General features: G+C 59.8%; 52 protein-coding genes (1 of these 52 cut by a window edge). 25 read left to right on the top strand and 27 right to left on the bottom strand.

From position 1 onward, the window contains the following. The 4 genes from ACK6BI_RS15500 to rpsU form a co-directional block, all read right to left on the bottom strand. On the bottom strand, positions 1–719 hold the beginning of the coding sequence (locus ACK6BI_RS15500; RefSeq protein ID WP_409317748.1) for a bifunctional diguanylate cyclase/phosphodiesterase. It extends 3,028 nt beyond the left edge of the window; 719 of the gene's 3,747 nt are visible here — the first part of the coding sequence; the start codon lies at positions 717–719; the stop codon falls past the left edge of the window. A 126-nt stretch (positions 720–845) separates the two neighbouring features. Then, the gene (gene rpoD, locus ACK6BI_RS15495; RefSeq protein WP_409317747.1) at positions 846–2,693 is read right to left on the bottom strand and encodes an RNA polymerase sigma factor RpoD; all 1,848 of its coding nucleotides are present in this window, start codon (positions 2,691–2,693) and stop codon (positions 846–848) included. A gap of 67 nt (positions 2,694–2,760) precedes the next feature. Further along, positions 2,761–4,728 (bottom strand): DNA primase, encoded by a 1,968-nt coding sequence (dnaG, locus tag ACK6BI_RS15490; RefSeq protein WP_409317746.1) that lies wholly within the window; start codon positions 4,726–4,728, stop codon positions 2,761–2,763. Between the two features lie 483 nt (positions 4,729–5,211). Then, positions 5,212–5,427 carry a 30S ribosomal protein S21 gene (gene rpsU, locus ACK6BI_RS15485; protein WP_002551877.1) on the bottom strand — a complete coding sequence of 72 codons (216 nt, stop codon included), beginning with the start codon at positions 5,425–5,427 and terminating at the stop codon, positions 5,212–5,214. A 199-nt stretch (positions 5,428–5,626) separates the two neighbouring features. On the opposite strand from rpsU, the gene tsaD reads away from it, so the two are divergent. Next, positions 5,627–6,652, top strand: a complete 1,026-nt coding sequence (tsaD, locus tag ACK6BI_RS15480) for a tRNA (adenosine(37)-N6)-threonylcarbamoyltransferase complex transferase subunit TsaD (protein WP_260521247.1) — start codon at positions 5,627–5,629, stop codon at positions 6,650–6,652. 22 nt (positions 6,653–6,674) lie between these two features. Here tsaD and plsY read toward each other — a convergent pair whose 3' ends face one another. Then, entirely contained in the window at positions 6,675–7,244 is a 570-nt protein-coding gene (gene plsY / locus ACK6BI_RS15475) for a glycerol-3-phosphate 1-O-acyltransferase PlsY (RefSeq protein WP_409317745.1), read from the bottom strand. 74 nt (positions 7,245–7,318) lie between these two features. Here plsY and folB point away from each other — a divergent pair, with 74 nt between their 5' ends. Both folB and folK read left to right on the top strand, forming a co-directional pair. Next, positions 7,319–7,675, top strand: coding sequence for a dihydroneopterin aldolase (gene folB, locus ACK6BI_RS15470; protein ID WP_248740038.1), 357 nt, complete (start codon positions 7,319–7,321; stop codon positions 7,673–7,675). Beyond that, the gene (folK, locus tag ACK6BI_RS15465) at positions 7,666–8,187 is read left to right on the top strand and encodes a 2-amino-4-hydroxy-6-hydroxymethyldihydropteridine diphosphokinase (protein ID WP_409317744.1); all 522 of its coding nucleotides are present in this window, start codon (positions 7,666–7,668) and stop codon (positions 8,185–8,187) included. The genes folB and folK overlap by 10 nt, the downstream gene beginning before the upstream one ends. 41 nt (positions 8,188–8,228) lie before the next feature. On the opposite strand, the gene ACK6BI_RS15460 is transcribed toward folK, so the two are convergent. The 11 genes from ACK6BI_RS15460 to ACK6BI_RS15410 form a co-directional block, all read right to left on the bottom strand. Beyond that, a complete protein-coding gene (locus tag ACK6BI_RS15460) occupies positions 8,229–9,458 on the bottom strand; it encodes a multifunctional CCA addition/repair protein (RefSeq protein WP_409317743.1) in 1,230 nt (409 codons plus the stop codon). A gap of 63 nt (positions 9,459–9,521) precedes the next feature. Continuing rightward, entirely contained in the window at positions 9,522–11,084 is a 1,563-nt protein-coding gene (locus ACK6BI_RS15455) for a SpoVR family protein (RefSeq protein ID WP_409317742.1), read from the bottom strand. Continuing rightward, positions 11,081–12,352 carry a YeaH/YhbH family protein gene (locus ACK6BI_RS15450; RefSeq protein ID WP_409317741.1) on the bottom strand — a complete coding sequence of 424 codons (1,272 nt, stop codon included), beginning with the start codon at positions 12,350–12,352 and terminating at the stop codon, positions 11,081–11,083. Before ACK6BI_RS15450 ends, ACK6BI_RS15455 begins: the two co-directional genes overlap by 4 nt. A gap of 120 nt (positions 12,353–12,472) precedes the next feature. Beyond that, the gene (locus ACK6BI_RS15445; RefSeq protein ID WP_065259133.1) at positions 12,473–14,395 is read right to left on the bottom strand and encodes a PrkA family serine protein kinase; all 1,923 of its coding nucleotides are present in this window, start codon (positions 14,393–14,395) and stop codon (positions 12,473–12,475) included. A 297-nt stretch (positions 14,396–14,692) separates the two neighbouring features. Then, complete coding sequence (gene glpE / locus ACK6BI_RS15440; RefSeq protein WP_409317740.1) at positions 14,693–15,022, bottom strand: thiosulfate sulfurtransferase GlpE; 330 nt, start codon at positions 15,020–15,022, stop codon at positions 14,693–14,695. A gap of 33 nt (positions 15,023–15,055) precedes the next feature. Beyond that, positions 15,056–15,937, bottom strand: a complete 882-nt coding sequence (locus tag ACK6BI_RS15435) for a symmetrical bis(5'-nucleosyl)-tetraphosphatase (protein WP_409317739.1) — start codon at positions 15,935–15,937, stop codon at positions 15,056–15,058. Next, on the bottom strand, positions 15,937–16,317 hold the full coding sequence (gene apaG / locus ACK6BI_RS15430) for a Co2+/Mg2+ efflux protein ApaG (RefSeq protein WP_409317738.1): 381 nt from the start codon (positions 16,315–16,317) through the stop codon (positions 15,937–15,939). The genes ACK6BI_RS15435 and apaG overlap by 1 nt, the downstream gene beginning before the upstream one ends. 113 nt (positions 16,318–16,430) lie before the next feature. Then, entirely contained in the window at positions 16,431–17,249 is an 819-nt protein-coding gene (gene rsmA / locus ACK6BI_RS15425; RefSeq protein WP_409317737.1) for a 16S rRNA (adenine(1518)-N(6)/adenine(1519)-N(6))-dimethyltransferase RsmA, read from the bottom strand. Next, complete coding sequence (gene pdxA / locus ACK6BI_RS15420) at positions 17,246–18,235, bottom strand: 4-hydroxythreonine-4-phosphate dehydrogenase PdxA (RefSeq protein ID WP_409317736.1); 990 nt, start codon at positions 18,233–18,235, stop codon at positions 17,246–17,248. The genes rsmA and pdxA overlap by 4 nt, the downstream gene beginning before the upstream one ends. Then, positions 18,232–19,548 carry a peptidylprolyl isomerase SurA gene (gene surA, locus ACK6BI_RS15415; protein WP_141676575.1) on the bottom strand — a complete coding sequence of 439 codons (1,317 nt, stop codon included), beginning with the start codon at positions 19,546–19,548 and terminating at the stop codon, positions 18,232–18,234. The genes pdxA and surA overlap by 4 nt, the downstream gene beginning before the upstream one ends. Beyond that, on the bottom strand, positions 19,529–22,327 hold the full coding sequence (locus ACK6BI_RS15410; RefSeq protein WP_409317735.1) for an LPS-assembly protein LptD: 2,799 nt from the start codon (positions 22,325–22,327) through the stop codon (positions 19,529–19,531). Before ACK6BI_RS15410 ends, surA begins: the two co-directional genes overlap by 20 nt. Before the next feature lie 130 nt (positions 22,328–22,457). Here ACK6BI_RS15410 and ACK6BI_RS15405 point away from each other — a divergent pair, with 130 nt between their 5' ends. Genes ACK6BI_RS15405 through ACK6BI_RS15395 form a run of 3 tightly spaced genes read left to right on the top strand, consistent with a single transcriptional unit; the run spans position 22,458 to position 24,914 of the window. Beyond that, positions 22,458–23,477 (top strand): aminoglycoside phosphotransferase family protein, encoded by a 1,020-nt coding sequence (locus ACK6BI_RS15405; RefSeq protein ID WP_409317734.1) that lies wholly within the window; start codon positions 22,458–22,460, stop codon positions 23,475–23,477. Next, positions 23,474–24,145 carry an N-acetylmuramate alpha-1-phosphate uridylyltransferase MurU gene (murU, locus tag ACK6BI_RS15400; RefSeq protein WP_409317733.1) on the top strand — a complete coding sequence of 224 codons (672 nt, stop codon included), beginning with the start codon at positions 23,474–23,476 and terminating at the stop codon, positions 24,143–24,145. Before ACK6BI_RS15405 ends, murU begins: the two co-directional genes overlap by 4 nt. 1 nt (position 24,146) lies before the next feature. Continuing rightward, complete coding sequence (locus tag ACK6BI_RS15395; RefSeq protein ID WP_065259142.1) at positions 24,147–24,914, top strand: TerB family tellurite resistance protein; 768 nt, start codon at positions 24,147–24,149, stop codon at positions 24,912–24,914. A 47-nt stretch (positions 24,915–24,961) separates the two neighbouring features. Here the strand turns inward: ACK6BI_RS15395 and ACK6BI_RS15390 are convergent, their stop codons facing one another. After that, complete coding sequence (locus ACK6BI_RS15390) at positions 24,962–25,951, bottom strand: alpha/beta hydrolase family protein (RefSeq protein ID WP_409317732.1); 990 nt, start codon at positions 25,949–25,951, stop codon at positions 24,962–24,964. 73 nt (positions 25,952–26,024) lie between these two features. Here ACK6BI_RS15390 and ACK6BI_RS15385 point away from each other — a divergent pair, with 73 nt between their 5' ends. From ACK6BI_RS15385 to trpE, 10 genes are all read left to right on the top strand, one after another. Next, entirely contained in the window at positions 26,025–28,424 is a 2,400-nt protein-coding gene (locus ACK6BI_RS15385) for a PAS domain S-box protein (protein ID WP_409317731.1), read from the top strand. Further along, positions 28,425–29,054 (top strand): response regulator, encoded by a 630-nt coding sequence (locus ACK6BI_RS15380; RefSeq protein WP_409317730.1) that lies wholly within the window; start codon positions 28,425–28,427, stop codon positions 29,052–29,054. It abuts the gene before it with no gap. 350 nt (positions 29,055–29,404) lie between these two features. Then, entirely contained in the window at positions 29,405–30,529 is a 1,125-nt protein-coding gene (locus tag ACK6BI_RS15375; protein WP_409317729.1) for an ABC transporter ATP-binding protein, read from the top strand. Positions 30,530–30,577: 48 nt separating this feature from the next. Beyond that, positions 30,578–31,621, top strand: coding sequence for an ABC transporter substrate-binding protein (locus ACK6BI_RS15370; RefSeq protein WP_085709228.1), 1,044 nt, complete (start codon positions 30,578–30,580; stop codon positions 31,619–31,621). Between the two features lie 180 nt (positions 31,622–31,801). Beyond that, positions 31,802–33,049, top strand: coding sequence for an ABC transporter permease (locus tag ACK6BI_RS15365; RefSeq protein ID WP_409317728.1), 1,248 nt, complete (start codon positions 31,802–31,804; stop codon positions 33,047–33,049). Positions 33,050–33,061: 12 nt separating this feature from the next. Further along, a complete protein-coding gene (locus ACK6BI_RS15360) occupies positions 33,062–33,886 on the top strand; it encodes an ABC transporter permease (protein ID WP_409317727.1) in 825 nt (274 codons plus the stop codon). Between the two features lie 198 nt (positions 33,887–34,084). Then, complete coding sequence (locus ACK6BI_RS15355; RefSeq protein ID WP_409317726.1) at positions 34,085–35,233, top strand: iron-containing alcohol dehydrogenase; 1,149 nt, start codon at positions 34,085–34,087, stop codon at positions 35,231–35,233. A 114-nt stretch (positions 35,234–35,347) separates the two neighbouring features. After that, positions 35,348–36,022 carry a ribulose-phosphate 3-epimerase gene (gene rpe / locus ACK6BI_RS15350; protein ID WP_260521225.1) on the top strand — a complete coding sequence of 225 codons (675 nt, stop codon included), beginning with the start codon at positions 35,348–35,350 and terminating at the stop codon, positions 36,020–36,022. Beyond that, positions 36,019–36,837, top strand: coding sequence for a phosphoglycolate phosphatase (locus tag ACK6BI_RS15345; protein ID WP_409317725.1), 819 nt, complete (start codon positions 36,019–36,021; stop codon positions 36,835–36,837). Before rpe ends, ACK6BI_RS15345 begins: the two co-directional genes overlap by 4 nt. A gap of 71 nt (positions 36,838–36,908) precedes the next feature. Continuing rightward, positions 36,909–38,387, top strand: a complete 1,479-nt coding sequence (gene trpE / locus ACK6BI_RS15340) for an anthranilate synthase component I (protein ID WP_409317724.1) — start codon at positions 36,909–36,911, stop codon at positions 38,385–38,387. Positions 38,388–38,455: 68 nt separating this feature from the next. Here trpE and estP read toward each other — a convergent pair whose 3' ends face one another. Next, the gene (gene estP / locus ACK6BI_RS15335; protein WP_409317723.1) at positions 38,456–40,366 is read right to left on the bottom strand and encodes an esterase EstP; all 1,911 of its coding nucleotides are present in this window, start codon (positions 40,364–40,366) and stop codon (positions 38,456–38,458) included. 403 nt (positions 40,367–40,769) lie between these two features. Here estP and ACK6BI_RS15330 point away from each other — a divergent pair, with 403 nt between their 5' ends. From ACK6BI_RS15330 to ACK6BI_RS15315, 4 genes are all read left to right on the top strand, one after another. Further along, complete coding sequence (locus tag ACK6BI_RS15330; RefSeq protein WP_217829606.1) at positions 40,770–41,363, top strand: aminodeoxychorismate/anthranilate synthase component II; 594 nt, start codon at positions 40,770–40,772, stop codon at positions 41,361–41,363. 9 nt (positions 41,364–41,372) lie between these two features. Further along, a complete protein-coding gene (gene trpD, locus ACK6BI_RS15325) occupies positions 41,373–42,422 on the top strand; it encodes an anthranilate phosphoribosyltransferase (RefSeq protein ID WP_409317722.1) in 1,050 nt (349 codons plus the stop codon). Then, positions 42,419–43,255 carry an indole-3-glycerol phosphate synthase TrpC gene (gene trpC, locus ACK6BI_RS15320; RefSeq protein WP_409317721.1) on the top strand — a complete coding sequence of 279 codons (837 nt, stop codon included), beginning with the start codon at positions 42,419–42,421 and terminating at the stop codon, positions 43,253–43,255. The genes trpD and trpC overlap by 4 nt, the downstream gene beginning before the upstream one ends. A 96-nt stretch (positions 43,256–43,351) precedes the next feature. Further along, positions 43,352–44,050, top strand: a complete 699-nt coding sequence (locus ACK6BI_RS15315; protein WP_409317720.1) for a biotin/lipoate A/B protein ligase family protein — start codon at positions 43,352–43,354, stop codon at positions 44,048–44,050. A gap of 11 nt (positions 44,051–44,061) precedes the next feature. On the opposite strand, the gene crp is transcribed toward ACK6BI_RS15315, so the two are convergent. Further along, positions 44,062–44,706: a cAMP-activated global transcriptional regulator CRP gene (gene crp, locus ACK6BI_RS15310; RefSeq protein ID WP_085709238.1), complete on the bottom strand. Its 645-nt coding sequence runs from the start codon at positions 44,704–44,706 to the stop codon at positions 44,062–44,064. Between the two features lie 236 nt (positions 44,707–44,942). Between crp and ACK6BI_RS15305 the strand changes: the two genes are divergently transcribed. Both ACK6BI_RS15305 and speD read left to right on the top strand, forming a co-directional pair. After that, the gene (locus ACK6BI_RS15305) at positions 44,943–45,365 is read left to right on the top strand and encodes an OsmC family protein (protein WP_065258477.1); all 423 of its coding nucleotides are present in this window, start codon (positions 44,943–44,945) and stop codon (positions 45,363–45,365) included. A gap of 237 nt (positions 45,366–45,602) precedes the next feature. Next, on the top strand, positions 45,603–46,397 hold the full coding sequence (gene speD, locus ACK6BI_RS15300) for an adenosylmethionine decarboxylase (RefSeq protein WP_007956315.1): 795 nt from the start codon (positions 45,603–45,605) through the stop codon (positions 46,395–46,397). Between the two features lie 61 nt (positions 46,398–46,458). On the opposite strand, the gene coq7 is transcribed toward speD, so the two are convergent. The 6 genes from coq7 to hemJ form a co-directional block, all read right to left on the bottom strand. Continuing rightward, the gene (coq7, locus tag ACK6BI_RS15295) at positions 46,459–47,106 is read right to left on the bottom strand and encodes a 2-polyprenyl-3-methyl-6-methoxy-1,4-benzoquinone monooxygenase (protein WP_260521216.1); all 648 of its coding nucleotides are present in this window, start codon (positions 47,104–47,106) and stop codon (positions 46,459–46,461) included. A gap of 106 nt (positions 47,107–47,212) precedes the next feature. Continuing rightward, complete coding sequence (locus ACK6BI_RS15290; RefSeq protein WP_003228789.1) at positions 47,213–47,551, bottom strand: histidine triad nucleotide-binding protein; 339 nt, start codon at positions 47,549–47,551, stop codon at positions 47,213–47,215. Between the two features lie 80 nt (positions 47,552–47,631). After that, complete coding sequence (locus tag ACK6BI_RS15285; protein ID WP_065258479.1) at positions 47,632–48,420, bottom strand: SDR family oxidoreductase; 789 nt, start codon at positions 48,418–48,420, stop codon at positions 47,632–47,634. A 61-nt stretch (positions 48,421–48,481) separates the two neighbouring features. Next, complete coding sequence (locus ACK6BI_RS15280) at positions 48,482–49,429, bottom strand: DUF805 domain-containing protein (RefSeq protein ID WP_409317719.1); 948 nt, start codon at positions 49,427–49,429, stop codon at positions 48,482–48,484. A 93-nt stretch (positions 49,430–49,522) separates the two neighbouring features. Continuing rightward, positions 49,523–50,491: an NAD(P)H-dependent flavin oxidoreductase gene (locus tag ACK6BI_RS15275; protein ID WP_409317718.1), complete on the bottom strand. Its 969-nt coding sequence runs from the start codon at positions 50,489–50,491 to the stop codon at positions 49,523–49,525. A 33-nt stretch (positions 50,492–50,524) separates the two neighbouring features. Next, on the bottom strand, positions 50,525–50,953 hold the full coding sequence (gene hemJ, locus ACK6BI_RS15270) for a protoporphyrinogen oxidase HemJ (protein ID WP_409317717.1): 429 nt from the start codon (positions 50,951–50,953) through the stop codon (positions 50,525–50,527). A 135-nt stretch (positions 50,954–51,088) separates the two neighbouring features. Between hemJ and argC the strand changes: the two genes are divergently transcribed. Next, positions 51,089–52,123: an N-acetyl-gamma-glutamyl-phosphate reductase gene (gene argC, locus ACK6BI_RS15265; protein ID WP_409317716.1), complete on the top strand. Its 1,035-nt coding sequence runs from the start codon at positions 51,089–51,091 to the stop codon at positions 52,121–52,123. 166 nt (positions 52,124–52,289) lie between these two features. Beyond that, positions 52,290–52,640 (top strand): iron-sulfur cluster insertion protein ErpA, encoded by a 351-nt coding sequence (gene erpA / locus ACK6BI_RS15260; RefSeq protein ID WP_003228776.1) that lies wholly within the window; start codon positions 52,290–52,292, stop codon positions 52,638–52,640. 73 nt (positions 52,641–52,713) lie between these two features. Here erpA and ACK6BI_RS15255 read toward each other — a convergent pair whose 3' ends face one another. Both ACK6BI_RS15255 and ACK6BI_RS15250 read right to left on the bottom strand, forming a co-directional pair. Then, positions 52,714–53,805: an anhydro-N-acetylmuramic acid kinase gene (locus tag ACK6BI_RS15255; protein ID WP_409317715.1), complete on the bottom strand. Its 1,092-nt coding sequence runs from the start codon at positions 53,803–53,805 to the stop codon at positions 52,714–52,716. Positions 53,806–53,808: 3 nt separating this feature from the next. Next, positions 53,809–55,233 carry a peptidoglycan DD-metalloendopeptidase family protein gene (locus ACK6BI_RS15250; RefSeq protein ID WP_409317812.1) on the bottom strand — a complete coding sequence of 475 codons (1,425 nt, stop codon included), beginning with the start codon at positions 55,231–55,233 and terminating at the stop codon, positions 53,809–53,811. 210 nt (positions 55,234–55,443) lie between these two features. Between ACK6BI_RS15250 and tyrS the strand changes: the two genes are divergently transcribed. Further along, the gene (tyrS, locus tag ACK6BI_RS15245; RefSeq protein WP_409317714.1) at positions 55,444–56,643 is read left to right on the top strand and encodes a tyrosine--tRNA ligase; all 1,200 of its coding nucleotides are present in this window, start codon (positions 55,444–55,446) and stop codon (positions 56,641–56,643) included. The last annotated feature ends 85 nt before the right edge of the window (positions 56,644–56,728 follow it).

Below are 56,728 nucleotides of genomic sequence, written 5' to 3'. Positions count from 1 at the left end.
GCCAGGACTTTATCCAGAATGCCCACCAGCATTTTGCTTTCCCGAGGCACCCCCATCGCCAGTTGATAGCGATAAGGGGTTTCGCCGCTGACATACAGACCATCGAGCTTGAGCTGGCGCAGGCTCCAGACACTGGAGGCCAGATCGCCGACCACCGCGTCCACTTCGTCGGTGGCCAAGGCCTGCAGCGCCGAACTCACATTGGGCATGGCGACCAGATTCAGATCGGGATGATGGGTGCGCAGCAATTCATGGGGTGCATAGTTTTCGACAACGGCGATCTTCAGCCCGTAGAGGTCATCGATCTTGCGGGGTTGCGGGCCGCCGACGTGGGCGAGGATGACGATCGGAAAATCCAGGTAAGGACGGGTGAAGGCCAGATAACTCTGGCGCTCCGGGGTCGACATGATGCCGGGCAACAGATCGATCGTGCCGTTTTTGGCCTGCTCGAGCACGGCTGTCCAGCTCGAGGGTTCGATTGGCGTAAGTTTGATGGCCAGGCGCTGGCGGATCACATCGATATAGTCTGCGGCCAGGCCCTGATAGCGGTTCTGGTCATCGCGAAACTCGAAAGGTGGCCACGATGCATCTACACCGAGGCGCAAGTCCGGGTGAGCCGCCAGCCAGCTACGTTCTTCGTCGGTCAGAGTCAGCGCGTCAGCCGTTGCGGTCCAGATCATCAGTGACAGCAAAAAAAGCACGGACGCCAGTCTGGGCATAACGGTCTCGTTATGGCACGGGGGAATGCTTCGAGTGTAGACGGGCTGTGCGCAAGGGAAGGCAGTGCGAGGTATTTAATCTGCCCTTGAAAACAAAACCCCCGGCCTGGGCCGGGGGTTCTGGGATCACTCGTCGAGGAACGAACGCAGGTGTTCGCTTCGCGTCGGGTGGCGCAGCTTGCGCAGCGCCTTGGCTTCGATCTGACGGATCCGCTCACGGGTCACGTCAAACTGTTTGCCGACTTCTTCGAGCGTATGGTCGGTGTTCATGTCGATACCGAAACGCATGCGCAGTACCTTGGCTTCACGGGCTGTGAGGCCGGACAGTACTTCGCGGGTCGCTTCCTTCAGGCTCTCGACAGTGGCGACATCGATTGGCGACTGCATGGTCGAGTCTTCGATGAAGTCACCCAGATGAGAGTCTTCGTCATCACCGATCGGGGTTTCCATGGAGATCGGCTCTTTGGCGATCTTCAATACCTTGCGGATCTTGTCCTCAGGCATTTCCATGCGCTCACCCAGCTCTTCCGGGGTCGGTTCACGACCCATTTCCTGCAACATCTGCCGGGAAATGCGGTTGAGCTTGTTGATTGTCTCGATCATGTGCACCGGAATACGGATGGTGCGAGCCTGGTCGGCGATCGAGCGAGTGATCGCCTGACGGATCCACCAGGTGGCGTAAGTCGAGAACTTGTAACCACGACGGTATTCGAACTTGTCCACTGCCTTCATCAGACCGATGTTGCCTTCCTGGATCAGGTCGAGGAATTGCAGGCCACGGTTGGTGTACTTCTTGGCGATGGAGATCACCAGGCGCAGGTTCGCTTCAACCATCTCTTTCTTCGCGCGGCGGGCTTTTGCCTCACCGATCGACATGCGACGGTTGATGTCCTTGATCTCGGCGATGGTCAGACCGGTTTCGGTTTCCAGCGCGATCAGCTTCTGCTGGCAACGGATGATGTCCGGCTGTACGCGGCCAATGGCCTCGGCGTACTTGCTCTTGCCTTTGGCCAGGGCGTCGGACCAGCTTTCGTCGACTTCATTGCCCGGGAACTGGCGCAGGAAATCGGCCCGCGGCATGCGTGCATCACGTACGCACAGCTGCATGATCGCACGCTCTTGCTGACGCAGACGATCCAGGGCGCTGCGAACGCGCTCGACCAGGGCTTCGAATTGCTTGGGCACCAGCTTGATCGGCATGAACAGATCAGCCAGAACCAACAGCTCGGCAATCGCCGCCTTGTTGTGACGACCGTGCTTTTTCAGGGCCTTGCGAGTGATTTCCATCTGCTCGGCCACGGCGCCGAAACGCTGCGCGGCAATAACAGGATCCGGACCGCTTTCGGCTTCTTCTTCGTCATCCGACGATTCGGCGTCATCGTCCTCGGAATCGTCGTCCGCTTTTTCGGTTTTCGCATCGATAGGCGGAGGGACTTCGGCAGCGGGTGGCGTAGTACCGTCGTCCGGGTCAATGTAACCGCTCAGAACGTCGGACAGGCGACCGCCTTCGCTGGTGACCCGATCGTATTCGGAGAGAATATGGTCAACCGTGCCGGGAAAGTGCGCGATTGCACTCATCACTTCGCGGATGCCCTCTTCGATACGCTTGGCGATTTCGATTTCGCCTTCACGAGTCAGAAGCTCGACCGTACCCATTTCACGCATGTACATGCGCACCGGGTCTGTGGTGCGACCGATATCGGTCTCCACCGCGGCCAACGCAGCGGCGGCTTCTTCCGCAGCGGCCTCGTCGGTATCGGCGTCGGCCAACATAAGGGCGTCCGCATCCGGAGCACTCTCGTGTACGGGGATCCCCATGTCGTTAATCATGCGGATGATGTCTTCCACCTGCTCCGGATCTGAAATATCCTCGGGCAGGTGGTCGTTGACCTCGGCGTAAGTCAGATACTTCTGCTCACGACCCAGTTTGATCAACTCAATAATACGAGACTGCTGTTGCGCTTTTCCGGACATAACACCCTATCCACTGAAGGTCTTGGCGGGCAAAAAACAAGCCGAGGATTATACCTGAGCTATGACCTCACGCGCCAGTTGAGGTCGGGTTTGATGCAGGAGCATCACGTTTGAGCAGGTCGAGCAGCAAATATTTTTCTTCGGTGCTCAGATCGCTTTGACGTGATTTCCTGAGAAGTTGTTCCAGCTTTCGCTCACGCTGGCGGGCTGACAAGCTGGTTATGGTGTCGAAAAACTGTTGTTCAAGGTTTTCTCCGTTGATCAACCACTCCTTTTCTGCCAGGCGGGTCAGCAATCGGCCTTGTTCGGTACCATGCCATCGCGAGATCAACTGAAAAGAGTTTAGCTGAGGATTCTTTTGTACGGCTTCCAGTGAGGCTACCAGCAGCTGGGTATTGGTATTGTCTTCGTCCGCGAAATGACTGGCGGTCTCGACTTTCAGGGCCAGTTGCGGGTGATGGATCACCGTCCGCAGGGCGGCCATGATCGGTGGCTCGACGGGAGCCGGCACTCTTGGGGCATGCGATTGATCGCGATCTGTGCCGCGCTTGCCGTTCTTGTCCCAGGGTTTCTTGTCCCATTTCTTGCCGCCGGCCCCCGGCTTCTTCGGCGTCCATTCCTGCTGCGGCACGTACATCTCCTGTGCCTGCGGCTGATGGTAGTCGCTGTAGTCCGGCATGGCGTCGTAATCGATGCCCGGGTCGTAGGCAGGTGGCGCTTCCTGTGGTGCGCTCTGGGCCAGTTGACTGACGGTCTCGCTGCTCAGACCGGTAATTTCGGTCAGACGCTGGCGCATCAGGATCCGCAGATTGGCTCCTGGCACCTTGTCGATCAGCGGTGCGGCGAGGGTGGCCATGTGTGCCTTGCCTTCGAGCGAGCGCGGATCGGCTTCTTCGGTCAGTTGCTGGAAGAAGTAGTCTGCCAGTGGTTGCGCGTGCTGATTGATCCGGGCGAGAAAGGCGTCGGTGCCTTCGGCGCGGATCAGGGTGTCCGGGTCTTCGCCTTCGGGCAGGAACAGAAAGCGTGCCCGACGGCCGTCCTGCAGACTGCTCAGCGTCGCCTCGAGCGCGCGCCATGCGGCGTTACGACCGGCCTGGTCGCCGTCGAAGCAGAACAGCACGTTCGGTACGACGCGAAAAAGACGCTTGAGGTGTTCCTCGCTGGTGGCTGTACCCAGTGTCGCAACGGCGTTGCGCAAGCCTTGCTGGGCCAGGGCAATGACGTCCATGTAGCCCTCGACGACGATGATTTCGTCGAGGTTGCGGTTGTTCTTGCGGGCCTCATAAAGACCGTAGAGCTCCTGGCCTTTATGAAATACCGGGGTTTCCGGCGAGTTCAGGTATTTCGGCTTGTCATCGCCGAGAACTCGGCCGCCGAACGCAATGATGCGTCCCCGGGTGTCGCGGATAGGGAACATCACGCGATCGCGGAAGCGGTCATAGCGCTTGCCGGTTTCTGCGTTCTCGATCAGCAGACCGGCATCGATCATGGCTTTCTGCTGCAGGGTGTCGCTGCTCAGGTGCTTGAACAGATTGTCCCAGCCCGGTGGGGCGAAGCCGAGGCCAAAGTCCCGGGCAATCTCACCGGTCAGACCGCGGCTCTTGAGGTAATCCACAGCTGCCTTGCGTGCCGGATGGCTTTTGAGTGCCTGACGGTAAAAATCGGCGGCAGCGGACAGCAGAGGATAGAGTGGCGAATCGGTCGGCTGTCGTGGTTTGTGCGAGCGGCTGCCTTCTTCGCGGGGGACTTCCATGCCGGCGGCTTTGGCCAGGTCCTCGACGGCCTGGGGGAAGTCCAGGTTGTCGTGGTCCATGAGAAAGCCGAGCGCGTTGCCACCGGCGCCGCATCCGAAGCAGTAATAGAACTGCTTGTCGGGGCTCACGCTGAATGACGGGGTTTTCTCTTTGTGGAACGGGCAGCAGGCGGTGTAGTTCTTGCCGGCCTTCTTCAGTTGCACGCGCGAGCTGACCACGTCGACGATGTCGGTGCGGTTCAGCAGGTCGTCAATGAAGCTCTGGGGAATCAGCCCGGCCATAGCGTTCTCGTCGTCTGCGCGGTAAAGGGTTCGATGCGAAGGGCGACCTGACGCGGGTCATGCCTGAAAGCGCACAATGGGTGCGGCTCGACCGGTGTCGTCTGCGCATTTGCTATCGGGAAGTGTATCTGCCGAAAAGCCACTGACGTTAGTACCTATCAGTCTTCGACCATTTGAAAGTGTTGCGCTGAATCCGCATGCGGCTGGTTGAGGGCCTCGGATAGCTCATGAAACGGGCACGCAAGCAGGTGCCTTGGGCTGATCGTCGTAAGAGGAATCAGTGGGTGTGCTCGTCAGTAGCCTTGAAAGGCTCGTCAGAAAAGACGTGCACCGCTGGCAAAAGAGCCAGGTCTGACGCGGTGAAGCGGATTTGTCTCGGTCGCGTCTGCGGCTTCGACGGTGAAGCATCAAGCGTTTTCCGCAAATGCCATAAGCCCGGCTGAGGGCCGGGCTTGGCAGAAGCTTGCTACGAACGTCTGTGTATTAGTACAGACGAACGGCGCGGCGCTGTTCGCGCTGAACTTTCTTGGCGTGACGCTTGACAGCGGCTGCTGCCTTGCGCTTACGCTCGGAAGTTGGCTTCTCGTAAAATTCGCGGCTACGAACTTCAGCCAGTACACCGGCTTTTTCGCAGGAGCGCTTGAAACGACGCAGAGCTACGTCGAAGGGTTCGTTCTCTTTAACTTTGACGGCTGGCATCCAGAGCTACCTTCATTCATTACCGGGGTCAACATCCTCGCGGCAAAAGAGCACTTGAAGACGTCGGTTTTTAAGGGTTGCGGATGTTAACCCCTCAACGCTCGGAATGCAAAGCCTCTGATCGAAAACCGCTGGTCGGGGCATCCAGTGACGACTATTATGCGCGCCTTCGAATTCAGCCTAAACAAGGCGCAAACCCATGCTAGTACTGGGATTAGAAACTTCCTGCGACGAAACCGGCGTCGCATTGTACGACAGTGAGCGCGGTCTGCTGGCCGACGCCCTGTTCAGTCAGATCGACCTGCACCGCGTCTATGGCGGCGTGGTGCCGGAGCTGGCTTCGCGCGATCACGTCAAGCGCATGCTGCCCTTGATTCGTCAGGTGCTGACCGAGGCCGACTGCGTGCCGACCGAGATCGACGCCATCGCCTATACCGCGGGTCCCGGTCTCGTCGGGGCATTGCTGGTAGGCGCTTCCTGTGCTCAGGCGCTGGCTTTCGCCTGGGGCATTCCGGCGCTAGGCGTGCACCATATGGAAGGCCACTTGCTGGCGCCGATGCTGGAGTCAAAACCACCGGAGTTTCCGTTCGTCGCCTTGTTGGTGTCCGGTGGTCATACTCAGCTTGTTCAGGTCGATGGCATCGGTCGGTACAGCTTGCTCGGCGAGACCCTTGATGATGCTGCGGGCGAAGCCTTCGACAAGACCGCAAAGATGATGGGCCTCAATTATCCGGGTGGTCCGGAAATCGCCAGATCGGCGGAGAAGGGCGTTGCAGGACGTTTCACCTTCCCGCGTCCGATGTGTGATCGCCCGGGGCTGGATTTCAGTTTCAGTGGCCTGAAGACCTTTGCCCTCAATACCTGGCAGCAGTGCGTCAGCGCCGGGGACGACAGCGAGCAAGCCCGTTGCGACATCGCGCTGGCGTTCCAGCAGGCCGTGGTGGAGACTTTGACCATCAAGTGCAAGCGCGCGCTGAAGCAGGCCGGCATGAAGCGTCTGGTCATCGCCGGTGGTGTCAGCGCCAACAAGGCGTTGCGAATTTCTCTGGAAAAAATGCTCGGTGACATGAAGGGCGACGTGTTCTATGCCCGCCCGCAATTCTGCACCGACAATGGCGCGATGATTGCCTTTGCCGGATGTCAGCGTTTGCAGGCCGGCCAGCAGGAAAGCCTGGCAATCAGCGTACAGGCCCGCTGGCCGATGGAGCAGTTGTCGGCGCTGTGATAGTGGCGCTCACGTGCGGTATTTAAAAATGCCGTTCGCGCCCGGCAAACAGGTCGCGTAGATTGCCCCGGTGACGCCAGACGATCAGCAGCGTGAGCGTGCTCATCGGCAACAGCGCCGCCGGTTCCTGCCAGGCCAGTAATGGCAGGGTCAGTGGCGTGGCGATCAGTGCTGCCAGCGAGCTGGTGCGGGTCAGGTAGAACGTCAACAGCCAGGCACATACGGCCAGCAATGCGGCGGGCGGATACAGGCCCAGCAGCATGCCGGCCGCCGTGGCAACGCCTTTGCCGCCGCGAAAACGGAAGTACAGCGGGAACAGGTGACCGATCACGGCACAGACGCCGATCCATGCCTGATCCTGCAGCACAAGGCCCGCCGCGGAAGCGATCAGCACCGGCAGCAGGCCCTTGCAGAGATCACCCAGCAGGGTCAGGATCGCGAGTTTGCGACCGGCCAGGCGCAGCATGTTGGTGGCGCCGGCATTACCCGAGCCACTCATTCGCGGATCCGGATTTCCGGTCAGGCGGCTGAGCAAAATGGCGAAGGACAGCGAGCCGAGCAGGTAGGCGAGGATCGCCAGTGACCAAAACATGCTAACTATTCCGGGCGAGGACGCCCTGATTCTAACGGCGCAATGCGCCCTTGTCGTGCAGCGGAGAGAAGTGCTTGGACAGAGTGTTTATCGAGGGCCTGGAAGTCGACACCGTGATCGGTGCCTACGACTGGGAGCGCGGCATCCGACAGTGCCTGCGTCTTGATCTGAGCTTCGCCTGGGACAATCGCCCGGCTGCTGCCGGTGACGACCTGACCCTGGCACTCGATTACGCCAGTGTTTCCGCGCGGATCCAGGCCTTTGCCGAGCAGGCACAGTTCCAGCTGGTCGAGACCTTCGCCGAGCGTCTGGTCGAAGTACTGATGGCCGAATTCAAGATCACCTGGGTGCGCCTGAAGCTGACCAAGCCTGGCGCGGTTCCGGCCGCCAAGGGTGGTGTCGGTGTGGAGATCGAGCGCGGATGTCGCTGACTCAGGTCTACCTCGGGCTCGGTAGCAATATCGAGCGCGAAACTCATTTGCGAACCGGTCTGGATGCCTTGGCAGGTTTCCTGGTGGATATCCGCTGCTCGGCGGTGTTCGAAAGCCAGCCGGTGGGGATCAAGAGCGGCCCGTTCTTCAATTTCGTGGTGTCGGCCTACACCGATCTGCCGCTGATGGAGCTGGATCGACGGCTGAAATTCATCGAGGCGGATAACGGCCGTTATGCCCCGGATCGCAAGGGATTGCCGCTGGATATCGACGTCTTGCTGTATGGCGACCTGGCAGGCAATTTCGACGGACTGATCCTGCCCCGCGCTGAAATTCTGAAAAATGCTTTTGTGTTGTGGCCGCTGTCACTGATCGCACCGGATCGGGTGCATCCAGGCGTGGGAAAAAGCTTTGCCACTCTGTGGGCCGAGGCGCAGATCGATCAGGTGCTGGCGCCGGTCGGATTTGAATGGCGTGGCATTCAGCTCACGCCTTCGGACTTGCTGAACTGATTGACGCCGTCGCGATCGGCTCGCGATGGCGTCAGGTGTTCTCAAGAAGGCGCTGATTCCTTGTAAGCCTTCAACGCCTTGAGCCGTTCACGCTTGAGTGCCTCGCCCAGTTCCGGGCCCTTGAACCCTTTTTCCAGCAAGGGCTGAACCGCAACGCCGCGCGCCACACTGGCCGCGCCTCGCAGATAATCCGCCTGTGGATAACTTCGCTGTTCAAGCCCTTTGCGTCCGCGAGCATCCATCTCGCAGGCCATAATGAACTCCTCGAAACGCTGCGGTCGGCGATAAACGTCAAAGCTCTGCAGCAACTCCAGCAAGGTCGAAGCCTTCAGTTCCAGCGCACGATGGCCATGGGTGTGGTACTGCCCGACCAGCAAGGCCAGTTCCTGACAGTCCTTCGGTGCCTTGAAGCGCTCGTTGACGGCTTTTATCAGTTTCAGGCCTTTGTGCTCATGGGCGATGTGTCGTGGCCATTCTTCCTGCGGGGTCAGGCCTTTGCCGAGGTCGTGCAGCAGGCAGGCCCAGCGCACTGTCAGCGGTTGTTTGTGCAGGGCGGCTTGCTCAAGCACGCTCAAGGTATGAACGCCGCTGTCGATTTCCGGGTGGTGGATTTCCGGCTGGGGCACGCCGAACAGGGCGTCAACCTCCGGCATCAGCACTTTGAGTGCGCCACAGTCGCGCAACACCTGAATGAATACCTGAGGTTGATTTTCCATGAGTGCACGAGAAATCTCTTTCCAGCTGCGCTCAGGCGTCAGGGCTTCCAGCTCGCCGGAATCGCTGAGCTGGCGCATCAAGTCCAGGGTCTCGGGGGCAACCTTGAAACCAAGCTCTGCGTAGCGAGCCGCAAAGCGGGCAACGCGCAGGACTCGCAACGGATCTTCGGCGAACGCGGGTGAAACGTGGCGCAGTATGCGGTCTTCGAGATCACGCTGGCCGTGATAGGGATCCGTCAGGTTTTGCTGATTGTCCTCGGCCATCGCGTTGATCGTGAGGTCGCGGCGAATCAGGTCTTCTTCAAGCGTGACCTCGGGGCTGGCGTGGAAGGTGAACCCACCGTAACCGCGACCGCTTTTGCGTTCGGTGCGGGCGAGGGCGTATTCCTCGCCGCTTTTCGGGTGAAGAAAGACAGGAAAGTCCGCGCCTACCGGGCGAAAGCCGTTGGCGAGCATTTCTTCGGTAGTGGCACCGACTACCACCCAATCGATATCGGTGACCGGTTTGCCCAGCAGGCGATCACGTACTGCGCCGCCGACCTTGTAAATCTGCATAAAAAACCTCCGTTGGCCCGACAGGATAACCCCTGCGCCGGACTTTCGGAGGTCGGAACGGGATCAAAGATGAATGACCGCCAGATCGAGTCGACCGTAATCCCCCTCGCCATGTTCGCTGCGGGGGGGGACATGATGGGTTTTCATGATCTGGTCGCCCTGCAGGGTTTCCAGGTGGATATCGAAACCCCAAAGCCGATGCAGATGCTTGAGGACCTCTTCGGTAGAGTCGCCCAACGGTTTGCGATCGTGCTGCTGATGACGCAGGGTCAGTGAACGATCGCCGCGCCGGTCGATGCTGTAGATCTGCACGTTCGGCTCGCGGTTGCCCAGGTTGTATTGTGCCGCGAGCGTTTCGCGGATGATCCGATAGCCGCTCTCGTCATGGATGGCGGGTACCAGCAGATCGTCTCTCTGGTCGTCATCGAGAATGCTGAACAGCTTGAGGTCGCGAATCACCTTCGGCGACAGGTACTGCAGGATGAAACTCTCATCCTTGAAGCTGCTCATGGCGAACTTGATGGTCGACAGCCAGTCGCTGCCGGCGATTTCCGGGAACCAGCGGCGGTCTTCTTCCGTCGGTTCTTCGCACATGCGCCGGATGTCGCGATACATGGCAAAGCCAAGCGCATAGGGGTTGATGCCGTTGTAGTAAGGACTGTCGAAACCTGGCTGGAACACCACGCTGGTGTGGGACGCCAGGAATTCCATCATGAAACCGTCGGTGACCAGCCCTTCGTCGTACAGGTCGTTCATCAGCGTGTAGTGCCAGAAAGTCGCCCAGCCTTCGTTCATCACCTGGGTCTGACGCTGTGGATAAAAATACTGGGCGATCTTGCGCACGATGCGCACGATTTCCCGTTGCCATGGCTCCAGCAGCGGCGCGTGTTTTTCGATGAAGTACAGGATGTTCTCCTGCGGCTCGGCCGGAAAACGGGCATTGTCCTTGTCGCTGAATTTGTCCGCACCTTTGGGAATGGTGCGCCACAGGTCGTTGATCTGTTTCTGCAGGTGCTCTTCGCGGTCCTTTTGCCGGCGCCGTTCCTCCTCGGCGGAAATCGGGTACGGACGCTTGTAGCGGTCGACACCGTAGTTCATCAGGGCATGGCAGGAATCCAGCAGGTCCTCCACCGCGTCGATGCCGTGACGCTCTTCACACTGCATGATGTACTGCTTGGCGAACACCAGGTAGTCGATGATCGAGCTGGCATCGGTCCAGGTGCGGAACAGGTAATTGCCCTTGAAGAAACTGTTGTGGCCGTAACAGGCGTGGGCCACCACCAGTGCCTGCATGCAGATGGTGTTCTCTTCCATCAGGTAGGCGATGCACGGATCCGAGTTGATCACGATCTCGTAGGCCAGTCCCATCTGCCCGCGACTGTAGGATTTCTCGGTGCTGAGGAAGTGCTTGCCGTAGGACCAGTGGTGATAGCCCAGTGGCATGCCGACCGAAGCGTAGGCGTCCATCATCTGCTCGGCGGTGATCACTTCGATCTGGTTGGGATAGGTATCCAAAGCGTAGCGGGCCGCGATCCGGGCGATTTCGCGGTCGTAGGCCTGGATCAGCTCGAACGTCCATTCAGAGCCGGTGGAAATGGGTTGGCGCTTCTGCTCTTTGGCGGTCATGTCACTAACCTGCGCTGGAAGAGTTCACGGAAGACCGGGTAGATATCTCCGGCCGAGACCAGCTGCTGCTGGGCAAAAGTGTCGGAAAAGGCTTCGGCGATGCGTTCGTATTCGTACCACAGGGCCTGATGTTCGCGCGGTGTGATCTCCACATAAGTGTAGTACTGCACGAACGGCATGATCTGGTTGATCAGTATGTCGCGGCAGATCGGCGAGTCATCGTTCCAGTTGTCGCCGTCGGAAGCCTGGGCCGCGTAGATGTTCCATTCATTGCTCGGGTAGCGCTCGGACATGATCTCCTGCATCAGCTTCAGGGCGCTGGAGACGATGGTGCCACCGGTTTCCCTGGAATAGAAAAACTCTTCCTCGTCCACTTCCCGGGCGCTGGTGTGATGGCGGATGAACACCACATCGATCTTGTCGTAGTTCCGCTTCAGGAACAGATACAACAGGATGAAAAAGCGTTTGGCGATGTCCTTGGTCGCCTGGGTCATGGATCCGGAGACGTCCATCAGACAGAACATGACTGCTTTGGAACTGGGGTTCGGTTGCTTGATCAGCAGGTTGTACTTGAGGTCGAAGGTGTCGAGAAACGGAACACGATGGATACGTGCGCTGAGTTTCTCTATTTCCGCCTCAAGGTCCTGAATGTCGCCGAAGTTGTCCGGTTCTTCGCGTTTCAGGCGCTCCAGTTCTTCCTTGACCTCACGCAGCTTGGCGCGGCTGCTGCCGGACAGTGCGATTCGGCGGGCGTGGGCCGAGCGCAGAGTACGGATGATGTTGATCCGGGATGGGTTGCCCTCGTTGCTGATCCCGGCGCGAACCGTTTTGAAGGTATCGGTGCCGGTCAGGTTGCGTTTGACGAGGTTGGGCAGTTCGAGATCCTCGAACATGAACTCGAGAAACTCTTCCTGGGTGATCTGGAAGACGAACTCGTCCATGCCCTCCCCGGAGTTGCCGGCCTTGCCCGGTCCGCGGCCTCCGCCACCTCCCGGCGGGCGGGCGATGTGCTCACCTGCGGTGAATTCCTTGTTGCCGGGATGGACCACGGTCTGTTTGCCGCCGCGACCATGGTGAAGCACCGGTTCGTCGATGTCGCGACCGGGAATGCTGATTTGTTCGCCGTGCTCCATGTCGGTAATGGAGCGCCGGCTGACCGCCTCTTCGACAGCCTTCTTGATGTGGTCACGGTAACGCCGCAAGAAGCGCTGGCGGTTTACCGTGCTCTTGTTCTTGCCATTGAGGCGTCGGTCGATCACATAGCTCATGAGAGGCCCTCCGGGCAGCTTCAAGTAGTGAGCTGCGAGCCGCAAGTACAAGCATATGCCCTGGTATCAGGGCTCATGCGTTTTTAACTTGCAGCTCGAAGCCTGTAGCTTGCAGCTGCTTTACTGCGATTTCCGGACCCGCAGATACCACTCGGACAGCAGTCGTACCTGTTTGTCGGTGTAGCCGCGCTCGACCATTCGTGTAACGAAGTCGTTGTGTTTCTGTTGATCCTCTTTGCTGGCCTTGGCATTGAAGCTGATGACCGGCAGCAGGTCCTCGGTGTTCGAGAACATTTTCTTCTCGATGACCACCCGCAATTTTTCGTAACTGAGCCAGGTCGGGTTCTTGCCGTTGTTGTTGGCTCGGGCGCGCAATACGAAGTTGACGATTTCGTTGCGGAAATCCTTCGGATTGCTGATACCGGCCGGTTTCTCGATCTTTTCCAGTTCCTCGTTGAGGGCTACGCGGTTGAGGATCTCGCCGGTTTCCGGATCGCGGTATTCCTGATCCTGAATCCAGAAGTCCGCATACAGTACGTAGCGGTCGAAGATGTTCTGGCCGTATTCGCTGTAAGACTCGAGATAGGCCGTCTGGATCTCCTTGCCGATGAACTCGATATAACGCGGTGCCAGATACTCCTTCAGATAGCGTAGATAGCGCTCACGGACTTCCGCCGGGAACTGTTCCTGTTCGATCTGCTGTTCCAGCACATAGAGCAGGTGTACCGGGTTGGCGGCGGTTTCATGCGGGTCGAAGTTGAAGACCTTGGACAGGATCTTGAATGCGAACCGGGTCGACAGACCGTTCATGCCCTCGTCGACACCTGCTGCGTCGCGGTATTCCTGGATCGATTTGGCCTTTGGATCGGTATCCTTGAGGTTTTCGCCGTCGTAAACCCGCATCTTGGAATAGATGTTGGAGTTTTCCGGCTCTTTCAGGCGCGACAGTACAGTGAACTGCGCCAGCATCTTCAACGTGTCCGGCGCGCAATGGGCCTTGGCCAGGGAGCTGTTGAACAACAGTTTGTCGTAGATCTTCACTTCGTCGCTGACCCGCAGGCAGTACGGCACTTTGACGATATAGATCCGGTCGATGAACGCTTCGTTGTTCTTGTTGTTGCGGAAGGTATGCCACTCCGATTCATTCGAGTGGGCCAGCAGGATCCCGGTAAACGGAATCGCGCCGAGACCTTCGGTACTGTTGTAGTTGCCTTCCTGGGTTGCAGTCAGCAGAGGGTGGAGCACCTTGATCGGTGCCTTGAACATTTCGACGAATTCCATCAGGCCCTGGTTGGCCCGGCACAGCGCACCGGAGTAGCTGTAGGCGTCAGCGTCGTTCTGCGGGAACTCTTCCAGCTTGCGGATATCGACCTTGCCCACCAGCGCGGAGATGTCCTGGTTGTTCTCGTCACCCGGTTCGGTCTTGGCCACGGCGATCTGGTTGAGGATCGACGGGTACAGCTTGACCACGCGGAACTGGCTGATGTCACCGCCGAATTCGGCCAGGCGTTTGGTGGCCCAAGGCGACATGATGGTGTTCAGGTAGCGCCGGGGAATACCGAAGTCTTCTTCGAGGATCGCGCCATCTTCGGTGGCGTTGAACAGACCCAGGGGCGATTCGAATACCGGCGAGCCCTTGATGGCATAGAAGGGTACCTTTTCCATGAGCTGTTTCAGCTTCTCGGCCAGGGACGATTTACCGCCACCGACGGGACCGAGCAGGTAGAGGATCTGTTTCTTCTCCTCGAGGCCTTGGGCAGCGTGACGGAAATACGACACGATCTGGTCGATGCATTCTTCCATCCCGTGGAAGTCTTCAAAGGCCGGATAGCGGCGAATCACCTTGTTGGAGAAGATTCGCGACAGCCTCGAATTGGTCGAGGTGTCGAGCAGCTCCGGTTCGCCGATAGCCATTAACAGACGCTCGGCGGCGGAAACGTAGGCGCTGCGATCCTTTTTGCACAGTTCCAGGTACTCCTGCAGCGAGAATTCTTCCTGGCGTGTGGACTCGAAGCGTTGTTGGAAGTGGCTAAAGATACTCATGACGTCACCTCGCTCGATACGTGGAGCCGACGCCGGATCACTCAGTCGATGCTGGCAAGCAGCTGCGATGACAGCTGTTGTTTACCCCCCAGAACCCTTTCGCGATCGACAATCGCGAAAGTCACTCCCGATGACCCGTGCGCCGGTGTACCGGCTCTCCCCTGTTTTGGATGGCCTGGGCTTAAGGATAGTTGGGAATTCGGGAGGTAAAGGCGAGATACGTAATTAGTTGTGGCAGACCGTTCGTCTGCCACCGCGCGAGCCCACGGGAGCCGGGGCCTGCACGTGACAAAAAAATTATTCGGAAATGCCTTGCGCGGTTTCTGAAGGAAAGGTCGTACGCCAAAGCTCGAAGCCGCCGTCCATGCTGTAGACGTCGGAGAAGCCCTGACTGACGAGATATGCAGCCGCGCTCTGGCTGGAATTGCCGTGATAGCAGACCACCACCAACGGGGCGTCGAGGTCGGCGTTGCGGATGAAATCGGCGATGGAGTGGTTATCCACATGCCTGGAGCCTGCGATGTGCAGCGCGGCGTAGGTCTGCGGGTCGCGGATATCGACCACCACGGCACCTTGCTCGCGCAGGGCCTGGGCCTGTTCCGGGGGGATACGTTTGAATTCGCTCATGGCGGGTTCCTGTGGCTCGGCTGAAAACGCAGTCTAACGCGGGGCGCTGACTGGCGAAGTTTCGGTGATCGGTGGGGCGACGGGAGGCAGGGCACCGCCATGTTCGTCGCATTTGCACGACAGCCGTTCAAAGCTGTCGACGTTCATCAGGGTCAGGCTTCCGCCCCATACGCAACCGGTGTCGAGGGCCGAAATGCCGGGCTCGTGGACATCGCCTTCGAGTGCCGCCCAGTGGCCGAAAATGATCCGCAGGCCGCGTGTCTTGCGCTCCCTGTGCTGGAACCACGGCTTGTAGCCCGGTGGTGCCGTGTCCAGGCCTTCCTTGCTCTTGAGGTCGAGCTTGCCTTCGGCGGTGCAGAAGCGCATGCGCGTGAAGTAGTTGGTGATGACCCGAAGACGAGTCACGCCCGTCAGTTCGCTGTCCCATTTTGTCGGCTCATTGCCATACATACCGTCGAGGTACGGCTGCAACAGGTTGTCGTCACGCAGTGCGGCTTCGACCTCCGCTGCATATTTCAATGCCTTGCGCAGCGACCATTGCGGGGGGATGCCGGCGTGGACCATGGCCACATCGCGGTGCTCGTCGTAGTGCATCAGCCTCTGCTGGCGCAGCCATTCAAGCAGGTCTGCGGCATCCGGAGCCTCAAGGATCTCGCGCAGGGTGTCAGACTTTTTCAAGCGTTCGATGTTGTTTGCCGCTGCCAGCAAATGCAGATCGTGGTTGCCCAATACACACACCAGCGAATCACGAATGCTGTACAGAAAACGCAGGGTTTCCAGCGATTGCGGCCCACGGTTGACCAGATCGCCCACCAGCCACAACCGGTCAACTGTCGGGTCGAACGCGACTTGCGTGAGCAGGCACTTGAGCGGTTCGAGGCAGCCCTGCAGGTCGCCGACGGCATACGTCGCCATCAGTGCAGGGCTCCGGGTACGGCGAGGCGAAAGGGTTTGATGATCGCATCGAAATGCTTGCCGTCGCTGGCCACCATTGCATAGCTGCCCTGCATGGTGCCGACCTTGGTGGTCATGACTGTACCGCTGCTGTAAGTGTGGCTTTTCCCTGCGTCGATCAAGGGCTGCTGCCCGACGACACCGGCGCCGCGCACTTCCTCGACATGCCCGTCACCGTCGGTGATCACCCAATGTCGGGACATCAGGCGGGCCGGCTGTTCGCCATTGTTCTGCACGGTGATGGTGTAGGCGAAGGCGAAGCGGTCATTCTCGGGTTGCGATTGGTCTGCCAGATAGTGAGTAACGACGCTGACATCGACCTGATAACGGGGATCGGACATGCAAGAGGCCTTGAGGACTTGGCGAAAAGCGGGTATCGCCGATGGGTTGAGTCTAGGCAAGTATCGGGCAGGAGACCAGAGTGGCGCTCCTGTCCGGGAGCGATGCCTGCCCGTCAGTCGGCTGTCGGGGGCGGCGAAGGTTTGTCGGCAAGCTGGTCGGCCAGGCGCACGAAGGCAGCCAGATCGAGTTGTTCGGGCCGCAGACTGCCATCGACGCCGGCGGCCTCGATTTCGGCGCTGCTCAGCAACTGTTTGAGGGTGTTGCGCAGGGTCTTGCGACGCTGATTGAAGGCTTCGCGCACGACGCGCTCCAGCAGGCGGTGATCCTTGGCCGGATGCGGCAGTACCGCGTGGGGGACGAGGCGCACGATGGCCGAGTCGACCTTTGGCGGCGGGTTGAATGCACCTGGACCGACGTTGAACAGATGTTCGACCCGGCAATGGTACTGAACCATGATCGACAGACGACCCCAGTCACCACCACCTGGACCGGCAGCCAGACGCTCAACGACTTCCTTCTGCAGCATGAAGTGCATGTCACGAATGATCGCGGCATTGTTCAGCAGGTGGAAAATCAGCGGTGTGGAAATGTTGTACGGCAGGTTGCCGACCACACGCAGGCTGTTCGGTGCTGCGTTGAGGCTGTTGAAGTCGAACTTCAGGGCATCGCCCTGATGCAGGTTGAAATTGCTCTTGCCGGCAAACTGCTGGTTGAGGATCGGGATCAGGTCCTTGTCCAGTTCCACGACGTCCAGCTGCGCGCCGGAATTGAGGATGCCGGCGGTCAGTGCGCCCTGGCCCGGTCCGATTTCCAGCATGCGGTCACCGGATTTGGCATTGATGGAGCGCAGGATGCGGTCGATGACGCCGGCATCGTGCAGAAAGTTCTGGCCAAAGCGTTTGCGCGCCTTGTGTTGGTATTGCTCGGTCATAAACGGGTCTCGGCCATCTGGTAGGCGGTTTCCAGGGCGACTTGCAGACTGCCGGTGTCGATCTTGCCGCTGCCGGCCAGATCCAGGGCGGTGCCATGGTCGACGGAGGTGCGGATGATCGGCAGGCCCAGGGTCACGTTGACCGCTGCGCCGAAGCCTTTGTACTTGAGCACGGGCAGGCCCTGGTCGTGGTACATCGCCAGCACCGCATCGCAGTGCTCCAGATATTTGGGGGTAAACAGAGTGTCGGCAGGCAGCGGGCCACGAAGGTCCATGCCCTCGCCGCGCAGGCGCTCCAATGTCGGTTCGATGATGTCGATTTCTTCATGGCCCAGGTGTCCGCCTTCACCGGCGTGCGGGTTGAGCCCGCAGACCAGGATGCGCGGCCGGGCGATGCCGAATTTGTCTTGCAGATCGGCGTGCAGAATCCGTGTGACCCGCTCCAGTCGCTCCGGTGTGATTGCATCGGCGATGTCGCGCAGGGGCAGGTGAGTGGTCACCAGTGCCACGCGCAAACCGCGGGTAGCGAGCATCATCACCACTTGGGCGGTATGGGTCAGGTCGGCGAGGAATTCCGTGTGGCCGGAAAAGGCGATGCCGGACTCATTGATCACGCCCTTGTGCACCGGGGCGGTAATCATCCCGGCGAAGTCGCCGTTCAGGCAGCCGTTGCCGGCGCGAGTCAGGGTTTCGAGGACGAAAGCGGCATTGGCCTTGTCCAGTTGTCCCGCGACCACCGGAGCGCTGAGTGGGGTATCCCAGACATAAAGGCTGTTGGCCGGCGCCGGTACGTCCGGCCAGTGATCGGGCGAGACGGGCACCAGACTGACGGCCAGCCCCAGCTGCGTGGCCCGCTTCTGGAGCAGGTCACGGCTGGTGATGGCGATCAGAGGGTGTGGCTGGGCTTGCGAGGCGAGCAGCAGGCACAGGTCGGGACCGATGCCGGCCGGCTCGCCGGGTGTCAGCGCAAAACGCTTGGGTTTCACTGCGCTGCCTGGTCTGCGCCAGGGAGTTTGATTTCTACGTACGCTTCGTCACGGATCTGACGCAGCCAGGTCTGCAGCTCCTCGTCGTACTTGCGGTTACGCAATACGGTCATCGCTTGCTGCTCGCGAGCCTGTTCGGTGCTGTCGGTGGCGCGACGGCCAAGGACTTCCAGAACGTGCCAGCCGTACGGGGTCTTGAACGGCTTGGACAGCTCACCCTGCGGGGACTTGGCCATCACGGCGCGGAATTCCGGTACCAGTGCGTTCGGGTCGATCCAGTTCAGGTCGCCGCCGTTGAGCGCGGAGCCCGGGTCTTCCGAGTATTTTTTCGCCAGTTCAGCGAAATCTTCACCGGCTTCGATGCGGTTATACAGCGACTGGGCCAGTTCCCGGGTCTTGGCTTCGTCGCGGACCGGACTTGGCTTGACCAGGATGTGACGCACATGCACTTCGTCGCGCATCTGGCTTTCGCCGCCGCGTTTTTCCAGCAGTTTCAGGATGATGAAACCACCCGGAGTGCGTGCCGGTTGAGTAATGTCGCCCGGCGACATTCTGCTCAGCTCGCGATCGAACGGTGGTGGCAGTTGAGCGGCTTTACGCCAGCCCATGTCGCCGCCCTCGAGGGCGTTGTCGCTGCCGGACCTGGCAACGGCCAACTGACCGAAGTCGGCGCCCTGCTTGAGTTGCTGATAAACCTCCATCGCCTGACGAGCGGCGCTCTGAATCGCTTCGGAGCTGGCGCTTTCCGGGGTAGGAATCAGGATGTTGGCCAGGTGCAGTTCTTCGGACAGCTGCATCTTGCCCAGGTCGGAAGCGAGGAAGTTTTTCACTTCCTGTTCCGATACCTGAATGCGCTCGGCAACACGACGCTGACGCACACGGCTGATGATCATTTCACGACGAATCTGTTCGCGGGCATCCTCGTAGGAGAGACCGTCGCGGGACAGGGCAGCGCGGAACTGGTCCACCGTCATGTTGTTGCGCTGGGCAATGGTGCCGACAGCCTGATTCAGCTCTTCATCGGTGATGCGGATACCGGAGCGCTCGCCGATCTGCAGTTGCAGGTTTTCGACGATCAGGCGCTCGAGCACCTGTTGATCCAGCACGCCCGGAGGCGGCAAACCGCCGCCACGCTTGGCGATGGTCTGCTGAACTTCGTGGACGCGTTGATCCAGCTGGCTCTGCATGACCACGTCGTTGTCGACGATGGCCACCACTTTATCGATGGACTGTACCGCGGCGTTGGCCGCGGTACCCAGGAACAGCGCGCCCAGCATCAGCGGGCGCAGACAATCAGAAAGCTTGGTCTTCACGTTGACGATAACCTTGGATGCCTTTGTCGAGGAAGCTCTCTACCTTGGCGCCGGTGAGGCCGCCGAGTCCCTTCAGAACAATTTGGAGGAAGACGCCGTGGTCGCCTTTTTCGTTTTCCGGGGCGTTCTGACTGAATTCGTCATAGCTGACCCAGTAACGGTTGATCAGGCGCAGTTTCCAGCAGCAGTTGTCGTATTCGAAACCACCGAAGGCTTCCAGCGTGCGATTGCGGTTGTAGTCATATTGCCAGCGGCTGATGGCGCTCCACTGCGGAACGATCGGCCAGATGACCGAGAAATCATGCTGCTGGATTTTGTAGTAGTCCTTCACGTAGCCAGGCTGGCCCGGGGTGCCGTAATCACCGCCACCCACCGCCCACTTACCGGTGTTCTGGTCGTAACGGACCTGGTCGTTGCGATAGCGATAGCCGACGTTGACCACCTTGTTCGGGTTGTCTTCAGGCTGGTAGTGGAACATCGCGCTGCCGGAACGCGGGCTGCGGCTGTCCGGATCCCAGTTGTAGTCGGCAGTGGTGCGCCAGTCGCGGTTCCAGCGGTACTCGTATTCCAGAGCATAGGGCGATACGTCGGACTGGGCGTCCTTGCGATCCTTGAACGCGATACCCGGCAGTTGTACTTCACGATCCTTGAAGTAATAAGCCTGACCGATGCTGATGCGTTGACGCTCGAAACCGTCGTCTTCGATCCAGCGACTGGTCACGCCCAGCGACAGCTTGTTCTCGTCGCCGACGCGGTCGGAGCCGGAGAAACGGTTGTCGCGGAACAGCGAGGCATAGTTGAAGGTGTATTCACTGGTATCGAATACCGGAATGTCCTCCTGGTCCACCTTCGGAACATAGAGGTAGAACAGACGCGGCTCCAGGGTCTGGCGGTAATTCTTGCCAAAGTAGGAGGTGTTGCGGTCGAAGTACAGGCCACCGTCAACGCTGGCGATGGGGACGCCGCGATTCTGGTTGCTGTCGAACTTGCCGAAGAGTTTCTGGTTCTCCGGCGACAACGCCGCGATATCCGACTTGCCTTTGCCGTCCAGATCTAGTTGATACTGGGTGTACTGGTACTTCAGCGACGGCTTCAGGAAGCCATAGGTCCAGTTCATCGGCAGGCTGACGCCTGGTTTCAGATTCAGACGGTCGCCATTGGCACGAGCGAGGCCGAACACGTTGTTGTCGAGGCGACGCTCGATAGTGCCGTCTTCATTTACGAAGTCACCGCTTTTCAGATCACGATCAAACCGCACAATCTCGGTCTCGTAATCGAAGTTCAGGCCTTCCGGGTGATACGGCAGCTGACCGTTGAAGGTGATCTGCGGCAGACGGTCATACGGCGTGATGTTCGACACAGTCGCCAGCTGGTACGCCTGGGCGTTCAAGCGGGCGGTGTAGCTGTCGCCACGATAGGTGACCGAGCCTTGCTGGTTCACGTAGTCGGCGCTCTTCACACCGATCTGGTCGGTGGTCAGGTCCTGGAAGTAGTACGGATCGCTGATCTTGGTGTAGTCAACCTGGGTGAACACGCGGGAGTCCAGGCCACCCTTGTGTTGCCAGTTGTACATGTAGCGATTCTTTTCGTAATCGGTCTGCTTGCTGCGATCGGTGTCTTCGTCGTTGAGGTACGCGGCGCCGAACTGACCTTCGCTGGACTTGGTCAGGTAGCGGAATTCGCCTTCCATCAACAGGCCGCGCTTGCTCATGTAGCGTGGATACAACGTGGCGTCGTAGTTCGGTGCCAGGTTGAAGTAGTACGGGGTCACCAGCATGAAGCCGGTGTCGCTGCCGGTGCCGATGGTCGGCGGCAGGAAACCCGACTGACGACGGTCGTCGATCGGGAAGTAGATGTACGGGGTGTACAGGATCGGAATGTCCTTGACCCGCAGCGTCACGTTGGTCGCGGTACCGAAGCCGGTGGCAGGGTTCAGGGTGATGTTGTTGCCCTTGAGCTGCCAGGCGTTGCTGTTCGGTTCGCACGTGGTGTACGTGCCGTCCTTCAGGCGGATGATCGCGTTTTCGGCACGCTTGGCGTACAGCGCGTTACCGCGGATGCGCGATTTGTGCATCACGTATTCGGCGTTGTCGACTTTCGCTTCACCGGTGTCGAGCTGCACATCGGCATGGTCGCCGACGATCAGCGCACCGTTGTCGCGGATGCGCACGTCGCCCTTGAGTTCGGCGCGGCTCTCGGCCTGATAGAGGCTCGCTTCCTGGGACTCGACCTGCATGCTGCCCTGACGCAGAACCACGTCACCGGCCAGCGTACCGACCTGATCTTCGGTGTTGTAGCGCGAGGCTTTCGCGCCGATAAAGGTCGGGGCGTCACTTTTATTCGTCTTGTCATTCATGCCAGGACGAATCGGTTCGATATAGGAACCAGAGCAGTAAGGACCGGTTTCGGCCAACTGGGCGGCAGTGAGCTTCTCGCGCGGAACCCAGTCGAGGTGACTGTAGTCTTCGCTACGGGATTTCAGGCCTCGGCCCTTGGCTTCGGTAACCAGCACGGGCTTGGGCCCGGAGTCCGAAACCGTACCGTTCTCGGCCGGCGCTGCACCGGTGGCGCTGACGGCGCTGCCGTCATGCACCGGACGCGGGGGCAATGCCGCCGTCGGGGTTTTCGGCGAGCAGGCCCAGCCGCCCGTAGGCGAGACGGCGCAGTCATACTGCTCGGCGGCCACAACGAACGAACTGGCCAGAGGTTGCATAGCCAGCAGACTGCCGGTTACCAACAACGGAAATTTTTTACGAAACGCGGGGGATTTCAATGCCATCTTATTAGTCCGGGCTTCCTGCGTGCCATCTGCCCGCGGTGTGGGCCGCACGCCTCTCGATGGTCTGAAAAAGATGCTGGATAATAAAGCATGACCCGCTTGACGGCTAGCGCCGTCGGAGACCCTTGCAATGCCTGACCAAGATGTACGCTTGCAACACCTGAAAGTTTGGCTCGACGAGCAGTTGGCGATCCTTTTCGCCACTCAGGGCTGGGGTGCAGTTCCCCCGGCCACATTGACTGCAGCCAGCAGCGACGCGAGTTTCCGCCGTTATTTCCGTTGGGAAGGTGACGGTCGCAGTTTCATCGTGATGGACGCGCCACCCCCCCAGGAAAACTGCAAACCGTTCGTGGATATCGCCTTTTTGCTGGCGAAATCCGGTATCAACGTGCCGAAAATTTATGCAGAAGATCTCGATCGCGGGTTTCTTTTGCTCAATGACCTGGGCAACAAGACCTACCTCGACGTGATCGACAGCGAAAATGCCGACGCATTGTTCAGCGATGCCCTGCAGGCGTTGCTGGCGTTTCAGCAGTTGCCGATGGTGGCGCCGTTGCCGAGCTATGACGTCGCATTGCTGCGTCGCGAGCTGGAATTGTTCCCCGAGTGGTACGTGAAGCGCGAGCTGGGCATCGAGTTCGATGCCAGCCAGCAGCAACAATGGCAACAAGTCAGCGATCTGCTGATCGACAGCGCACTGGCCCAGCCGAAGGTGCTGGTTCACCGCGACTATATGCCGCGCAATTTGATGATCAGCGAGCCGAACCCCGGCGTGCTGGACTTCCAGGACGCGGTGTATGGCCCGGTGACTTACGACGTGACGTGTCTGTTCAAGGATGCGTTCCTCAGCTGGCCTGAAGAGCGTGTGCACGGCTGGCTCGAAAGCTACTGGCAGCAGGCGACGGCGCTGAATATTCCGGTCCAGCCGGATTTCGAAGACTTCCTGCGCGCCAGCGACCTGATGGGCGTGCAGCGCCATTTGAAGGTCATCGGTATTTTCGCCCGCATCTGCCATCGTGATGGCAAACCACGTTACCTCGGTGATGTACCCCGTTTCTTCTCCTATATGGAAACCGTGATCGCCCGCCGTCCGGAGCTGGCGCCACTGCAGTCGCTGCTGGTCAGCCTGCGCGCCGGAGTGACGGCATGAAGGCAATGATTCTGGCGGCGGGCAAGGGCGAGCGCATGCGTCCGCTGACCCTCACCACTCCCAAACCGCTGGTGCGTGCCGCGGGCGTGCCGTTGATCGAATATCACCTGCGCGCCCTCGCGGCGGCAGGTTTCAGCGAAATCGTGATCAACCATGCCTGGCTCGGCCAGCAGATCGAAGATTACCTGGGTGACGGCTCGCAATTTGGTCTGAGTATCCGTTACTCCCCCGAAGGCGAACCGCTGGAAACCGGTGGCGGTATCTTTCGCGCGCTGCCGCTGCTCGGTGATGAAGCCTTCCTGGTGGTCAACGGTGATATCTGGACCGATTACGACTTCAGCGTCTTGCACCAGCCAATCAACGGGCTGGCGCATCTGGTGCTGGCGGACAACCCGGCCCATCACCCGGCCGGCGACTTCAGACTGGTCGGCGACCAGGTACAGGACGGCCAACCGGACTCGGCGACCCTGACCTACAGCGGCATCGCCGTGCTGCACCCGCAACTGTTCGACGGCTGCACGGACGGCGCCTTCAAACTGGCGCCGTTGCTGCGCAAGGCCATGGCGGACGGGCAGGTCAGCGGTGAGCGACTGAAAGGTCGGTGGGTCGATGTCGGCACGCACGAGCGTCTGGCTGAAGCCGAATCCTTGATAGAAGCGAGTCGCTGACATGTTGTGGCCAGGGACTCTGATTGGAGCCGGAGCGGGATTTGCAATCGCCAGCATTCCGGGGGCCATGCTTGGGGCTTTGTTGGGACAGGCGCTGGATCGGCGCCTTCATCTGCAGAGCTGGGGGCATTTGCGGGAAAAACTCGGCGGCCAGCCGATGCTGCGCAACGACGAGTTGTTGTTCGTCTTGCTCGGGCGTCTGGCCAAGAGCGACGGGCGGGTCACCGACGGGCATATCCAGCAGGCGCGTCAGGAGATGCGCGCGCTGGACATGAGCGAGCCGGCGCAGCGCCGGGCCATTGCCGCATTCAATCGTGGCAAGTCCGGCGGTGATCGCCTGCGTGGTTATCTGCGACGTCTGAGTGCTCAACCCCATGCCGCCGAAGGGGTGTTGCGTGCCTGCTGGCGGATGGTCTGGGCCGATGGTCGGGCCGGTAGCAGCGAGCGCGAACTGTTGGCGCAGTGGGGCAAATGGCTGGGCTGGACGACTCATCAGATTCAGGCGCTGGCGGCGGATTACGAACCGCACAAGCGTCCGATCGTCAGCGCAGCGGTCAGTTATCAGGAAGCGATGCGTCTGCTTGGCGTGTCGGCAACCAGCGAACCGGCGCAGATCAAGCGCGCCTATCGCCGCCTGCTCAGTCGTCATCATCCGGACAAGATCGCCGGCACCGGGGCGACACCGGCGCAAGTGCTTGAGGCGACCGAAAAGACCCGCGAATTGCACAATGCCTACACATTGATTCGCGAACGGCGGGATTTCCGCTAGATGAAAAAAAGATCGCAGCCCGGGCTGCGATCTTTTTTTATGCTGATTCAGTCAGGATTCTGCGGATTCAACCAGCCGCGCACGCGACGGAACAGTTGCTCCTGCTCGGCCTTGTTGTCGGGCAAGGCCTTGAGCGCCACCTGGCTGAACGCCGAGGTCTTCAAGCGCTTGCTAGCCTGCAGGCGCTCCAGCGCGGCGTTGCGGTCCAGCGGCTTGTCCATATAGAAGATGTCGGCGGTCGGCAGCTTCAGCAATGGCGTCAGTTCCGCCAGTTCAGGCTTGGCCTTGGGTGGCATCTGCGCGGCAACCATCAGCAGTTTTTCCACTTGTGCGGTCTGTTTTTCGTTCAGGAAACGCGCTGCCCAGTAGGCGCCGGTACCGTGCCCGAGGACCACGATACTGCGCGCACCCTGCTGTTCGGCGTAGCCGATCGCGGCGTCGATGCGGGCGAAGATTCGTTCGGCGTCGGCCTTGGACTGTTCTTCGGCGGTTTCGGCAACGACCTTGTCGGCCACCTCCGCTTCACCGCCGGCGGCCTGCTCGATCGGTTCGGCGGTGGTCGAGTCCTTGCTGCCCGCATCGGCGCTTTTTGCAGCCACGGGGGCCTCGACTGCGCGAGGTGCAATGGTATCGCTTTGCACATCAGGCAAGGTGATACTCAGGGTGTTCCAGTGTGCGTCCGGCAGCTTGCGACGCAGCGGACCGACAGCCTGAGGCCAGTCAGCGGTTTCGCCGACACCGGGGACGATGATCACGGCGCCTTTTGGGTCGGCGGTGTTGGCCGGTTTCCACAGCGCGAGAAAGGTGTCGCTGCCGGCCTGCAACTGTTGCTGTTCCTGGGTCGGGACTTTGCGTTCGAGTGCCGAGGCCTCTTCCTGACTACGCTCAAGCAGCGGCTGGCGTTCGACCGGTTTCTCTTCAGCTGGCTTTTCAGCGGCGGGGGCGGGCGCCGGATCGGCGGCTTCGACGGAAAACGCACAAGGCAGGATCAGCGACAGGCACAATGCCGGCATTGCCAGGCGGGAGACAGGGAGCATCGGTTATTCCAGGCCAGAAAGTATCCCGGCAGCCTAAAGGGTTGATCAGAATTTGTCAGGTGATGAGATTTCAATGATGCGTTTTTGCTGCCTGTGGGTTATCGGCTGTCTGGCGTTTCCCTTGATGGGGTGGGCGGCGCCAGCGCCTGCGAGCCATGTTGCACAGTTGTCTGCGAGCGAACGGCAATGGCTGGCGCAACATGCTGAATTGCGCGTCGGAGTGATTCTGCAGGCACCGTACGCGCAATACGACCGGCGTCTGCAGCGGCTGTCCGGGGCCAATGTCGAGTTGATGAAATGGATGGCCAAGGCCCTCGACATCGAACTGAGCTGGCGCAATTTTCCCGATCTGGAGCAGCTTGAAGCCGCGGCCCGGGAGGGTGAAATCGATATCGCCCCGGGCCTGACCCAGACGCCGGGCGGGCTGCGCCTCTGGCAGTTTTCCGACCCTTATATGCGTGTGCCGCAACTGGTGGTCAGCGACCAGAAAGCCAGCAGCTCGGTAGAACTGGAAAAGCTCGACAGCCAGGCTCGGGTTGCGGTGCGCATGCCCAGTGCCACCGCCGATTACTTGCGCGGAAACTATCCCCATCTCAATCTGCAAGGCGTGCCGCTGGAGCGCCAGGCCTTGCAGCTGTTGCTGAGCCAGCAGGCGTCCTATGCAGTGGTGGATGAGGCGCAACTGGGGCGTCTGTCGACAGAGCCTGAGTTTGCCGGGTTGGTGGTGGTGGGCGATATCGGGTTGCCGCAACTGCTGCGGGTCGCCACCCGTCGCGACTGGCCGCAGCTGGCCGGTATTGTCGAAAGTGCCTTGCGGGCGATCCCGGCGAAAGATCTTGAACGTCTGCACACGCAATGGCTGCAACCCAAGTACCCGCGGCTTTCGGAGTCGCCGGGGTTCTGGCAGAACCTGAGCCTGTTGTTCGCTGTGTTGCTGCTCAGTTGTGCGGCGATTGTTTTCTGGCAGCGGCGTCAGCAACGCAGCCTCGAACAACGCCTGCTCGCTGCCCGGGACGACATCGCCCTGCGCGCTGCGAGTGAAGAAGCTCTGCGTCTGACCCAGTTTTCCATCGATCAGAGCACCGTCGGCATTCTCTGGGTCAACTGGGACAGCCACGTGCGTTACGCCAACCGCGCAGCGGAACAGATGCTAGGTTATCCACAAGGCGCACTGATCGAGCGGCCGCTGATCGACTTCGAACCCGGCCTGCACATGGATCGCTGGCTCAATTTGTGGAAGCGCGCCCGGGCCAGCGAGGAAGGTCCGCTGAGCTTTGAAACCAGTTGTGTGCGGGCCGATGGCAGTGTTTTGCCAGCGGATGTGTCCCTGAGTTTCCTGCGCTTTCGCGAAAGCGAATATCTGGTGGTTTACCTCACCGACGTGACCGAACGCCGACGCGCCCTGGCGGCGTTGCAGGAAAGCGAGGCGCGCCTGCAAGGCATCGCCGCCAACGTGCCGGGGCTGGTGTTCCGTCTGGAACGGGCGCCGGTGACCGGACAGATCGACTTTGCCTACATCAGCGAGGGCAGCGAGAGTCTGGTCGGCTACGCGCCGGCGGTCATTGCCCATCGAGACATGGGGCTGCGCAGCCTGGTGCATCCGGACGACAAGGCCGGTTATCACCAGACTCAGGATCACGCGCTGGATACCGACAGCGACTGGTCGTGGCAGGGACGAATCCTGACGCGCCAGGGCGAGCAGCGCTGGGCCGAGATCAAGGCCATCACCCGGCGACTGGAGGACGGCGCTTGCGTCTGGGACGGTATCGTCTGGGACATCACCGAAAGCAAACGCATCGAACTGGAACTGGCGGCATCGCGCGAACAGTTGCGCGAACTGTCGGCGCACCTCGAAAGCGTGCGGGAAGAGGAGAAGGCGCGCATCGCCCGCGAGGTTCACGATGAGTTGGGGCAGATGCTGACGGTGCTGAAACTGGAGACATCGATGTGCGAACTGGCCTACGCACAACTCGATCCAGGTCTGAACGAACGCCTGAGCAGCATGAAGCGCCTGATCGCCCAGTTGTTTCAGCTGGTGCGCGATGTGGCGACGGCGTTGCGCCCGCCGATCCTCGATGCCGGCATCGCCTCGGCGATCGAGTGGCAGGCCCGGCGTTTCGAGGCGCGCACGCAGATTCCGTGTCTGGTGCAGGTGCCGGAGACTTTGCCGCCCCTAAGCGACGCCAAAGCCATCGGCCTGTTCCGCATCCTCCAGGAGGCGCTGACCAACGTCATGCGCCATGCCCGGGCGCATACTGTGGAACTGACGCTGACGCTCGAAGGCGCCGATTTGTGTCTGACAGTCAGCGATGATGGCGTAGGATTTGTCGCCGCTGCGGGCAGGCCGACATCCTTTGGACTGGTGGGCATGCGCGAGCGGGTGTTGATCATGGGCGGGCAGTTGTCACTCGACAGCGCGCCGGGCGAGGGCACCACACTGAGCGTGCGGGTGCCACTGGATGAGGAGAAGTAAGTGATCCGTGTACTGGTAGCCGAAGACCACACCATCGTTCGCGAAGGCATCAAGCAATTGATCGGCCTGGCCAGGGATCTGCAAGTGGCGGGGGAGGCGAGCAACGGCGAGCAATTGCTCGAAACCCTGCGCAACATGCCGTGCGAAGTGGTGCTGCTGGATATTTCCATGCCGGGGGTCAACGGGCTGGAAGCCATCCCGCGCATTCGTGCGCTGAACAATCCGCCGGCGATTCTGGTGCTGTCGATGCATGACGAAGCTCAGATGGCCGCCCGAGCCCTGAAGGTCGGCGCCGCCGGTTATGCGACCAAGGACAGCGATCCGGCATTGCTGCTGACAGCAATCCGCAAGGTGGCAGCAGGCGGGCGCTATATCGACCCGGAACTGGCCGATCGCATGGTCTTCGAAGTCGGCCTGACCGATACGCGACCGCTGCATTCGTTGTTGTCGGAGCGCGAATTCTCGGTGTTCGAACGCCTGGCCCAGGGCGCCAACGTCAACGACATCGCCCAGCAACTCGCCCTGAGCAGCAAGACCATCAGCACGCACAAGGCGCGGCTGATGCAGAAACTCAACATCACCTCACTCGCCGAACTGGTGAAGTACGCAATGGAACACAAGCTCCTCTGAACCACACCTCTATCCACTGTGGGAGCGAGCTTGCTCGCGAAGAGGCCGTGTCAGACAGAAAAGATGGCGACTGACACACCGCTTTCGCGAGCAAGCTCGCTCCCTCAGGTTTCTTCATCGAACCTGCGATATTGGGCATATCCATAAGCGACAGGCGCTTTTGCTTGTTCTTGCGGCTTGCAGCTCAACACTCGCAACTGCTCTATCTATTAGCGCCATCCTTGTAGGGCAATCCCTACCCCCGAGCTTCCATCCGGCTGAGGCGATTCTCTCCTGCGCCCCGATTTGCGTGACTGCAAGCAGCCACTAGGCTTATTCCCACAGCAGTCATCAATAACAAGGGTGTGGGTATGAGCCAGGTCGATTCAAACGCAGGGGCCAGCGATGTGCTGGTCAGCTTTCGTGGAGTGCAGAAGAGCTACGACGGCGAGAACCTGATTGTCAAAGACCTCAACCTGGACATCCGCAAGGGCGAATTCCTCACCTTGCTCGGGCCGTCCGGCTCCGGCAAGACCACCAGCCTGATGATGCTCGCCGGTTTCGAAACGCCAACCGCCGGTGAAATCCTCCTGGCCGGACGGGCGATCAATAACGTGCCGCCGCACAAGCGCGACATTGGCATGGTGTTCCAGAACTACGCGCTTTTTCCGCACATGACCGTGGCCGAGAACCTGGCGTTCCCGCTGACCGTGCGTGGCCTGAACAAGAGCGACGTCAGCGACAAGGTCAAGAAAGTCCTGAGCATGGTCCAGCTCGACGCCTTTGCTTCGCGCTACCCGGCGCAACTGTCCGGCGGCCAGCAACAGCGTGTGGCACTGGCCCGCGCGCTGGTGTTCGAACCGCAACTGGTGCTGATGGATGAACCGCTCGGCGCTCTCGACAAGCAACTGCGCGAACACATGCAGATGGAAATCAAACACCTGCACCAGCGCCTCGGCGTGACCGTGGTCTACGTGACCCACGACCAGGGCGAGGCCCTGACCATGTCCGACCGCGTCGCCGTGTTCCACCAGGGCGAAATCCAGCAGATCGCCCCACCGCGCACTCTTTACGAAGAACCGAAAAACACTTTCGTCGCCAACTTCATCGGCGAGAACAACCGCCTCAACGGTCGCCTGCTCAGCCAGAACGGCGAGCGCTGCGTGGTCGAGCTGGGGCGCGGGGAAAAGGTAGAGGCGCTGGCGGTCAACATCGGCCGGACCGGAGAGCCGGTCACCCTGTCGATCCGTCCCGAGCGCGTCAGCCTCAACGGTTCGAGCGATCAATGCGTCAACCGCTTTTCCGGGCGGGTGGCCGAATTCATCTATCTGGGCGACCACGTCCGGGTACGCCTGGAAGTCTGCGGCAAGACCGACTTCTTCGTGAAACAACCGATTGCCGAGCTCGATCCAGCGCTCGCGGTCGGCGACGTGGTTCCGCTTGGCTGGCAGGTCGAGCACGTTCGCGCGCTCGATCCACTTCTAGAGGCGCACTAAAACGCCCCGCAATACCAACACCAATCCTGCACGTGGAGAGAACAATAAATGTTGAGATCCCTGAAGTTCACAGCCCTGACCCTGGGCCTGATGGGTGCGGCAAGCGCAATGGCCGCCGGCCCGGATCTGACCGTGGTGTCGTTTGGCGGGGCGAACAAGGCGGCGCAAGTCAAAGCCTTCTACGCACCGTGGGAAGCGGCGGGCAACGGCAAGATCGTCGCCGGCGAGTACAACGGTGAGATGGCCAAGGTCAAAGCCATGGTCGATACCAAGAGCGTGTCCTGGGATCTGGTGGAGGTTGAATCGCCGGAACTCTCCCGTGGTTGCGACGAAGACATGTTCGAACAGCTCGATCCTGCGCTGTTCGGCAAGACCGAAGACTACGTCAAGGGCGCGATCCAGCCGTGCGGCGTGGGCTTCTTCGTGTGGTCGACCGTGTTGGCCTACAACGCCGACAAGCTGAAAACCGCACCGACCAGCTGGGCGGATTTCTGGGACACCAAAAAATTCCCGGGCAAGCGCGGCCTGCGCAAAGGCGCCAAGTACACCCTCGAATTCGCCCTGATGGCCGACGGCGTTGCGCCGAAGGACGTCTACAAGGAATTGGCCAGCAAGAACGGTCAGGACCGCGCCTTCAAGAAACTGGATGAACTGAAACCGAACATCCAGTGGTGGGAAGCCGGCGCCCAGCCGCCGCAGTACCTCGCGTCGGGTGACGTGGTCATGAGCTCGGCCTACAACGGCCGTATCGCTGCGGTGCAGAAAGAATCCAACCTGAAAGTGGTGTGGAACGGCGGCATCTATGACTTCGACGCCTGGGCCATCCCGAAAGGCCTGGACAAGGCGCGTGCCGAAGCAGCGAAAAAGTTCATCGCGTTTTCGGTGCAGCCACAGCAACAGAAGACCTACTCGGAAAACATCGCCTACGGCCCGGCCAATTCCCAGGCTGTGCCATTGCTGGACAAGGCGATTCTCAAAGACATGCCGACCACTCCGGAAAACATCGCCAACCAGGTGCAGATCGACGTCAGCTTCTGGGCTGACAACGGTGAGCAACTGGAGCAGCGTTTCAACGCCTGGGCTGCGAAGTAACCCAAAACTCCAACTTCGGGAGTGGACTGTTGTGGCGAGGGAGCTTGCTCCCGCCAGGGTGCGAAGCACTCACGAGTATCCCAGGGCTGCTGTGCAGCCCAGCGGGAGCAAGCTCCCTCGCCACACAAGCCAATTCCCACAGGTTGCATGAATCAGAAAGTACGATTTGCGGAGTACGTCATGGCTATCGCCGTTCCCCTGAACGAGGGCAACAGCCCCACCTTGAAGCAGCGGCTCAAGCACGCCGAGCGGGTCAACCGCTGGAAAGCCCAGGCGCTGATCGCGCCACTGGTGCTGTTTCTGTTGCTGGTGTTCCTGGTGCCGATCGTGGCGCTGCTCTACAAAAGCGTCGGCAACCCGGAAGTAGTGGGCGGCATGCCACGCACCGTGGCGGCCATTGCCAGTTGGGATGGTCGCGGATTGCCCGCTGAGCCGGTCTACAAGGCCGCCGGCGAAGACCTCGCCGAAGCCCGCAAAAACCAGACTCTGGGCGATCTGTCCAAACGCCTGAACATGGAGTTGGCCGGCTATCGCAGCCTGCTGACCAAAACCGCCCGTTCGCTGCCATTCGCCAGTGAACCGGCCTCTTATAAAGAAGCGCTGGAAGGTCTCGACGAACGCTGGGGCGATCCGGCCTATTGGCAGGCCGTTAAGCGCAACACCAGCAGCATCACCCCTTTTTATCTGCTGGCGGCGGTGGATCATCGCATCGACGACCTCGGCGAACTGGCCCCGGCCACACCGGATCAGGCGATCTACCTCGACATCTTCGCCCGGACCTTCTGGATGGGCCTGATCATCACCGTGATCTGCCTGGTGCTTGCCTATCCGCTGGCGTACCTGCTGGCCAATCTGCCGTCGCGTCAAAGCAACCTGTTGATGATTCTGGTGCTGCTGCCGTTCTGGACTTCGATCCTGGTGCGAGTTGCCGCGTGGATCGTGTTGCTGCAATCCGGCGGCTTGATCAACAGCGCGCTGATGGCGATGGGCATCATCGATAAGCCGCTGGAGCTGGTGTTCAACCGCACCGGGGTCTACATCTCGATGGTGCACATCCTGCTGCCGTTCATGATCCTGCCGATCTACAGCGTGATGAAAGGCATCTCGCCGACCTACATGCGCGCCGCGATTTCCCTGGGGTGCCATCCGTTCGCCAGTTTCTGGCGGGTGTATTTCCCGCAGACCTATGCCGGTGTCGGTGCCGGTTGCCTGTTGGTGTTCATCCTCGCCATCGGCTACTACATCACCCCGGCGCTGCTGGGCAGCCCGAACGATCAGATGGTCAGTTATTTCGTCGCGTTCTACACCAATACCAGCATCAACTGGGGCATGGCCACAGCACTCGGCGGCTTGTTGCTGCTGGCGACCGTGGTGCTTTATCTGATCTACAGCTGGCTGGTGGGCGCCAGTCGCCTGCGCCTGGGTTAAGGGGAATTTGAAATGCTGAGTCCTTATATGTCGCCCGTCGAGCGGGCGTGGTTCTACAGCCTGCGGATCCTCTGCGGCCTGATCCTGTTGTTCCTGATTCTGCCGGTGCTGGTGATCGTGCCGCTGTCGTTCAACTCGGGCAGTTTCCTGGTGTACCCGTTGCAGGGCTTTTCGCTGCACTGGTATCAGGACTTCTTCGCCTCGGCGGAATGGATGCGCTCGCTGAAGAACAGCATCATCGTCGCTCCGGCGGCGACCGTGCTGGCGATGCTGTTCGGCACACTGGCGGCCATCGGTCTGACCCGTGGCGATTTTCCCGGCAAGGCACTGGTGATGGCGCTGGTGATTTCCCCGATGGTAGTGCCAGTGGTGATCATCGGTGTGGCCAGCTACCTGTTTTTCGCGCCGCTGGGGCTGGGCAACAGTTTCTTTTCGTTGATCGTGGTGCACGCGGTGCTCGGTGTGCCCTTCGTGATCATCACGGTGTCGGCGACCTTGCAGGGCTTCAATCACAACCTGGTGCGGGCGGCGGCCAGCCTCGGCGCTTCGCCATTGGTGACGTTCCGTCGGGTGACCTTGCCGCTGATTGCGCCGGGGGTGATTTCCGGTGCGCTGTTTGCCTTTGCGACCTCGTTCGATGAAGTGGTGGTGACGCTGTTCCTTGCCGGCCCCGAGCAGGCAACGTTGCCACGGCAGATGTTCAGCGGGATTCGCGAGAACCTGAGTCCGACAATTGCAGCGGCGGCGACGCTGTTGATCGCGTTCTCGGTGATTCTGTTGCTGACGCTGGAGTGGTTGCGTGGGCGGAGTGAAAAACTGCGCACTGCCCAGGTTTGAACCCGGCTCGATAACCTGTGGGAGCGAGCCTGCTCGCGATGACGGACTGACATGCACTGATGATGTCGACTGAACCTCCGCTTTCGCGAGCAGGCTCGCTCCCACAAAGGTGAGTCATTCATGCGCTGAATGCCAGACAACCCCGATTCCCCAGCTACGCTTGTGCTCAGCTCCCACATCTATAAGAGGCTGCGCACGATGAGTCTTTCCTCCTTCAAGATCGCTCACAAACTGATCACCGGCGCCGGGGCCATCGAGCAACTGGCGGCCGAGCTCACGCGGCTGGACATCGATAACCCGCTGATCGTCACCGATGCCGCGCTGGTCAAGTCCGGCACGGTGGCGCTGGCGCTGGCACAGATCGGCGAGCGCGAATACGAAATCTTCGACCGGGTGCTGCCGGATCCGGAAATCGCCATCGTCGAAGATTGCATGCGCGTCTATCGCGAAGGCGGGCATGACGGGCTGATCGGCCTCGGCGGCGGCAGTGCCATCGACATTGCCAAAAGTGTTACCGCCTATGCCGGTTATCACGGCGCGCTGGAAGATCTGTTCGGCGTCGATCAGGTGCCGCGCAAAGGCCCACCGCTGATTGCCATTCCGACCACGGCCGGCACCGGTTCCGAGGTAACCAACGTGGCGATTCTTTCGGACAAGGTCGCCCAGTTGAAGAAAGGCATCGTCAGCGACTATCTGTTACCTGACGTGGCGCTGGTCAGTCCGCAAATGACCCTGACCTGCCCGCGCAGCGTCACCGCTGCCAGTGGCGTCGATGCGCTGGTGCATGCCATCGAGTCCTACCTGTCGCTGAACGCCTCGCCGATCACCGATTCGCTGGCCATCGGCGCAATCAGATTGATCGCCCGATCCTTGCCCAAGGCCTACGCCAATCCATCCAACCTGCAGGCCCGGGAAGATATGGCCACCGCCAGCCTGATGGCCGGCATGGCGTTCGGCAATGCCGGGGTCGGCGCGGTGCATGCACTGGCGTATCCGCTGGGCGGGCGTTTCAACATTGCCCATGGCGTGAGCAATGCGCTGTTGCTGCCGTATGTCATGACCTGGAACAAGATGGCCTGCGTCGAACGGATGCAGGATATCGCCGAAGCCATGGGGGTGAAGACCGCTCATCTGAGTCTCAATGAAGCGGCAGACAGTGCCGTCGCGGCGATGGCCGAGCTGTGTGCAGCGGTGGAAATCCCGCAGGGTCTGCGCAGTTTCGGCGTACCCGAAGACGCGATCCCGGCCATGGCGGTAGAAGCCGCGGGAATCGAGCGCCTGATGCGCAACAACCCGCGCAAGCTCAGCGCTGCCGATATCGAGAAGATCTACCGGGCGGCGTACTGAGAACCCGCCGGTCATCGGTCATGGCACAACCCAATCATCGCGGTCACGGTGCGCGCGCGGAAACTTGAGGTATACAATGCGCGCCATCGTGATTTAGCTCAGAAAAGGTGCGTCATGCAGCCCTTCCTTATTGCCCCGTCGATTCTTTCCGCCGACTTCGCCCGCCTGGGCGAGGAAGTGGACAACGTTCTGGCCGCCGGTGCCGACATCGTTCACTTCGATGTCATGGACAACCACTACGTACCGAACCTCACCATCGGCCCGATGGTCTGTGCCGCGCTGCGCAAGTACGGCATCACCGCGCCGATCGACGCGCACCTGATGGTCAGCCCGGTGGATCGCATCGTCGGTGACTTCATCGAGGCCGGCGCCACCTATATCACCTTCCACCCGGAAGCCACGCTGCACGTCGATCGTTCGCTGCAACTGATCCGTGAAGGTGGCTGCAAATCCGGCCTGGTGTTCAACCCGGCGACCCCTCTGGACGTGCTCAAGTACGTGATCGACAAGGTCGACATGGTCTTGCTGATGAGCGTCAACCCGGGCTTCGGCGGGCAGAAGTTCATCCCCGGTACCCTCGACAAGCTGCGCGAAGCCCGCGCGATCATCGATGCCTCGGGCCGTGACATCCGCCTGGAAATCGACGGCGGCGTCAACGTCAACAATATCCGTGAAATCGCTGCTGCCGGCGCCGACACCTTTGTGGCCGGCTCGGCGATCTTCAATGCGCCGAACTATCAGGAAGTCATCGACAAGATGCGTTCCGAACTGGCGCTGGCCCGCCCATGAGTGGATTCGAGCAGCTGTTCCCGGGGCAACTGCCAAGGCTGGTGATGTTCGATCTGGATGGCACGCTGATCGATTCGGTACCCGACCTGGCGGCGGCGGTGGATAACATGCTGCTCTCCCTCGGGCGCAAGCCTGCCGGTATCGAATCCGTACGCGAATGGGTCGGCAACGGCGCGCCGGTGCTGGTGCGCCGCGCCTTGGCCGGCGGCATCGACCATTCCGCCGTGGATGACGTCGAAGCCGAGCATGCACTGGAGGTGTTCATGCAAGCCTACGGCGCCAGCCATGAGCTGACCGTGGTCTATCCCGGCGTGCGCGATACCCTGAAATGGCTGCACAAGCAGGGTGTGGCCATGGCGCTGATTACCAACAAACCGGAGCGTTTCGTCGCGCCGTTGCTGGATCAGATGAAGATCGGCCGCTACTTCAAGTGGATCATCGGCGGCGATACCCTGCCGCAGAAGAAACCCGATCCGGCGGCGCTGTTCTTTGTCATGAAGATGTCCGGCATTCCGGCCTCGCAATCGCTGTTCGTCGGCGACTCGCGCAGCGACGTGCTGGCGGCGAAAGCGGCGGGGGTCAAATGTGTCGCGCTCAGTTATGGCTACAACCATGGCCGGCCGATTGCCGAGGAATCCCCGGCGCTGGTGATCGACGATCTGCGCAAGCTAATTCCCGGTTGCCTGGATACGGCCGCTGAGATAACGTTGCCCGACGCTTCTCAATCCCCTTCTGGAAACGCCATCGTGGTGGTTACCCGCAAACTCTGGATGAAAGTCATCAAGGCCCTGGCCCGCTGGCGTTGGCGCGCCTGACTTGTTCCTGGCCGGCCTGCCGGCGCGTTTGCATACCTGACTGATTTGCACCTCACACCACGAGGCAATTTATGATCCGCGAAGAATTCCTGCGACTGGCCGCTGACGGCTACAACCGCATTCCGCTGGCCTGTGAAACCCTGGCCGACTTCGACACGCCGCTGTCGATCTACCTGAAACTGGCCGACCAGTCCAATTCCTACCTGCTCGAATCGGTGCAGGGCGGCGAGAAATGGGGCCGTTACTCGATCATCGGCCTGCCGTGCCGCACCGTACTGCGGGTTCATGATCATCACGTCAGCATCACCGTCGATGGCATCGAAACCGAAAGCCATGACGTCGAAGACCCGCTGGCCTTCGTCGAAACCTTCAAGGCCCGCTACAACGTGCCGACCATCGCCGGCCTGCCGCGTTTTAACGGCGGTCTGGTGGGTTACTTCGGTTACGACTGCGTGCGTTATGTAGAAAAGCGTCTGGGCAAATGCCCGAACCCGGATCCACTGGGCGTGCCGGACATCCTGCTGATGGTTTCCGATGCGGTGGTGGTGTTCGACAACCTCGCCGGCAAGATGCACGCCATCGTGCTGGCCGACCCGGCGCAGGCCGATGCCTACGAGCAGGGCCAGGCGCAATTGCAGGCGCTGCTGGAAAAGCTGCGTCAGCCGATCACCCCGCGTCGTGGCCTGGATTTCAGCAGGCCACAGGCAGCCGAGCCGGTGTTCCGTTCCAGTTTCACCCAGGCCGACTACGAAAAAGCCGTCGACACCATCAAGGAATACATCCTCGCCGGTGACTGCATGCAGGTCGTGCCGTCCCAGCGCATGTCGATCGACTTCAAGGCGGCGCCGATCGATCTGTACCGCGCGTTGCGTTGCTTCAACCCGACGCCGTACATGTACTTCTTCAATTTCGGCGATTTCCACGTCGTCGGCAGTTCGCCGGAAGTGCTGGTGCGGGTGGAAGACAACCTGATCACCGTGCGCCCGATTGCCGGCACTCGCCCGCGCGGGGCTACCGAAGAAGCAGACGTGGCGCTGGAAGAAGACCTGCTGTCCGACGACAAGGAAATCGCCGAGCACTTGATGCTGATCGACCTCGGTCGCAACGACACCGGCCGTGTTTCGGAAATCGGCTCGGTAAAACTCACCGAGAAGATGGTCATCGAGCGTTACTCCAACGTGATGCACATTGTGTCCAATGTGACCGGCCAGTTGAAGGAAGGCCTGACCGCCATGGATGCCCTTCGGGCGATCCTGCCGGCGGGCACCTTGTCCGGGGCGCCGAAGATCCGTGCGATGGAAATCATCGACGAACTGGAACCGGTCAAGCGTGGTGTGTATGGCGGGGCGGTTGGTTACTTCGCCTGGAACGGCAACATGGATACCGCGATTGCGATCCGCACCGCAGTGATCAAGAACGGCGAGCTGCATGTGCAGGCCGGTGGCGGCATCGTTGCCGACTCGGTGCCGGCGCTGGAATGGGAAGAGACCATCAACAAGCGCCGGGCGATGTTCCGGGCGGTTGCGCTGGCGGAGCAAACCCCGGACTGAGTGACTGGGGATTCAGCATAAAAAAACGCGGCGCCTGTGAGGGCGCCGCGTTTTTTATGGCCTTCTGATCAGAAGTCGAGACTGACGCCGACATTGACCCCTTGCTGGGTAAAGTCGTCATCCTTGCGGATGTTGTAACTGGCGCGAAGGGCAACTTCCCTGGTGAGGTTGTGGCTCACGCCCAGATTCAAGCGGTTCAGGTTGGTTTGCGGGGTGTAGCCTTCCAGGGTGTAGCGATTGTTCGGCAGGCTGTTGAGGTTCATCGTCAGATCCTGAGCGTCGTCGTTGTATTCGCGCTCGTGGGCGAATTCGCCGAAGACCTGGGTCTGAGCGGTGATCTGGTATTTGCCCTGGATGCCGAGGCCAAGACGGCGGGAGTTGCGCGACTGGTCGTCGAAGGTCAGCGCTGTGGCGTCCGCGCCTTTTTCCGAGTAACCATCCACTTCGACCTTGCCGAAGTCGGCGCTGACGAAGGGCGACAGGTGCCACGGGCTGCTGGCTTCTGGCGCGATGTCGTAGCCGACACGACCGCCGATGGCCAATACATAGCCATCGGTATCGCCTTTCTCGCCACGTTCGTTGACCCCGAGCTGGAACTTGCGCTTCAGGCTGTCGTAGTCCAGATGTCCGGCGGTAACGGCCAGGTCACCCCACCAGCGGTTTTGCTGGTACTGGGCGAATGCGGTGCCCATGTAGGAATTGAGTTTGTACTCGGAGTCGTTGTCGCCGGCTTCGATTTTCTGGTGATAGAAACCTGCCGCCACACCGACACGCCAGGCGTCGTCGAGACGATAGCTGCCACCAATGTTCAGGTTGTAACCGTTGCCGTCGGCGCTGGCCCCGGCGTGCTGGTCATCGAAGTCCTGATGCTGACCGCCAGCGGAGACAATCGCCCGCCATTGGCCAACGCCTTGCCAGTTCTCCCAGTCGGCCAGCCATTGATTGCGCAGTTCATCCTGATGCGCGCGCAGGGTGCCTTGGGCCATTTCCGGCAGCAGGGTCAGTTCCCACGGGGCGGCGAGCAACGAATAGGCATAGTCGGCAATCAGCCGCTGCCCGGCTTCGGTCGGGTGCACCGCGTCGTTGTAGATCAGCTTGGTCGGATCCGGCGTGGCACTGTTGATCCCGTAGCGGGCGTTTTCGGTGCAACCGCTGCCGCTGAAGCAGGTGGCGACCAGGTTCTGGTCGGTGGCCAGGCCGAACTGCGCCGGGTTGGCAAACGCTTCCTTGAGCAGCACCGGCACGTTCAGCGGGATCACGTTGGCGCCGACGGTCTGCAACTGACTCACCAGCTCGGTGTTGAACTGAGCGCTGAGCTGTGAGGTGAAGGCCTGCAGCGGCGAGCCGTTGATGGCCGGGGTCAGGCCGATATCCGGCAACAGCCAGACCATGATGTAGCGGGCACCTGCGCCTTGCAGGGTGCGCACACTGTCGACCAGTCGATCGGCGGCGGCGTTGGCCTGAGGCAGGCTCGTAACACGCCCCTGAAGGAAGTCGTTGCCGCCTCCGGTCAGGTAATACAGGGCATTCGGATCGGCCCGGAAACCGTTCGACGGCAGATAGCCGGCGCGGGTGCGCTCGTCGTTGGCGGATGTGCTGGTGATCGAATCGAGAATCTGGTCGGTGCGGTAACCGCCCACGGCCCAGTTGTTACCATCCGGCAGCCCCTGGCCGGCACGTACCGCCGAGTCGGCGGAGGCGGTCTGGTCCGGTGTGAAGCCCAGGCGACCTCCGAGCAACTGGGTGGCATTCAGCGAGTAGAACTCGCCGCTGCCGTCCTGGTAATTCGGACCGGTGCGATTGGTGAACCGTTTGACCGAGCCGGCCGGACCGTCCGGATCGGAAAATGTCCCGGCGTCGCTGAGACTGTCGCCGAATACGATGAAATTCGAATAAGGATTGGGTGCTGCATTCGCTTGGGCGCAGGCCAGTGCGAGCAGGCATCCGGCAAGCGGTACAAACAATGTCTGTTTGATCATGAGCAAGTCCGTTTATTTATTGTTGTATGGAACGAAACGACAGTACCAAAAAAATCCGGCGTTTTGCCATCGGTCGTCAAGCCTCCCATAGTTTTCCCCCCTTCAGGTCCGGCCATATTGCACGCTCTGCCCAGCTAAGTTACTGTGCCGAGACGTATGAATGAGACCTTTCCCGTGTTGATCGTCAGCAAACTTCTGGATCAAGTCATCAAGGCCCACGCCCGTTGGCGTTGGCGCGCCTGAATCTTTTCTGCCGGCCCTGCCGGATCTGTATCGCTCTGCCTTCCTTGCCCGTTTGAAATGCCGCGTTGCCGTCGCCACTTGCGCGTCCGATACCGTGCAGCGTCCGGTCAAGTCATCTGAAGGCTGTTTCAAGTTCAGAATTAAAGAGGTTCGAAACGCCATGTTGCTGATGATCGACAACTACGACTCCTTTACTTACAACGTTGTGCAATACCTCGGCGAGCTGGGTGCAGAGGTCAAGGTCGTGCGCAACGACGAGCTGACCATCGCCGAAATCGAAGCGCTCAACCCTGAGCGCATCGTGGTGTCCCCCGGCCCGTGCACGCCGACTGAAGCCGGTATTTCCATCGACGCCATCAAACACTTCGCCGGCAAACTGCCGATCCTCGGCGTCTGCCTCGGCCACCAGTCAATCGGCCAGGCCTTTGGCGGTGATGTGGTGCGTGCCCGGCAAGTGATGCACGGTAAGACTAGTCCGGTATTCCACGAGGACAAGGGTGTTTTTGCCGGTCTGAATCGTCCGTTGACCGTCACCCGCTATCACTCCCTGATCGTCAAGCACGAGACCTTGCCCGATTGCCTGGAGCTGACTGCCTGGACGCAGCACGATGACGGCTCGGTCGACGAAATCATGGGCCTGCGTCATAAGACCCTGAACATCGAGGGCGTACAGTTCCACCCGGAATCGATCCTCACCGAGCAGGGCCATGAACTGTTCGCCAACTTCCTCAAACAAACCGGCGGCACGCGCTAAGGACTCTCCATGAATATCAAGACAGCCCTGAGCCGTATCGTCGATCACCTCGACCTCAGTACCGAAGAAATGCGCGACGTGATGCGCGAAATCATGACCGGCCAATGCACCGACGCGCAGATCGGCGCGTTCATGATGGCCATGCGCATGAAGAGCGAAAGCATCGACGAAATCGTCGGCGCGGTGTCGGTGATGCGCGAGCTGGCCGACCAGGTCGAACTCAAGACCCTCGACGGCGTGGTCGATGTGGTCGGCACCGGCGGTGACGGGGCGAACATCTTCAACGTGTCCACGGCCTCGGCCTTTGTCGTTGCCGCTGCCGGCTGCACCGTCGCCAAGCACGGCAATCGAGCTGTGTCGGGCAAGAGCGGCAGCGCCGATCTGCTTGAGGCAGCCGGGATCTACCTCAACCTGACCCCGGTTCAGGTGGCGCGCTGCATTGACAACGTCGGCATCGGTTTCATGTTTGCCCAGACTCATCACACAGCCATGAAGTACGCCGCCGGTCCGCGCCGCGATCTTGGCCTGCGCACCCTGTTCAACATGCTCGGCCCGCTTACGAATCCGGCCGGCGTCAAACATCAGGTCGTCGGTGTATTCACCCAGGCACTGTGCCGGCCATTGGCCGAAGTCTTGCAGCGTCTGGGCAGCAAGCATGTGCTGGTGGTGCATTCGAAGGATGGTCTGGACGAATTCAGCCTCGCTGCACCGACTTATGTGGCTGAGCTGAAGAACAACGAAATCACCGAATATTGGGTCGAGCCGGAAGATCTGGGCATGAAGAGCCAGAGTCTGCACGGTCTGTCGGTTGAGGGGCCCGACGCTTCGCTGGCGCTGATCCGCGATGCCTTGGGCAAGCGCAAGACCGAGAACGGTCAGAAAGCTGCGGAAATGATCGTGCTCAATGCGGGTGCGGCGCTTTACGCTGTCGATCTGGCGACCAGTCTGAAAGAAGGCGTGGCGCTGGCCCACGACGCTCTGCACACCGGCCTCGCTCGGGAAAAACTCGAGGAGCTGGGTGCCTTTACCGCGGTATTCAAAGTGGAGAATGAGGGATGAGTGTACCGACGGTTCTGGAAAACATCCTGGCCCGCAAGGTTCAGGAAGTCGCCGAGCGTAGCGCCCGTGTGAGCCTGAGCGAGCTGGAAAGTCTGGCCAAGGCGGCCGATGCACCCCGTGGTTTTGCCCAGGCGTTGCTGGCGCAGGCCAAGAAGAAACAACCGGCGGTGATTGCCGAAATCAAGAAGGCATCGCCGAGCAAGGGCGTGATCCGCGAGAACTTCGTTCCCGCCGACATCGCCAAAAGCTACGAGAAGGGCGGGGCGACCTGCCTGTCGGTGCTGACCGACATCGATTACTTCCAGGGTGCCGACGCGTACCTGCAACAAGCCCGCGCTGCGTGTTCGCTGCCGGTGATCCGCAAGGACTTCATGATCGATCCGTACCAGATCGTCGAAGCCCGTGCCCTGGGCGCCGACTGCGTGCTGCTGATCGTCTCCGCGCTGGATGACGTGAAAATGGCCGAGCTGGCTTCGGTGGCCAAAGGCGTCGGCCTGGATGTGCTGGTGGAAGTCCACGACGGCGATGAACTGGAGCGCGCGTTGAAAACCCTCGACACGCCGCTGGTCGGGGTCAATAACCGCAACCTGCACACTTTCGACGTCAGCCTGGAAACCACCCTCGACCTGCTGCCGCGCATTCCGCGCGATCGTCTGGTGGTCACCGAGAGCGGGATCCTCAACCGTGCCGATGTCGAGTTGATGGAAATCAGCGATGTTTACGCCTTCCTGGTGGGTGAAGCATTCATGCGCGCTGAAAGCCCGGGCGTTGAACTGCAGCGTCTGTTCTTCCCTGAGCGTGGCGTTCCGGTGAGCGGTTCGACCCTCGACTGATTAAGTCTTCGCAGGCGCCCGTATCCCTGTGGGAGCGGGCTTGCCCGCGAAGGCAGCATAAGATTCACCTCAGGCTTGATGTCCTATGGAAACCTTATGATCCCCACTTCCCTGACCATCGAAGCCGGTCTGCAAGCCGAGCAGGATCTGCTGGCCTCAGTCTGCGCCGGTGAGGCCGAATTCGGTCTGCTGTTCTGGCAACCGAGCGATCGCGCGTTGGTCATGCCACGACGTTTGAATCGCCTGCCCGGATTCGATCATGCCTGTGAAATTTCCGCCGCTGCCGGCTGGCCGGTGTTGCTGCGTGAAACCGGTGGTGAGCCTGTCCCGCAATCGGCCTCGACGCTCAACATCGCTCTGGTCTATGCACCGCCTCGCAGCGAAGGCGATCTGAACCGCATCGAAACCGGTTACCGGCGTCTGTGTGATCCAATCTGTCAGTTGCTGGATGAGTTGGGTGGCACTTCGTCGCTGGGTGAAATCGACGGCGCGTTCTGCGACGGTCGTTTCAACGTCAACCTCGACGGCCGCAAGATGGTGGGCACCGCTCAGCGCTGGCGCCAGAGTCAGGGCGGTCAGCGCCCGGTAGGGCTGGTGCATGGTGCGATGCTGGTGGATGACGAGCGCGAGTCGATGGTCGCGGCAGTCAATCGTTTCAACGAAGCATGTGGTCTGGAGCAACGGGTGCGTGCCGCAAGCCACATCGCCCTGCATGAAAAATTTCCCGCGCCCGATGCCTTGACGCGTCTCGATGAACGCTTTCGTTTGATGTTGGCGCAGATCTACGCCAACTGAGTTCATGTAACTCAGCGTGTGCCGAAGACCACCATGGTCTTGCCTTTCACGTCCACCAGGTTGCGTTCCTCAAGATCCTTGAGCACGCGACCGACCATTTCCCGTGAACAACCGACGATGCGCCCGATTTCCTGACGGGTCACCTTGATCTGCATGCCGTCCGGGTGGGTCATCGCGTCGGGTTGCTTGCACAATTCCAGCAGGCAGCGGGCCACGCGGCCGGTGACATCGAAGAACGCCAGATCGCCGACCTTGCGCGTGGTGTTGCGCAGGCGTTGTGCGATTTGTCCGCTGAGCACGTAAAGAATGTCTGGATCCTGCTGCGACAACTCACGGAATTTGGCGTAGCTGATTTCCGCGACTTCGCACTCGACCTTGGCCCGCACCCAGGCACTGCGCTCCTGTTCCTGGCCGGCCTGTTCGAACAGGCCCAGCTCACCGAAGAAGTCCCCGGCATTCAGATACGCGATGATCATCTCGCGGCCGTCGTCGTCCTCGATCAGGATCGTAACTGAGCCGCGGATGATGAAGTACAGCGTATCCGAGCGATCCCCGGCGCAGATGATGTTGCTCTTGGCCGCATGGCGCCGGCGCTGGCAATGCATCAGCAGCTTGTCGAGGTTTTTGATTTTGGGTGTGGGGGTAATACCAACCATGGTTGTATCCCGAAAAGACTGCACGGTTATATTTGGTTTTTATATGAGGCGCTGAGGCGATCGCTACAAATACTGACTGGGCGCCAGTGAATTGGCGCCAGCTTACCAGACACTTCGTCGAAAATTCGAGAAATTACCTACGCTGCCGCGGCATCGGTCCTAGGAACGGCACTCGCAGTCAAACCGGGACCCTGTGCTAAGCTGGCGACCCTTTTTTCTACAGTGGAGTCTCGGCGATGAAGGCACGCATCCAATGGGCTGGCGAAGCCATGTTCCTTGGCGAATCCGGCAGCGGTCATGTCGTGGTCATGGACGGCCCACCGGACGCCGGTGGTCGTAACCTGGGTGTCCGCCCGATGGAAATGCTCCTGCTGGGCGTTGGCGGTTGCAGCAACTTCGATGTGGTCAGCATCCTGAAGAAGGCCCGTCAGGCCGTTGAAAGCTGCGAAGCGTTTCTGGACGCCGAACGTGCGACCGAAGATCCGAAGGTGTTCACCAGGATCCACATGCACTTCGTCGTCAAGGGCCGTGGCCTGAAGGAAGCGCAGGTAAAACGTGCCATCGAGCTGTCGGCGGAGAAGTATTGCTCGGCCTCGATCATGCTCGGCGCGGCTGGTGTGGCAATTACTCACGACTACGAAATCGTCGAGCTCGGCTGAGCCGACATTCAACTATCATAAAAGCTGTGCAGACTCTGGCGATCCCCCGCTGACGTCTGCATAATGCGCCACTTTTTTCAGGGCAGTGATCGGTCATCCGACGGATCATCCGCCTGAACAGATAACCAAAATCGCCATCGCGAAGAGGTGTTAACCGTCCTACGCAGGTGCGTCGTTCGCACTTGACGGGCATGCTTGATCACGCGGCCGGGCCGCATACATAGAGAGTTTTTAACGGTGAAAAGCAAACTCAAGCTCCACGGGTTCAACAACCTGACAAAGACCTTGAGCTTCAACATCTATGACATCTGCTACGCGGAAACCCCGCAGGACCAGCAGGCTTACGTCGAGTACATCAATCAAGAGTACAACGCCGAACGCCTGACGCAGATTCTCACGGAAGTTGTCGAAATCATTGGTGCCAACATTCTGAACATTGCCAGTCAGAACTATGAGCCTCAGGGTGCCAGCGTCACGATTCTGATCTCGGAAGAACCGGTCACCCCGACCGAGAGCCAGATCGAAGAATCCCCGGGCCCGCTGCCGGAAATCATCCTGGCCCACCTCGACAAGAGTCATATCACGGTGCATACCTACCCGGAGATCCATCCGGACGCCGGTATTGCGACGTTCCGTGTGGACATCGACGTGTCGACCTGTGGCGTCATTTCACCGCTCAAAGCGCTCAATTTCCTCATTCACCAGTTCGATTCGGACATCGTGACCGTGGATTACCGTGTGCGCGGCTTCACTCGTGACGTTGAGGGCAACAAGCACTTCATCGACCACGAGATCAACTCGATCCAGAACTACCTTTCCGAAGACACCCGCGACGCGTACCAGATGACCGACGTGAACGTGTACCAGGAAAACCTGTTCCACACCAAAATGCTGCTGAAGAACTTCGAACTGGATAACTACCTGTTCGGTGATGCCACCAGCAACCTGTCGTCCGAGCAACGTGCTCAGGTGACCGAGCGTGTGAAACACGAAATGCTGGAAATCTTCTACGCACGCAATATGCCGAGCTAAGAATTCCGGGCACAAAAAAAGGCGACTGCTTTGCGGCAGCCGCCTTTTTTATGGGCGTTTTTCAGATTCGGTAGGTGCTTTTGGTCATCACTTTGGCCAAAAGACTCATGCCGAATTTCACCGGTGCCGGGAAGCGGAAACCGCCTGCCTCCAGTGCACTTTCTGCGTGATGTTCTTCATCGATACGCATCTGTTCCAGAATCGCCCGGGACTTCTCATCCTCCGCCGGCAGTTGTTCCAGATGCTCGTTCAGGTGCTTGCATACCTGATGTTCGGTGGCCGCGACGAAACCGAGGCTGACCTTGTCGCTGATCAGCCCGGCTACTGCACCGATCCCGAACGACATGCCATAGAACAGCGGATTAAGCACGCTGGTGTGACTGCCCAGCTGATGAATGCGTTGTTCGCACCAGACCAGGTGATCGATCTCTTCTTCGGCCGCGTGCTCCATGGCTTCCCGCACCTGGGGCAGCTTGGCGGTCAGGGCCTGACCCTGATACAGCGCCTGGGCGCAGACTTCTCCGGTATGGTTGATGCGCATCAGGCCGGCGACGTGGCGGGTGTCTTCATCGCTCATCTGTGCATCGGGCTGCAGGATGGCCGGCGACGGGCGGTACGGCTGGCCGCTGAAGGGCAGCAGGGTCCGCATCGCGGCATCGGCTTGCAGCAGAAGACGGTCGATTGGCGAGTAGTGACGTTGGGTAGTCATGCTGACCTCCGGGAAGAATCTCGGCGGCCAGTTTAACCGAATCGGCCGGGGAAGGTTTGCGTTGGGTCATGTGGGAGCAGGGCGCTCCCACTGATTTGCAGGGCGATCAACCCGGTGGCCAGTTCATCTGGCGCTGACCGAGCACATGCATATGAATGTGGTAGACGGTCTGTCCGCCCTTTTCATTGCAGTTCATCACCACCCGGAAGCCTTCCTCGCAGCCCAGTTCCAGTGCCAGACGCTGGGCGGTGAACAGGATATGTCCGGCCAGTGCCTTGTCGTCTTCGGTCAGGTCGTTGAGGGTACGCACCGGTTTTTTCGGGATGACCAGAAAATGCACAGGTGCCTGCGGGGCGATATCGTGGAACGCCAGAACCTGGTCGTCCTCGTAGATGATCTTCGCCGGGATTTCCCGGTTGATGATCTTGGTGAACAGAGTATCCACAGCTGTTTTCTCCCTTGTTTGAGCCGGGTCGAGTGTACCCACGAGGGATCGCCGCGCCCAGCCGTTTGCCTGTCCGCCCTTCAGCGTGGGCAGTAAGCTTTGTTGACCATGCCGACGATGGTGCGGTTGAGCCAGCGCGAACCCAGCCGCGGCAGGAAGGCGAACCAGCGGTTCCTCCGACCGGGGATGATGATCGCGCGGTTTTTCTCCAGGGCGCGCACGGTATACAGCGCGACTTCCTCGGGACTCATCAGCAGATTGCTGGCATTGAGTTTTTCGTTGTTCAGTTGTGCCGTGCGGAAGAATCCGGTGCGTGTGGGGCCCGGGCATAGTACCGAGACTTTCACTGCGCATTTTTTCAGTTCGACCCGCAGCGCTTCAGAAAAATGCAGGACGTAGGCCTTGCTGGCGTAGTAGGTGCTCATCCACGGGCCGGGATTGAATGCAGCTACCGACGCCACATTGAGAATCTGCCCGCCACCCTGCAGGGCCATGCTGTTGCCGATGGCGTGGCACAGGCGCGTCAGGGCGAGGATGTTCACTTCGATCAGATCCTGTTCGGTCATCCAGTCCTGGGCCAGGAACGGACCGCACGTACCGATGCCGGCGCAGTTCACCAGGAGATCGATCTGCCGGTCACCTTCTTCAAGTTCCAGCAGAAAACCGGACAGACGCAGCGGCTCGCCCAGATCGCAGGCCCGGAACAGCACCTCCACGCCGAAACGCTGGGTCAGTTCGATTGCAATGCTTTCCAGCTGGTCACGCTGTCGGGCCACCAGAATCAGGCTGCGGCCACGGCGAGCCAGAGCTTCGGCCATGGCCAGGCCGATGCCGCTGGAGGCGCCAGTGATCAGAGCGTAACGGGTCATGCAGTTCTCCATCGCAACAGCACCGCGCCGTGGACGCAGGTGTCACGGCGGGGAGCGTTGTTCATTCTTTCGCAGAGTCTACAGGGGTGGGCGGGGCTTCGGCTGCATCCTCGGCCGAATTCGCTGGTTCGACTTCCACATCGACCTCATCGGCCGTCACCGAACCGCTTTCATAACTGCTTTCCAGACTGGTTTCGTATTCCTGCTGAATCGCGGAAATACCGCCCAGCAGGCCACCGACGAAGAACAGGCCGATGAAAACGATCCACAACGAACACAGCACTTTGACGGCGGTGCTGTTCGGTGGGGGTGGCGGACCATAGCGATTGGCGCCGTCATTGCCTGGCACAACCATGATTACCAGCGGGAAGAAGCTGCCCACGAACGGAACCAGAGTCAGCAGCCACAGCCAGCCGGACCAGCCGATGTCGTGCAGACGCTGAATGCTGAACAGGATGCCGACGATCGCGAAGGCCAGAAACAGGAAGAAAGCAAAGATACCGCCGATGATCAGCCCCGAGGTCGAGTCGGTGCTTACCAGCCCCAGGCCGATCAACGCCAATACGCCCACGATCGGCAGGGTCACCAGACTCAGCACCATCGACCATGCCAGGTAGCGAAGGCGGCCGATCCTGCCTTCTGCACTCAGCGGCTTGAGCGTGGAGAATTTCGCCTGTTGCTCTCCGACATTGGCTCGGGGCGGGGCGTAGGGAGAGTCGGGCTCTGTCACGGGGGCGGAATGTTCCTGTACATCGGACAGATTCAGTTCGATGGTGGTTTCCGGCTCGATCCGGGCGTCGATCCCCGTCTTGCCCAATGCTTGCAGATAAACCTGGGCATCACTGTGCGACAGGTCGCGTTTGAGGGCGACGACGCTGCCGTTGAACAGGCGCTCGATGGCGGCCACGTCGCTCTTGAACAGGTCGGCCAGATTGAGTTTGGCGGTGGTGATATCGACACCGGGCTGCAGGGCACCGTCGAAAACGATCTTGTAGCGGGGTTCGCTCATGGCCGAGGCATCCTTGTCGCGAAGACGTTGAGTTGATTCGTGTCGCAGCCGCCAAGTGTAAGGCCAGTCAGGCTGCAACTGGCCGGAATTTTCTCAGCGTGGCCAGCGATTCGGTAGCTGTGCCGCATGTTTCAGGGCTTGGCGATACTCTGTATCGAGGCGCTGCACCAGTTGGTCCACGCTTGGCAGATCTTCGATCTGGCCAACCCCTTGGCCGGCCGACCACACGGTTTTCCAGGCTTTGGCCTCATCGTTGATGGGCTTGAGTTTTTCGCCGAAGTTGACTTCACCCCTGCCTTGCAGTGCCGCCATATCGAAACCGGCAGCCTCCAGGCTTTGGCGCATGAAGCTGGCCGGAACGCCGGACACCGCAGGAGTATGAATGATGTCCGCTGCCTTGGCTGTCAGCAGCATTTCCTTGTAGGCGTCGGGCGCATGACTTTCGGTCGTACCGATGAATCGCGTACCGAAGTAGGCCAAATCCGCACCGAGCACCTGTGCGGCGAGAATCTCATGGCCGTGGTTCAAACATCCTGCAAGCAGCAGCGTCTTGTCGAAGAACTGGCGAATTTCGGCAATCAATGAGAACGGACTCCAGGTGCCGGCATGTCCGCCGGCGCCGGCGGCAACGGCAATCAAGCCATCGACACCGGCTTCGGCGGCTTTTTCCGCATGGCGGCGAGTCGTCACGTCATGAAAAACCAGGCCGCCATAGCTGTGCACCGCATCGACCACTTCCTTCACCGCGCCGAGGCTGGTGATGACGATGGGCACCTTGTGCTCGACGCAGATGTTCAGATCCGCTTCCAGACGCGGATTGCTCTTGTGAACGATCAGATTCACGGCATACGGTGCCGGGTTATCCAGTGTCGCCAGCCCGGCTTCGATCTGTTCCAGCCAAGCCTTGAATCCGCTGCTTTCACGTTGATTGAGCGCCGGGAAACTGCCCACCACGCCATTACGGCAGCATGCGAGTACCAGTTCAGGATTGGAGATCAGAAACATCGGCGCGGCCACGACGGGCAGACGCAGGCGTTGTTCGAGCAGAGCGGGCAGCGACATCGGAAGTCCCCCGGAAAGTTATGCCTGTTGAAGTTAGAACGGCTTGACCACGACCAGAATTACGATAGCCAGCAATATCAGAACCGGCACTTCATTGAACCAGCGATAAAAGACATGGCTGCGGGTGTTCTCGCCACGGGCAAATCGTTTTACCTGCGCGCCGCACATGTGGTGATAACCGATCAGCAGTACCACCAGAGTCAGCTTGGCGTGAATCCAGGCACCGGAGCTGAAAATGCCCGGGTTCAGGTAAATCAGCCAGCCGCCGAAGATCAGCGCAGCGACCATCGCCGGACCCATGATGCCGCGATACAGCTTGCGCTCCATGATACTGAAGCGTTCCTTGCTGATCGTGTCTTCACTTTGGGCGTGATAGACGAACAGTCGCGGCAGGTAGAACAGTCCGGCGAACCAGCACACGATGCTGACGATATGAAGCGCTTTGATCCAGAGATAGAGCATTTTTGGTTATTCCCTCATTCACGGTAGGCCGGATAGTAGAGGCTTGAGCATCCGCACGTCACCTTGGCGGTTGTCGCAGGGGCGCGCGGCCCCTATTATCGACGGCTTTCCAGTGGGTTCGTTGAGGGCAGGTTTATGGTCAAGGTCGGTATCGTCGGCGGCACGGGTTACACCGGTGTCGAACTGCTGCGTCTGTTGGCACAGCATCCGCAGGCAGAAGTGGTGGTGATCACTTCCCGATCCGAGGCCGGTCTGGCCGTGGCAGACATGTACCCGAACCTGCGCGGCCACTATGATGGTCTGGCGTTTACGGTCCCGGACATCAAGACCCTGGGCGCTTGCGACGTGGTGTTCTTCGCTACTCCGCACGGCGTGGCTCATGCACTGGCCGGTGAATTGCTGGCGGCGGGCACTAAGGTCATCGACTTGTCGGCGGACTTCCGTCTGCAAGACGCTGATGAATGGGCCAAATGGTACGGTCAGCCGCACGGTGCGCCGGAGCTGCTGGACGAAGCGGTTTACGGCTTGCCGGAAGTCAACCGTGAGCAGATCAAGAAAGCACGCCTGATCGCGGTGCCGGGCTGCTATCCGACCGCAACGCAGCTGGGTTTCCTGCCGTTGCTTGAGGCGGGCATTGCCGACGCTTCGCACCTGATCGCCGACTGCAAGTCCGGTGTCAGTGGTGCCGGTCGTGGTGCTTCCGTAGGCTCGCTGTATTCCGAAACGTCGGAAAGCATGAAGGCTTACGCGGTGAAAGGTCACCGTCATCTACCGGAAATCCGTCAGGGGCTGCGTCGTGCAGCGGGCAAGGATGTCGGCCTGACCTTCGTGCCACACTTGACGCCGATGATCCGTGGCATTCATTCCACGCTCTACGCGACCGTGGCGGATCGTTCGGTGGACTTGCAGGCGCTGTTCGAGAAGCGTTATGCCAATGAACCGTTCGTCGATGTGATGCCTGCTGGCAGCCATCCGGAAACGCGCAGTGTGCGTGGTGCGAACGTCTGCCGTATCGCGGTTCATCGTCCCCAGGATGGCGATTTGGTGGTAGTGCTGTCGGTGATCGACAACCTGGTCAAAGGCGCTTCGGGTCAGGCCGTGCAGAACATGAACATTCTGTTCGGTCTGGAAGAGCGTCTGGGCCTGTCCCACGCGGGCATGTTGCCGTAACGCTGATCCTGCTGACTGAAAAGGCCCGTCTGACGGGCCTTTTTGCATTTTGAGTCGCCGATGGCTTTATTGATATACCGTAACAATAGTTGACCGATTTTCTAGGACAAGCGGATAATGCGCGTCATCACGCATTATGGCGGCGTAACGCCGGGAGAGAGTCAGCATGAGCGTCGAATCCTTCACCCCCACGGCTTTGCAATTCACCCAGGGTGCCGCGCACAAGGTGAAGAGCCTGGTCGATGAAGAGGGGAATGATCGCTTGAAGCTGCGCGTATTCGTTACGGGCGGCGGTTGTTCAGGGTTTCAGTACGGCTTCACCTTCGATGAAGATGTGGCTGAGGACGACACCATCGTCGAGCGCGAAGGTGTGAGCCTGGTGGTCGATCCGATGAGCTTCCAGTATCTGGCAGGTGCCGAGGTGGACTATCAGGAAGGTCTGGAAGGCTCGCGTTTCGTGATCAAGAACCCGAATGCCACCACGACTTGTGGTTGCGGTTCTTCGTTCTCGATCTGATCTCGCTTCACCGTACACAACAAAACGCCGCAGAACCTCACGGTCTGCGGCGTTTTGTTTTTTGCGTTTTGTCCTAGTTGGGATAGATGGCGCCAAGCACGCGCAGCCCCTTGGCGCCAGTAACGCTGGGGCGATTGGCGCTTATGCCTTCGAGACAACAATGGGCGAGCCAGGCGAAGGCCATGGCTTCGACCCAGTCCGGATCTACACCGTGGGTCGCGGTGCTGGCGACATTCGCGTTGGGAAGAAGGTCGGCAAGGCGCTTCATCAGCGCAGTGTTGTGGGCGCCGCCGCCGCAGACCAGAAGCTCTTCAGTATTCGATTGGGCGCTTTGCAGCGATTCGACGATGGTCAGAGCTGTCAGGTCGAGCAGTGTTGCCTGTACGTTTTCAGGGGCGAACTCCGGCAAACGCGACAGTTGCCGTTCAAGCCAGGGCAGGTTGAACACTTCCCGACCGGTGCTCTTGGGGCCTTTGGTTGAGAAGAACGGATCGCTCAGCAATGCATTGAGGAGAACAGGTTCAACTCTGCCGCTGGCAGCCCATTGACCGTTGCGATCATAGTTCTCGCCGTGCTCTCGGTGAATCCAGGCATCCATCAGAACATTCCCGGGGCCGCAGTCGAATCCGGCTACAGGTTTGTTCGGCTCGATCAGGCTGAGATTGCTGAAACCGCCGACATTCAGAACGGCACGGTTGCCGGTACGCTCTTCGAACAACGCTTCATGGAAGGCAGGAACCAGAGGGGCGCCCTGGCCACCGGCCGCCACGTCACGACTGCGGAAGTCGCTGACAACGGTAACCCCGGTCAGCTCGGTCAGCAGGGCAGGATTGCCGATCTGTACGGTGAAGCCGCGTGCAGGCTCGTGGCGAATGGTCTGGCCGTGGCTGCCAATCGCGCGAATGGCCTTCGGTTCGAGCTGTTGCTGCTTGAGCAGGGTATGAATACCTTCGGCCGCAAGCTTTACCCAGTTCTGCTGAGCGATCGCCGAGCGGGCGATCTCGTCGGGACCGCTGGCGCACAAGCCAAGCAGCTCGGCGCGCAGGGATTCAGGCATGGGGATGTAATGTGTAGCGATCAGGTTGATTGCCGAGGTTTGCTCGATCAGGGCGATGTCCAGACCGTCGAGACTGGTTCCGGACATCACGCCGATATAAAGAGCCATGGCTTAGCGCTTGCTCGAGGCCAGCATGGTGGCCTTCTCTTGGTCCATGCGGGCCATCAGCGGTTGGCTCTGTGCCAGGAAGCGCGCACGCTCGGATTTGGCGATCGGATCGGCCATCGGCAGCTTCTGGCCCAATGGGTCGACATGAACGCCGTTGACCTGGAACTCATAGTGCAGGTGCGGTCCGGTAGAGAGGCCGGTCGTGCCGATATAACCGATCACCTGGCCCTGCTTGACGGTACCGCCGGTTTTCACGCCTTTGGCGAAGCCTTGCATGTGGCCGTACAGCGTGCGGTAGGTGTTGCCGTGCTGAATGATCACAGTGTTGCCGTAACCACCGCGACGACCAGCCAGTAATACTTTGCCGTCACCGGCAGCCTTGATTGGCGTACCGCGTGGAGCGGCGTAGTCGACACCTTTGTGGGCGCGGATCTTGTTGAGAATCGGGTGTTTGCGGCCCATGGAAAACTTGGAACTGATGCGGGCGAAGTCTACCGGGGTGCGGATGAACGCCTTGCGCATGCTGTTGCCATCAGCGGTGTAGTAGCTGCTGTTGCCCTGTTTGTTGGTGTAGCGCACGGCGGTGTAGGTCTTGCCGCGGTTGGTGAAGCGGGCGGACAGGATCGGGCCGTTGCCGACGGCTTTGCCATTCACCACTTTCTGTTCGTAGATCACATCGAACTCGTCACCTTGGCGGATATCCTGGGCAAAGTCGACGTCGTAGCCGAATACACTGGCCATGTCCATGGTAAGGCTGTGGGAAAGACCGGCACGAGCGGCGGATTGGGACAGGGAGCTGTTGATTACGCCGTGGACGTAAGCAGTGCGAACGGTTGGTTTGGCGGTCACTCGGTTGAAGACATAACCCTTGTCGTTCTTGGTGAGGGTAATAGTTTCGACGTCACTGACTTTGCTGTGCAGGTTGGTCAGTTGGCCTTGCGGATTGAGCTCGAACTCGAGTTTCTGGCCGTGTTTGAGCTGACTGAATTGCTTGGCCTGCTTATCGCTGGCGAGCACTTCATGTACAGCTGCCGCAGGCAGGCCGACCTTCTCGAACAGTGTTGAAAGGGTATCGCCCTTGGATACGATCACTTCCCTGTGGCCTGGAGCCTTCTTTTCAGGAGCGACCGGTGCTGGCACGGGGGAGGTCTGGGCTGTCTCGGGAGCATCGTCCGCACTGTTCTCGATCTGTGCGAAAGGCGAGGCTACTGGCTCATTTGTGGCTTGAACCGCGTCAGCGGCGTCTTGATCTTGTGTCAATTGTTCTGCGGGACTTTCCAGTTCAAGACTCAGAGTCGTCTTTTTGGCTTCAACATCACTGGAAGGAAACACCAGGAGCGCCAGGCTGAGAAGGGCGGCGATCCCGCTCGCGGCAAGCAAGTGGGTCTTCGGGTAAAGCGGTGGCGCTTTAGACGGTTCAGTGGTCATAAGTAGTTTTGACTTTGAAAAGATGAATTGGAAAAGATGAATGACATGATGAAGATGAAATAACTGTATAAAATATAACCAAATCATCGCTGAAGCAAGTCCGCAGGCTCTTCGTCTGTGGATTGGTATCCGTGTGCCGGGCAAACCTTGTAATTGGTGCGCGATCTTGTATGGTTGGTTCCCTTTGAATCTGAGCCTTGCGGGTCTGTTATGAAGTCGGTTGAAGAGCAGCTAGCGCTGATTAAACGTGGTGCGGAAGAACTGTTGGTCGAGTCGGAGCTGATCGAAAAGCTCAAGCGTGGCCAGCCGCTGCGAATCAAGGCTGGCTTCGATCCAACTGCGCCGGATCTTCACCTTGGGCACACTGTGCTTATCAACAAGTTGCGCCAGTTCCAGGAGCTGGGGCATCAAGTGATCTTCCTCATTGGTGATTTCACCGGAATGATCGGTGATCCGAGTGGCAAGAGCGCGACTCGCCCTCCGCTTACTCGCGAGCAGGTTCTTGAAAATGCCGAGACCTACAAGTCTCAGGTGTTCAAGATTCTCGATCCGGCGAAAACCGAAGTCGCATTCAATTCGACCTGGATGGACAAGATGGGGCCGGCGGACTTCATTCGTCTGACCTCGCAGTACACCGTCGCCCGTATGCTTGAGCGTGATGATTTCGACAAGCGCTATACCACCAATCAGCCGATCGCCATTCATGAGTTCCTCTATCCGTTGGTTCAGGGTTACGACTCGGTTGCCTTGCGCGCGGATGTGGAGTTGGGGGGTACCGATCAGAAGTTCAATCTGCTGATGGGGCGTGAGTTGCAGCGAGGCTACGGTCAGGAGGCTCAGTGCATTCTGACGATGCCGTTGCTCGAAGGGCTGGATGGTGTGAAGAAGATGTCCAAGTCCTTGGGCAATTACGTTGGTATCCAGGAAGCGCCAGGCGTCATGTACAGCAAGCTGGTTTCGATTCCGGATGCATTGATGTGGCGGTACTTCGAATTGCTCAGCTTCCGGTCAATGGATGAGATCAATGCATTCCGTGCTGATGTTGAAGCGGGTGCCAATCCTCGCGACATCAAGATCAAACTGGCTGAAGAAATTGTCGCTCGCTTCCATGGTGAGCAGGCTGCTGCCAACGCTCACCGTGGTGCAGGCAATCGTATGAAGGATGGCGAGCTACCGGATGATTTGCCAGAGATCGAGTTGATCGCTGCCGAAGACATGCCGATTGCTGCTGTCCTTAATAAGGCAGGGCTGGTAAAGAACTCGGCGGCTGCTCGTGATCTGCTGGCTTCTGGTGGTGTGCGTATTGATGGGGAGGTTGTTGATCGCTCCTTTGTATATGCAATTGGAGCGACTCACGTCTGCCAGGCTGGCAAGAAGGCTTTTGCGCGGATCACGCTCAAATCCGAGTAAGATTGAAAATAGGGGTTGACGGCGAATTTCAGATGTCTATAATTCGCCCCACTTCCGGCGCAGTCGAAACGGAAAACTCCTTGAA

The sequence above is a fragment of the Pseudomonas sp. KCJK9016 genome (assembly GCF_046231795.1).
GTDB classification, from domain to species: Bacteria; Pseudomonadota; Gammaproteobacteria; order Pseudomonadales; family Pseudomonadaceae; genus Aquipseudomonas; species Aquipseudomonas bananamidigenes.
Note: the sequence above shows the minus strand (reverse complement) of the source record. Positions and strands in the feature narration are given on the sequence as shown.

What these genes read in the sequence shown, in the direction of transcription:
- rpoD (WP_409317747.1), bottom strand. Translation starts at nt 2,693, where the DNA reads ATGTCCGGAAAAGCGCAACAGCAGTCTCGTATTATTGAGTTGATCAAA.
- dnaG (WP_409317746.1), bottom strand. Translation starts at nt 4,728, where the DNA reads ATGGCCGGGCTGATTCCCCAGAGCTTCATTGACGACCTGCTGAACCGC.
- rpsU (WP_002551877.1), bottom strand. Translation starts at nt 5,427, where the DNA reads ATGCCAGCCGTCAAAGTTAAAGAGAACGAACCCTTCGACGTAGCTCTG.
- tsaD (WP_260521247.1), top strand. Translation starts at nt 5,627, where the DNA reads ATGCTAGTACTGGGATTAGAAACTTCCTGCGACGAAACCGGCGTCGCA.
- plsY (WP_409317745.1), bottom strand. Translation starts at nt 7,244, where the DNA reads ATGTTTTGGTCACTGGCGATCCTCGCCTACCTGCTCGGCTCGCTGTCC.
- folK (WP_409317744.1), top strand. Translation starts at nt 7,666, where the DNA reads ATGTCGCTGACTCAGGTCTACCTCGGGCTCGGTAGCAATATCGAGCGC.
- ACK6BI_RS15460 (WP_409317743.1), bottom strand. Translation starts at nt 9,458, where the DNA reads ATGCAGATTTACAAGGTCGGCGGCGCAGTACGTGATCGCCTGCTGGGC.
- ACK6BI_RS15455 (WP_409317742.1), bottom strand. Translation starts at nt 11,084, where the DNA reads ATGACCGCCAAAGAGCAGAAGCGCCAACCCATTTCCACCGGCTCTGAA.
- ACK6BI_RS15450 (WP_409317741.1), bottom strand. Translation starts at nt 12,352, where the DNA reads ATGAGCTATGTGATCGACCGACGCCTCAATGGCAAGAACAAGAGCACG.
- ACK6BI_RS15445 (WP_065259133.1), bottom strand. Translation starts at nt 14,395, where the DNA reads ATGAGTATCTTTAGCCACTTCCAACAACGCTTCGAGTCCACACGCCAG.
- glpE (WP_409317740.1), bottom strand. Translation starts at nt 15,022, where the DNA reads ATGAGCGAATTCAAACGTATCCCCCCGGAACAGGCCCAGGCCCTGCGC.
- ACK6BI_RS15435 (WP_409317739.1), bottom strand. Translation starts at nt 15,937, where the DNA reads ATGGCGACGTATGCCGTCGGCGACCTGCAGGGCTGCCTCGAACCGCTC.
- apaG (WP_409317738.1), bottom strand. Translation starts at nt 16,317, where the DNA reads ATGTCCGATCCCCGTTATCAGGTCGATGTCAGCGTCGTTACTCACTAT.
- rsmA (WP_409317737.1), bottom strand. Translation starts at nt 17,249, where the DNA reads ATGACCGAGCAATACCAACACAAGGCGCGCAAACGCTTTGGCCAGAAC.
- ACK6BI_RS15410 (WP_409317735.1), bottom strand. Translation starts at nt 22,327, where the DNA reads ATGGCATTGAAATCCCCCGCGTTTCGTAAAAAATTTCCGTTGTTGGTA.
- ACK6BI_RS15405 (WP_409317734.1), top strand. Translation starts at nt 22,458, where the DNA reads ATGCCTGACCAAGATGTACGCTTGCAACACCTGAAAGTTTGGCTCGAC.
- murU (WP_409317733.1), top strand. Translation starts at nt 23,474, where the DNA reads ATGAAGGCAATGATTCTGGCGGCGGGCAAGGGCGAGCGCATGCGTCCG.
- ACK6BI_RS15395 (WP_065259142.1), top strand. Translation starts at nt 24,147, where the DNA reads ATGTTGTGGCCAGGGACTCTGATTGGAGCCGGAGCGGGATTTGCAATC.
- ACK6BI_RS15390 (WP_409317732.1), bottom strand. Translation starts at nt 25,951, where the DNA reads ATGCTCCCTGTCTCCCGCCTGGCAATGCCGGCATTGTGCCTGTCGCTG.
- ACK6BI_RS15385 (WP_409317731.1), top strand. Translation starts at nt 26,025, where the DNA reads ATGATGCGTTTTTGCTGCCTGTGGGTTATCGGCTGTCTGGCGTTTCCC.
- ACK6BI_RS15375 (WP_409317729.1), top strand. Translation starts at nt 29,405, where the DNA reads ATGAGCCAGGTCGATTCAAACGCAGGGGCCAGCGATGTGCTGGTCAGC.
- ACK6BI_RS15370 (WP_085709228.1), top strand. Translation starts at nt 30,578, where the DNA reads ATGTTGAGATCCCTGAAGTTCACAGCCCTGACCCTGGGCCTGATGGGT.
- ACK6BI_RS15365 (WP_409317728.1), top strand. Translation starts at nt 31,802, where the DNA reads ATGGCTATCGCCGTTCCCCTGAACGAGGGCAACAGCCCCACCTTGAAG.
- ACK6BI_RS15360 (WP_409317727.1), top strand. Translation starts at nt 33,062, where the DNA reads ATGCTGAGTCCTTATATGTCGCCCGTCGAGCGGGCGTGGTTCTACAGC.
- ACK6BI_RS15355 (WP_409317726.1), top strand. Translation starts at nt 34,085, where the DNA reads ATGAGTCTTTCCTCCTTCAAGATCGCTCACAAACTGATCACCGGCGCC.
- rpe (WP_260521225.1), top strand. Translation starts at nt 35,348, where the DNA reads ATGCAGCCCTTCCTTATTGCCCCGTCGATTCTTTCCGCCGACTTCGCC.
- ACK6BI_RS15345 (WP_409317725.1), top strand. Translation starts at nt 36,019, where the DNA reads ATGAGTGGATTCGAGCAGCTGTTCCCGGGGCAACTGCCAAGGCTGGTG.
- trpE (WP_409317724.1), top strand. Translation starts at nt 36,909, where the DNA reads ATGATCCGCGAAGAATTCCTGCGACTGGCCGCTGACGGCTACAACCGC.
- estP (WP_409317723.1), bottom strand. Translation starts at nt 40,366, where the DNA reads ATGATCAAACAGACATTGTTTGTACCGCTTGCCGGATGCCTGCTCGCA.
- ACK6BI_RS15330 (WP_217829606.1), top strand. Translation starts at nt 40,770, where the DNA reads ATGTTGCTGATGATCGACAACTACGACTCCTTTACTTACAACGTTGTG.
- trpD (WP_409317722.1), top strand. Translation starts at nt 41,373, where the DNA reads ATGAATATCAAGACAGCCCTGAGCCGTATCGTCGATCACCTCGACCTC.
- trpC (WP_409317721.1), top strand. Translation starts at nt 42,419, where the DNA reads ATGAGTGTACCGACGGTTCTGGAAAACATCCTGGCCCGCAAGGTTCAG.
- ACK6BI_RS15315 (WP_409317720.1), top strand. Translation starts at nt 43,352, where the DNA reads ATGATCCCCACTTCCCTGACCATCGAAGCCGGTCTGCAAGCCGAGCAG.
- crp (WP_085709238.1), bottom strand. Translation starts at nt 44,706, where the DNA reads ATGGTTGGTATTACCCCCACACCCAAAATCAAAAACCTCGACAAGCTG.
- ACK6BI_RS15305 (WP_065258477.1), top strand. Translation starts at nt 44,943, where the DNA reads ATGAAGGCACGCATCCAATGGGCTGGCGAAGCCATGTTCCTTGGCGAA.
- coq7 (WP_260521216.1), bottom strand. Translation starts at nt 47,106, where the DNA reads ATGACTACCCAACGTCACTACTCGCCAATCGACCGTCTTCTGCTGCAA.
- ACK6BI_RS15285 (WP_065258479.1), bottom strand. Translation starts at nt 48,420, where the DNA reads ATGACCCGTTACGCTCTGATCACTGGCGCCTCCAGCGGCATCGGCCTG.
- ACK6BI_RS15280 (WP_409317719.1), bottom strand. Translation starts at nt 49,429, where the DNA reads ATGAGCGAACCCCGCTACAAGATCGTTTTCGACGGTGCCCTGCAGCCC.
- ACK6BI_RS15275 (WP_409317718.1), bottom strand. Translation starts at nt 50,491, where the DNA reads ATGTCGCTGCCCGCTCTGCTCGAACAACGCCTGCGTCTGCCCGTCGTG.
- hemJ (WP_409317717.1), bottom strand. Translation starts at nt 50,953, where the DNA reads ATGCTCTATCTCTGGATCAAAGCGCTTCATATCGTCAGCATCGTGTGC.
- argC (WP_409317716.1), top strand. Translation starts at nt 51,089, where the DNA reads ATGGTCAAGGTCGGTATCGTCGGCGGCACGGGTTACACCGGTGTCGAA.
- erpA (WP_003228776.1), top strand. Translation starts at nt 52,290, where the DNA reads ATGAGCGTCGAATCCTTCACCCCCACGGCTTTGCAATTCACCCAGGGT.
- ACK6BI_RS15255 (WP_409317715.1), bottom strand. Translation starts at nt 53,805, where the DNA reads ATGGCTCTTTATATCGGCGTGATGTCCGGAACCAGTCTCGACGGTCTG.
- ACK6BI_RS15250 (WP_409317812.1), bottom strand. Translation starts at nt 55,233, where the DNA reads ATGACCACTGAACCGTCTAAAGCGCCACCGCTTTACCCGAAGACCCAC.
- tyrS (WP_409317714.1), top strand. Translation starts at nt 55,444, where the DNA reads ATGAAGTCGGTTGAAGAGCAGCTAGCGCTGATTAAACGTGGTGCGGAA.